The sequence below is a fragment of the Mucilaginibacter arboris genome (assembly GCF_009754915.1).
In the GTDB taxonomy this organism is placed as follows: domain Bacteria; phylum Bacteroidota; class Bacteroidia; order Sphingobacteriales; family Sphingobacteriaceae; genus Mucilaginibacter_A; species Mucilaginibacter_A arboris.
Window position 1 is genome coordinate 115,344 of the sequence record NZ_WPIK01000003.1, and the last position, 57,671, is coordinate 173,014.

At 38.2% G+C, this 57,671-nt stretch carries 59 protein-coding genes (1 of these 59 only partly in view); 33 read left to right on the forward strand and 26 right to left on the reverse strand.

Annotation, left to right across the window (positions count from 1 at the left end; translation table 11 throughout):
- Both GO621_RS03745 and GO621_RS03750 read left to right on the forward strand, forming a co-directional pair.
- Positions 1-917, forward strand: partial view of a SusC/RagA family TonB-linked outer membrane protein gene (locus tag GO621_RS03745; protein ID WP_157564328.1) — the 3' end only. The gene continues 2,251 nt to the left of window position 1, outside the view; 917 of the gene's 3,168 nt are visible here — the last part of the coding sequence; the start codon falls outside the window, past its left edge; the stop codon is at positions 915-917.
- Positions 918-986: 69 nt separating this feature from the next.
- The gene (locus GO621_RS03750) at positions 987-2,576 is read left to right on the forward strand and encodes a RagB/SusD family nutrient uptake outer membrane protein (protein WP_157564330.1); all 1,590 of its coding nucleotides are present in this window, start codon (positions 987-989) and stop codon (positions 2,574-2,576) included.
- Between the two features lie 937 nt (positions 2,577-3,513).
- On the opposite strand, the gene GO621_RS03755 is transcribed toward GO621_RS03750, so the two are convergent.
- From GO621_RS03755 to GO621_RS03765, 3 genes are all read right to left on the reverse strand, one after another.
- Positions 3,514-6,651: an efflux RND transporter permease subunit gene (locus tag GO621_RS03755; protein ID WP_157564332.1), complete on the reverse strand. Its 3,138-nt coding sequence runs from the start codon at positions 6,649-6,651 to the stop codon at positions 3,514-3,516.
- A 78-nt stretch (positions 6,652-6,729) separates the two neighbouring features.
- Complete coding sequence (locus GO621_RS03760) at positions 6,730-7,824, reverse strand: efflux RND transporter periplasmic adaptor subunit (protein WP_157564334.1); 1,095 nt, start codon at positions 7,822-7,824, stop codon at positions 6,730-6,732.
- Positions 7,825-7,847: 23 nt separating this feature from the next.
- Entirely contained in the window at positions 7,848-9,116 is a 1,269-nt protein-coding gene (locus GO621_RS03765; protein WP_157564336.1) for a TolC family protein, read from the reverse strand.
- A 331-nt stretch (positions 9,117-9,447) separates the two neighbouring features.
- Here GO621_RS03765 and glgB point away from each other — a divergent pair, with 331 nt between their 5' ends.
- Positions 9,448-11,574, forward strand: a complete 2,127-nt coding sequence (glgB, locus tag GO621_RS03770) for a 1,4-alpha-glucan branching protein GlgB (protein WP_157564338.1) — start codon at positions 9,448-9,450, stop codon at positions 11,572-11,574.
- A gap of 110 nt (positions 11,575-11,684) precedes the next feature.
- On the opposite strand, the gene GO621_RS03775 is transcribed toward glgB, so the two are convergent.
- The 6 genes from GO621_RS03775 to pfkA form a co-directional block, all read right to left on the reverse strand.
- Entirely contained in the window at positions 11,685-12,338 is a 654-nt protein-coding gene (locus GO621_RS03775) for a response regulator transcription factor (protein WP_157564340.1), read from the reverse strand.
- 40 nt (positions 12,339-12,378) lie between these two features.
- A complete protein-coding gene (locus GO621_RS03780; RefSeq protein ID WP_157564342.1) occupies positions 12,379-13,167 on the reverse strand; it encodes a sensor histidine kinase in 789 nt (262 codons plus the stop codon).
- 643 nt (positions 13,168-13,810) lie between these two features.
- Positions 13,811-14,296: a hypothetical protein gene (locus tag GO621_RS03785; RefSeq protein WP_157564344.1), complete on the reverse strand. Its 486-nt coding sequence runs from the start codon at positions 14,294-14,296 to the stop codon at positions 13,811-13,813.
- 335 nt (positions 14,297-14,631) lie between these two features.
- Complete coding sequence (gap, locus tag GO621_RS03790; RefSeq protein WP_157564346.1) at positions 14,632-15,627, reverse strand: type I glyceraldehyde-3-phosphate dehydrogenase; 996 nt, start codon at positions 15,625-15,627, stop codon at positions 14,632-14,634.
- A gap of 4 nt (positions 15,628-15,631) precedes the next feature.
- On the reverse strand, positions 15,632-16,480 hold the full coding sequence (locus GO621_RS03795; RefSeq protein ID WP_157564348.1) for a hypothetical protein: 849 nt from the start codon (positions 16,478-16,480) through the stop codon (positions 15,632-15,634).
- 3 nt (positions 16,481-16,483) lie between these two features.
- The gene (pfkA, locus tag GO621_RS03800; protein ID WP_157564350.1) at positions 16,484-17,464 is read right to left on the reverse strand and encodes a 6-phosphofructokinase; all 981 of its coding nucleotides are present in this window, start codon (positions 17,462-17,464) and stop codon (positions 16,484-16,486) included.
- A 110-nt stretch (positions 17,465-17,574) separates the two neighbouring features.
- Here pfkA and GO621_RS03805 point away from each other — a divergent pair, with 110 nt between their 5' ends.
- Entirely contained in the window at positions 17,575-18,270 is a 696-nt protein-coding gene (locus tag GO621_RS03805) for an NUDIX hydrolase (RefSeq protein ID WP_157564352.1), read from the forward strand.
- 104 nt (positions 18,271-18,374) lie between these two features.
- On the opposite strand, the gene GO621_RS03810 is transcribed toward GO621_RS03805, so the two are convergent.
- Positions 18,375-19,235 (reverse strand): N-acetylglucosamine kinase, encoded by an 861-nt coding sequence (locus tag GO621_RS03810; protein WP_157564353.1) that lies wholly within the window; start codon positions 19,233-19,235, stop codon positions 18,375-18,377.
- A 127-nt stretch (positions 19,236-19,362) separates the two neighbouring features.
- Between GO621_RS03810 and GO621_RS03815 the strand changes: the two genes are divergently transcribed.
- Together GO621_RS03815 and GO621_RS03820 are read left to right on the forward strand one after the other, a co-directional pair.
- Positions 19,363-19,536: a hypothetical protein gene (locus GO621_RS03815; protein ID WP_157564356.1), complete on the forward strand. Its 174-nt coding sequence runs from the start codon at positions 19,363-19,365 to the stop codon at positions 19,534-19,536.
- A 16-nt stretch (positions 19,537-19,552) separates the two neighbouring features.
- A complete protein-coding gene (locus GO621_RS03820) occupies positions 19,553-20,347 on the forward strand; it encodes an alpha/beta hydrolase (protein WP_198170119.1) in 795 nt (264 codons plus the stop codon).
- 23 nt (positions 20,348-20,370) lie between these two features.
- On the opposite strand, the gene GO621_RS03825 is transcribed toward GO621_RS03820, so the two are convergent.
- Positions 20,371-21,066, reverse strand: coding sequence for a hypothetical protein (locus GO621_RS03825; RefSeq protein WP_157564358.1), 696 nt, complete (start codon positions 21,064-21,066; stop codon positions 20,371-20,373).
- A 186-nt stretch (positions 21,067-21,252) separates the two neighbouring features.
- On the opposite strand from GO621_RS03825, the gene GO621_RS03830 reads away from it, so the two are divergent.
- On the forward strand, positions 21,253-22,272 hold the full coding sequence (locus GO621_RS03830; protein ID WP_157564360.1) for a threonine aldolase family protein: 1,020 nt from the start codon (positions 21,253-21,255) through the stop codon (positions 22,270-22,272).
- An 8-nt stretch (positions 22,273-22,280) separates the two neighbouring features.
- Entirely contained in the window at positions 22,281-23,174 is an 894-nt protein-coding gene (locus tag GO621_RS03835; protein WP_157564362.1) for an aldo/keto reductase, read from the forward strand.
- Between the two features lie 87 nt (positions 23,175-23,261).
- On the opposite strand, the gene GO621_RS03840 is transcribed toward GO621_RS03835, so the two are convergent.
- The 5 genes from GO621_RS03840 to GO621_RS03860 all read right to left on the reverse strand — a co-directional run bounded on the left by GO621_RS03840 (position 23,262) and on the right by GO621_RS03860 (position 26,592).
- Complete coding sequence (locus tag GO621_RS03840; protein WP_157564364.1) at positions 23,262-23,567, reverse strand: type II toxin-antitoxin system RelE/ParE family toxin; 306 nt, start codon at positions 23,565-23,567, stop codon at positions 23,262-23,264.
- The gene (locus tag GO621_RS03845; RefSeq protein WP_157564366.1) at positions 23,551-23,790 is read right to left on the reverse strand and encodes a hypothetical protein; all 240 of its coding nucleotides are present in this window, start codon (positions 23,788-23,790) and stop codon (positions 23,551-23,553) included. Before GO621_RS03845 ends, GO621_RS03840 begins: the two co-directional genes overlap by 17 nt.
- Positions 23,791-24,182: 392 nt before the next feature.
- Entirely contained in the window at positions 24,183-24,569 is a 387-nt protein-coding gene (locus tag GO621_RS03850; RefSeq protein ID WP_157564368.1) for an iron chaperone, read from the reverse strand.
- Positions 24,570-24,821: 252 nt separating this feature from the next.
- Complete coding sequence (locus GO621_RS03855) at positions 24,822-25,292, reverse strand: DinB family protein (protein WP_157564369.1); 471 nt, start codon at positions 25,290-25,292, stop codon at positions 24,822-24,824.
- Positions 25,293-25,569: 277 nt separating this feature from the next.
- Positions 25,570-26,592 carry an aldo/keto reductase gene (locus tag GO621_RS03860; protein WP_157564371.1) on the reverse strand — a complete coding sequence of 341 codons (1,023 nt, stop codon included), beginning with the start codon at positions 26,590-26,592 and terminating at the stop codon, positions 25,570-25,572.
- A 122-nt stretch (positions 26,593-26,714) separates the two neighbouring features.
- Here GO621_RS03860 and GO621_RS03865 point away from each other — a divergent pair, with 122 nt between their 5' ends.
- Together GO621_RS03865 and GO621_RS03870 are read left to right on the forward strand one after the other, a co-directional pair.
- Positions 26,715-27,800, forward strand: coding sequence for a DNA topoisomerase IB (locus GO621_RS03865; RefSeq protein ID WP_157564373.1), 1,086 nt, complete (start codon positions 26,715-26,717; stop codon positions 27,798-27,800).
- A gap of 128 nt (positions 27,801-27,928) precedes the next feature.
- The gene (locus tag GO621_RS03870; protein WP_157564374.1) at positions 27,929-28,420 is read left to right on the forward strand and encodes a DUF421 domain-containing protein; all 492 of its coding nucleotides are present in this window, start codon (positions 27,929-27,931) and stop codon (positions 28,418-28,420) included.
- Positions 28,421-28,522: 102 nt separating this feature from the next.
- On the opposite strand, the gene GO621_RS03875 is transcribed toward GO621_RS03870, so the two are convergent.
- Positions 28,523-29,857 carry a Gfo/Idh/MocA family protein gene (locus GO621_RS03875; protein ID WP_157564376.1) on the reverse strand — a complete coding sequence of 445 codons (1,335 nt, stop codon included), beginning with the start codon at positions 29,855-29,857 and terminating at the stop codon, positions 28,523-28,525.
- A 225-nt stretch (positions 29,858-30,082) separates the two neighbouring features.
- On the opposite strand from GO621_RS03875, the gene cdaA reads away from it, so the two are divergent.
- Entirely contained in the window at positions 30,083-30,874 is a 792-nt protein-coding gene (gene cdaA / locus GO621_RS03880) for a diadenylate cyclase CdaA (RefSeq protein ID WP_157564642.1), read from the forward strand.
- An 89-nt stretch (positions 30,875-30,963) separates the two neighbouring features.
- A complete protein-coding gene (purU, locus tag GO621_RS03885) occupies positions 30,964-31,794 on the forward strand; it encodes a formyltetrahydrofolate deformylase (protein WP_157564377.1) in 831 nt (276 codons plus the stop codon).
- A 174-nt stretch (positions 31,795-31,968) separates the two neighbouring features.
- Here the strand turns inward: purU and GO621_RS03890 are convergent, their stop codons facing one another.
- Entirely contained in the window at positions 31,969-33,258 is a 1,290-nt protein-coding gene (locus GO621_RS03890; protein ID WP_198170120.1) for an ATP-binding response regulator, read from the reverse strand.
- Between the two features lie 710 nt (positions 33,259-33,968).
- On the opposite strand from GO621_RS03890, the gene GO621_RS03895 reads away from it, so the two are divergent.
- Together GO621_RS03895 and GO621_RS03900 are read left to right on the forward strand one after the other, a co-directional pair.
- On the forward strand, positions 33,969-34,187 hold the full coding sequence (locus GO621_RS03895; RefSeq protein ID WP_157564381.1) for a hypothetical protein: 219 nt from the start codon (positions 33,969-33,971) through the stop codon (positions 34,185-34,187).
- A gap of 244 nt (positions 34,188-34,431) precedes the next feature.
- Complete coding sequence (locus GO621_RS03900) at positions 34,432-35,160, forward strand: sterol desaturase family protein (protein ID WP_198170121.1); 729 nt, start codon at positions 34,432-34,434, stop codon at positions 35,158-35,160.
- On the opposite strand, the gene GO621_RS03905 is transcribed toward GO621_RS03900, so the two are convergent.
- Complete coding sequence (locus tag GO621_RS03905; RefSeq protein WP_157564383.1) at positions 35,150-35,521, reverse strand: hypothetical protein; 372 nt, start codon at positions 35,519-35,521, stop codon at positions 35,150-35,152. The two genes, GO621_RS03900 and GO621_RS03905, sit on opposite strands and share 11 nt — an antisense overlap.
- A 117-nt stretch (positions 35,522-35,638) precedes the next feature.
- The gene (locus GO621_RS03910; protein ID WP_157564384.1) at positions 35,639-38,155 is read right to left on the reverse strand and encodes a M1 family metallopeptidase; all 2,517 of its coding nucleotides are present in this window, start codon (positions 38,153-38,155) and stop codon (positions 35,639-35,641) included.
- A 91-nt stretch (positions 38,156-38,246) separates the two neighbouring features.
- Here GO621_RS03910 and GO621_RS03915 point away from each other — a divergent pair, with 91 nt between their 5' ends.
- The 6 genes from GO621_RS03915 (at position 38,247) to GO621_RS03940 (ending at position 40,103) form a co-directional block, all read left to right on the forward strand.
- Positions 38,247-38,507, forward strand: coding sequence for a hypothetical protein (locus tag GO621_RS03915; RefSeq protein WP_157564386.1), 261 nt, complete (start codon positions 38,247-38,249; stop codon positions 38,505-38,507).
- Positions 38,497-38,796, forward strand: a complete 300-nt coding sequence (locus tag GO621_RS03920; protein ID WP_157564387.1) for a type II toxin-antitoxin system RelE/ParE family toxin — start codon at positions 38,497-38,499, stop codon at positions 38,794-38,796. Before GO621_RS03915 ends, GO621_RS03920 begins: the two co-directional genes overlap by 11 nt.
- 104 nt (positions 38,797-38,900) lie before the next feature.
- Positions 38,901-39,161 carry an addiction module protein gene (locus GO621_RS03925; RefSeq protein WP_157564389.1) on the forward strand — a complete coding sequence of 87 codons (261 nt, stop codon included), beginning with the start codon at positions 38,901-38,903 and terminating at the stop codon, positions 39,159-39,161.
- Positions 39,151-39,450, forward strand: a complete 300-nt coding sequence (locus GO621_RS03930) for a type II toxin-antitoxin system RelE/ParE family toxin (protein WP_157564391.1) — start codon at positions 39,151-39,153, stop codon at positions 39,448-39,450. The genes GO621_RS03925 and GO621_RS03930 overlap by 11 nt, the downstream gene beginning before the upstream one ends.
- Positions 39,451-39,553: 103 nt before the next feature.
- Complete coding sequence (locus tag GO621_RS03935) at positions 39,554-39,814, forward strand: addiction module protein (protein ID WP_157564392.1); 261 nt, start codon at positions 39,554-39,556, stop codon at positions 39,812-39,814.
- Positions 39,804-40,103, forward strand: coding sequence for a type II toxin-antitoxin system RelE/ParE family toxin (locus GO621_RS03940; protein ID WP_157564394.1), 300 nt, complete (start codon positions 39,804-39,806; stop codon positions 40,101-40,103). Before GO621_RS03935 ends, GO621_RS03940 begins: the two co-directional genes overlap by 11 nt.
- 55 nt (positions 40,104-40,158) lie before the next feature.
- Here GO621_RS03940 and GO621_RS03945 read toward each other — a convergent pair whose 3' ends face one another.
- Complete coding sequence (locus tag GO621_RS03945; RefSeq protein WP_157564395.1) at positions 40,159-40,569, reverse strand: BrxA/BrxB family bacilliredoxin; 411 nt, start codon at positions 40,567-40,569, stop codon at positions 40,159-40,161.
- Between the two features lie 155 nt (positions 40,570-40,724).
- Here GO621_RS03945 and ahcY point away from each other — a divergent pair, with 155 nt between their 5' ends.
- The 4 genes from ahcY to GO621_RS03965 all read left to right on the forward strand — a co-directional run bounded on the left by ahcY (position 40,725) and on the right by GO621_RS03965 (position 43,827).
- Positions 40,725-42,038 (forward strand): adenosylhomocysteinase, encoded by a 1,314-nt coding sequence (gene ahcY, locus GO621_RS03950; RefSeq protein ID WP_157564397.1) that lies wholly within the window; start codon positions 40,725-40,727, stop codon positions 42,036-42,038.
- A 122-nt stretch (positions 42,039-42,160) separates the two neighbouring features.
- A complete protein-coding gene (locus tag GO621_RS03955) occupies positions 42,161-42,382 on the forward strand; it encodes a type II toxin-antitoxin system HicB family antitoxin (RefSeq protein ID WP_157564399.1) in 222 nt (73 codons plus the stop codon).
- Between the two features lie 38 nt (positions 42,383-42,420).
- A complete protein-coding gene (locus GO621_RS19360; protein ID WP_198170135.1) occupies positions 42,421-42,528 on the forward strand; it encodes a type II toxin-antitoxin system HicA family toxin in 108 nt (35 codons plus the stop codon).
- 441 nt (positions 42,529-42,969) lie between these two features.
- Positions 42,970-43,827, forward strand: coding sequence for a transporter (locus GO621_RS03965; protein WP_157564400.1), 858 nt, complete (start codon positions 42,970-42,972; stop codon positions 43,825-43,827).
- Here the strand turns inward: GO621_RS03965 and GO621_RS03970 are convergent, their stop codons facing one another.
- Positions 43,828-44,814 (reverse strand): polysaccharide deacetylase family protein, encoded by a 987-nt coding sequence (locus tag GO621_RS03970; RefSeq protein WP_157564402.1) that lies wholly within the window; start codon positions 44,812-44,814, stop codon positions 43,828-43,830.
- Positions 44,815-44,929: 115 nt separating this feature from the next.
- On the opposite strand from GO621_RS03970, the gene GO621_RS03975 reads away from it, so the two are divergent.
- The 6 genes from GO621_RS03975 (at position 44,930) to GO621_RS04000 (ending at position 50,718) form a co-directional block, all read left to right on the forward strand.
- A complete protein-coding gene (locus tag GO621_RS03975) occupies positions 44,930-45,160 on the forward strand; it encodes a hypothetical protein (protein ID WP_157564404.1) in 231 nt (76 codons plus the stop codon).
- A complete protein-coding gene (locus GO621_RS03980) occupies positions 45,141-45,560 on the forward strand; it encodes a putative toxin-antitoxin system toxin component, PIN family (RefSeq protein ID WP_157564407.1) in 420 nt (139 codons plus the stop codon). The genes GO621_RS03975 and GO621_RS03980 overlap by 20 nt, the downstream gene beginning before the upstream one ends.
- A gap of 75 nt (positions 45,561-45,635) precedes the next feature.
- Complete coding sequence (locus GO621_RS03985; RefSeq protein WP_157564409.1) at positions 45,636-46,352, forward strand: pyridoxine 5'-phosphate synthase; 717 nt, start codon at positions 45,636-45,638, stop codon at positions 46,350-46,352.
- A gap of 19 nt (positions 46,353-46,371) precedes the next feature.
- Positions 46,372-47,037: an MIP/aquaporin family protein gene (locus GO621_RS03990; RefSeq protein WP_157564411.1), complete on the forward strand. Its 666-nt coding sequence runs from the start codon at positions 46,372-46,374 to the stop codon at positions 47,035-47,037.
- Positions 47,038-47,176: 139 nt separating this feature from the next.
- Positions 47,177-50,068 (forward strand): aminomethyl-transferring glycine dehydrogenase, encoded by a 2,892-nt coding sequence (gene gcvP, locus GO621_RS03995; RefSeq protein WP_157564413.1) that lies wholly within the window; start codon positions 47,177-47,179, stop codon positions 50,066-50,068.
- 224 nt (positions 50,069-50,292) lie between these two features.
- Entirely contained in the window at positions 50,293-50,718 is a 426-nt protein-coding gene (locus tag GO621_RS04000; protein WP_157564415.1) for a response regulator, read from the forward strand.
- On the opposite strand, the gene GO621_RS04005 is transcribed toward GO621_RS04000, so the two are convergent.
- Positions 50,715-51,494: an MBL fold metallo-hydrolase gene (locus GO621_RS04005; protein ID WP_157564417.1), complete on the reverse strand. Its 780-nt coding sequence runs from the start codon at positions 51,492-51,494 to the stop codon at positions 50,715-50,717. The genes GO621_RS04000 and GO621_RS04005 overlap by 4 nt on opposite strands.
- 77 nt (positions 51,495-51,571) lie before the next feature.
- Between GO621_RS04005 and recJ the strand changes: the two genes are divergently transcribed.
- Genes recJ through GO621_RS04020 form a run of 3 tightly spaced genes read left to right on the forward strand, consistent with a single transcriptional unit; the run spans position 51,572 to position 55,577 of the window.
- On the forward strand, positions 51,572-53,290 hold the full coding sequence (gene recJ / locus GO621_RS04010) for a single-stranded-DNA-specific exonuclease RecJ (protein WP_157564419.1): 1,719 nt from the start codon (positions 51,572-51,574) through the stop codon (positions 53,288-53,290).
- A gap of 7 nt (positions 53,291-53,297) precedes the next feature.
- On the forward strand, positions 53,298-54,035 hold the full coding sequence (lptB, locus tag GO621_RS04015) for an LPS export ABC transporter ATP-binding protein (RefSeq protein ID WP_157564421.1): 738 nt from the start codon (positions 53,298-53,300) through the stop codon (positions 54,033-54,035).
- Between the two features lie 6 nt (positions 54,036-54,041).
- On the forward strand, positions 54,042-55,577 hold the full coding sequence (locus tag GO621_RS04020) for a GH3 auxin-responsive promoter family protein (RefSeq protein WP_157564423.1): 1,536 nt from the start codon (positions 54,042-54,044) through the stop codon (positions 55,575-55,577).
- Positions 55,578-55,700: 123 nt separating this feature from the next.
- Here the strand turns inward: GO621_RS04020 and GO621_RS04025 are convergent, their stop codons facing one another.
- The 3 genes from GO621_RS04025 to GO621_RS04035 all read right to left on the reverse strand — a co-directional run bounded on the left by GO621_RS04025 (position 55,701) and on the right by GO621_RS04035 (position 57,471).
- On the reverse strand, positions 55,701-56,009 hold the full coding sequence (locus GO621_RS04025; protein WP_157564425.1) for a hypothetical protein: 309 nt from the start codon (positions 56,007-56,009) through the stop codon (positions 55,701-55,703).
- Between the two features lie 20 nt (positions 56,010-56,029).
- The gene (locus tag GO621_RS04030; RefSeq protein ID WP_157564426.1) at positions 56,030-56,437 is read right to left on the reverse strand and encodes a hypothetical protein; all 408 of its coding nucleotides are present in this window, start codon (positions 56,435-56,437) and stop codon (positions 56,030-56,032) included.
- A gap of 62 nt (positions 56,438-56,499) precedes the next feature.
- Positions 56,500-57,471 (reverse strand): polyprenyl synthetase family protein, encoded by a 972-nt coding sequence (locus GO621_RS04035; RefSeq protein WP_157564428.1) that lies wholly within the window; start codon positions 57,469-57,471, stop codon positions 56,500-56,502.
- Positions 57,472-57,671: the final 200 nt, after the last annotated feature.

Here is a 57,671-nt window from a genome sequence, read left to right on the forward strand (position 1 = left end):
ATCAGAATATTGGCACGATGACCAATAAAGGGTTTGAATTGGGTATAAATTCTGTAAATATTAAAACAAGTAATTTTACCTGGTCAACAGATTTTAATTTAACGTTAGTTAAAAATAAAGTTACCGCGTTAGCCAATAATAATACTGATGTAACTTATACTTATAATATTAACCGGGTTGGTTCTTCTGTAGGATCTATTTACGGATATCAATATGCAGGTGTAAACCCGGCAAATGGTAACCCATTGTATATAAAAGGTAACGGACAATTGATACAAGGTAACATACCTAATCAGCTTTACTATACTTATGACCCTGCAAATCCTACCGTAATGACCACCGCGAACCAAACTACGCTAAGTGCGGCTGATAAAAGGATATTAGGCAATTCTAATCCAACTTATATTGGTGGCTTAAACAATACTGTAACGTATAAAGGCGTGGATTTAAGTTTGTTCCTTATTTTTTCTGGTGGCAACAAAATAATGAATGTTACTCGGCAGGAAGTATTATTGAACCAGAAGTTCCAGAATGGCGGTACGGAACTTTTAAACCGCTGGACACCAACTAATACGAACACAGATGTTCCAAAATTGTATTACGGACGTGATGCATTTATTAATAATACGGCAAATGCAACCTCAAGATTTGTAGAAGATGGTAAATTTATCCGCGGCCAAAATATTATATTAGGATATAGCTTACCAAAGTTATTGTTAGATAAAATAAAGCTAAGCCGTGTACGTGTATATGCAGAGGTTCAAAATGCTTTTGTTATCACGAAATATACAGGTTTGGATCCTGAACTTACTCAAAATGTTACCACAAATGCTCAAGCAAATACCCAGGCTGGTGTAGATTACAATACTAATCCAAAAGCCCGTACATATACTATTGGTCTAAATGTTGGATTTTAATAAAAATATAAGATGATTTTAATAAAAAATATATTTAAACAGTCGGCTCTGCTAATAGGCACTGTTGCTATGATTTCAGTATCATCATGCAAAAAATATACGGAGTTAAGCCCTATAAGCTCCCCGTCTGAGACTACGGCTTTTACTACGCCAGCTAACATTGCATTAGTTGCTGCTGGTGTTTACAGTACAGCATCATATGGGTTTTATTATGCAACTACTGCAAGTGCCAATGCTCCGCGAGGCTATCCTTTTGGTTCAGCCTCTACTATACAAAGTGAGATGCGTGGTGAGGATATGGTTAACTTGGCCACATTTTACCAATTAACTTATGAAAGTTTGATCGATCCTACTACGGCCAACAATGTAAATATGTGGAATAATTTGTATGCATTAATCAATCAATGTAATATTTTAATTGCAGGGGTTCAGGGAGCAGCCTCTAATGGTACTATAACAACAACCGTAGCTACGCAATATGAGGGGGAAGCCCGTTTTTTGCGTGCATTGGCACACCACGAGTTGGTCATAAACTTTTCACGCCCGTATGTGGACGGTAATGGCAGTAAACCAGGTGTACCTTACCGTAATGTTGCGATAAATGACCCTGCTGTTGTTGCTCCTGCAACAGCTATTGGCCGCGGTACTGTTGCTGATGATTATACCAAGATTTTAGCCGATCTGGATTTTGCTGAAGCGAACTTGCCTGCTACAAATGCTGTAAATTCCATTACCCGTGCTACAAAGGGAGCGGCAATTGCTTTAAAAACCAGGATAAAACTACACATGCAGGATTGGGCAGGTGTAATTGCAGAGGGAACTAAGTTAGGTACAGCATCAGGAACTGTATTTACAAGTCCAATTGGCAATTATAAACTTACGGCTTCGCCGGATGGTCCTTTCGTGTCGTTTATGAATAATACTGAATCTATATTTTCGATAGAAAACAGTGCAGCTTCAAACGGAGGGGTAAATGGTGCATTGCCTAATATGTTTGGTGCAGCGTCTAATACTATAAACCCAGCTTTTGGCGGCCGTACTTTAGTTGTGACAAGCCCGAACTTATACAATGCATCTTTTTGGGTAACCGGCGATACCAGAAGGACGTTATTACAGGTACAAGGTACAGGAACAGGTAATAAATACTTCTTTAATTACAAATATCGCGACCCTTTAAATAAAACCGATTATAACCCTATCATCAGGTATGCAGAAGTTTTATTAAACGTAGCAGAAGCTTACTCCCGTACAACAGCATTAGATGTTAGGGCACTTAATTTATTAAATGCCGTACGAAACAGGGCAGTTCCTGTTGCTTCACAATTTACTGCTGCAAGTTTCACTACACAAAATAGCTTAACCCAAGCCATATTAAACGAACGTCGTATTGAGTTTGCCGGCGAAGGACGAAGATGGGCTGATATTACCCGTTTGTCTCAGGACCCTAATTTCCAGGTAGCTGGTGGCGGTATTCCGGCAAAAGTGTTGGTGATAGATCTGGTGGGAGATGGAAGTCAATATAATGTAATTACACGACCGGTAGTTAATACTTCTAAGGCAGCCTTACCTTATTCAGATATTCATTATGTATGGCCAATACCTACACAAGAAATAACAGCTAATCCAACATTAGCAACACAGCAAAACCCAGGATATTAATCAACACCAAATTAATATTTCAAATCCCCGGCAGATTTTTCTGGCGGGGATTTTCTTTTTAATTTTTATCGGCATAACCACCTATTTAAATTTATCTCAGAGCCTTCAATATTCTCATAGATTGGTTCTGATGCTTCTTTTAGCACTGTAAAATTGGTGTTTGTAACTTGCTGACGGTAAAAAAAGTAAATGGCCTTACTGATTTTTAGGTGATAAAAGAAGCATATTAAATAATTTGAATATCATTTAAACAGCTAAGTAAGCCTTTAAGTTAAACCTGCATGCTTCTTTTAGCACCTTAAAAATTTACTTTTTAAACCTTTGTGGTCAGGTTAAGAAACTGTTTGAAATTTATTGTGTAATTTTTTGTATGCTTCTTTTTTTGGCTAAAGCCGCTACTGTGTTTATACCACCCACGGCCTGAAGGCCGTGGCAATTTTAAAGCTTGGTTTTACTGCAAATCTTTGTTTGTTAATGCTGAATTTACCCTGTGCGGACAGAACGTCCATTCTCATGTTAACCTTCGGTTGCCACGGCCTTCAGGCCGTGGATAAAGGATAACCGGCAACAGGCTTTAGCCAAAAAAACAAAACATTTAAAAAATTATAGCATAAAAGGGGCATTAAACAAAAGGGCAAAATTTAAACAGGCTCTATGCTGGACTTTGGCCATTTTTAACATAATTAATAAGTTACAATAACCGACGTTTTTTTAGTAATTATTGAAAGTCGAGTAATTATAACAAAAATGGCTAAAGTCCAGCTAAGATCTGGTATAATTTTTACAGGGTAAAAGAAGTATTTCAATCTTCTCAGTTTAAATTATATTTTACATGAAATCAATACATGTGTAGGTTTTTGCCAATCAGGCGTAAAAAAAGCTGTCTCAAATAAATTTTAAGACAGCTTTCTATGCAAACAAGCTCTATTTTAAAGGTTTACCCCCTCACCGCGCCAATCTTCTTCAGCAATTTCCTGTTTTCCCTTTTGTGGATCAAACTATAAACCATCTTATAAATAATAGGTAAAAGAAGCAAGGTTAAAATAGTAGAAGTAACCAAACCGCCAATAACCACAATGGCTAAAGGTTTTTGCGTTTCTGAGCCAATTCCCGTTGATACAGCGGCGGGCATTAAACCAATGGCAGCCATCAGGGCAGTCATTACCACCGGTCGGACCCTCGATAAAACACCTGTTAAGATCGCTTTATCTATAGGGATGCCTTCTAATAGGTTTTTACGAAACACGGAGATCAGGATTACACCATTCTGGATACAAACACCAAATAAAGCGATAAAGCCGATACCTGCCGAAATGCTGAAGTTGGTTTGGGTAATATGTAAAGCCAAAATCCCGCCTATTAAAGCGAATGGTACGTTCAGGATTACCAGTACCGCATCTTTTACATTGCCAAAAGTGGTGAAGAGGATCAGGAATATGACCAATAAACACACAGGGACAACATGGGCCAAAGTGTTTGAAGCCCTGATCTGATTTTCGAATTCACCGTTCCAGGAAAAAGCATATCCCTGGTCCAGTTTTACGGCCTGGTTAACTTTTTGCTGGGCTTCTGCAATGGTACTGCCTAAATCACGCCCCCTGACAGAAAATTTAACGGCAATATAACGCATGTTGTTATCGCGGTAAATAAATGCCGGCCCGGTTAATTGAGTAATCTGGGCGATTTCTTTAATAGCGATTTTAGAACCGTTTAAAGTGGGGACCATCAAATTCTCAATTTTCTCCTCGGTATCCCTGAAATCTTTTTGATAACGGATACGGATATCAAACTTCCTTTCTCCCTGATAAAGTGTTGTGGCTGCCTTACCTCCGATAGCCATTTCGATAACCGAGTTGGCATCAGCAGTAGAAACGCCGTACAAGGCCATTTTGCTCTGGTCAAGTTCTATCCGAAACTCTGGCTGACCAAGGTTACGCAATATTCCCAGGTCTTCAACACCTTGAATTTTACTTAAAACCCGCATCACTTCATTCGCCTTGCCGTCTAATACTTTAAAGTCCGAGCCAAATATTTTTACGGCCATCGAAGCCGGAACGCCAGCAACAGCTTCAGCCACGTTATCAATAATAGGTTGTGAATAATTAAAAATAATACCGGGAAACTGGCTTAGCTTTTTATCCATTTGTGCGATCAGTTCTTCCTGGGTAATGTGGCGTTTCCAGTCGTCTTTTGGAAGAAGATCTACCTGGATTTGCACATTAAAAAAACCTTTCGGGTCCGTGCCGTCATTGGTTCTGCCAACTTGAGATAAAGTTTGTTTCACTTCAGGGAAAGAACCTAAGATGCTGCGCATTTTATTGGTTGTACTTACAGAACTTTCTAAAGATGTACTCATGGGTAACTGAGCTGTAACCCATAAGGCGCCTTCATTTAATTGCGGAAGAAATTCGGTTCCTAATAATTTGGCCGATAAAAAGGTAAGCACCATGAAAATCAAAGCTACAATGATGCTCAGCTTCTGATTTTTGTAAGTGAAATTGAACATCTTATGGATCCCACTTTCAAAGAAAATAACAACCGGGTTATGTTTTTCGCGAACATTTTTACGCAGCAGGATACTGGATAAAGCCGGAACAAATGTTAAGGTGAAAATTAAGGCGCCTAACAAAGCAAAACTTAAAGTATAAGCCAGGGGCGAGAACATTTTGCCTTCCACCTTTTGAAAAGCAAAAATGGGCATCAAACAAGTAAGGATGATCAGTTTGGAGAAGAAAATTGCCTTTCCCATTTCTGACCCCACATTTTTAAATAAGCCTAACTTGGCAAGCTTATTAAATTTCTCCATGCCTACTTCCTTGGCCTTATGGTCGAGGGCAACGTAAATCCCTTCTACCATCACCACGGCACCATCGATGATTATACCAAAATCTACCGCGCCCATAGAAAGCAAATTGGCGCTCATGCCTTTCAGCCTCAAACAAATAAAGGCAAAAAGCAGTGATAAAGGAATAATGATGGCTACGGTTAAGGTTGTACGCCAGTCGGCCATAAATAAAAATACGATCACGGTCACCAGTACAATACCTTCGATCAGGTTATGGATAACCGTATGTGTAGCAAAATTCATGAGCGTAGTACGGTCATAAAAGACATCGATTTTAGTGTCTTTGGGCAAAATATGCGCATTAAGATCTTTTACTTTATCTTTTATCCTGACTAATACTTCTGACGGGTTTTCTCCCTTTCGCATTACCACAATGCCTTCTATCGCATCGTTTTCTTTATCACGGCCTACCTGCCCCAGGCGTGGCAAGCCCCCTTCATGAATATCTGCAACGTTTTTTGCCAGGATAGGAACATTGTTCACATTTTTGATAATGATATTCTGGATCTCATCAATGTTATTGATCACACCAATACCTCTTACCACATAAGCCTGGTTGTTTTTTTCGATCACATCGCCGCCTACATTGATATTACTTCGGTTAATGGCATTATAAACATCTAACGAAGTAAGGCCATATTTTTGTAATAGTGCAGGGTTAACACTTACTTCATAATCTTTTTCTTCTCCGCCAAAGCTGTTCACATCGGCAACGCCTGGTATAGATTTAAACTGGCGGTCAAGCACCCAATCCTGTAACTCGGTGAGTTCATGGATGCTTCTGATTTTACTGCGTAATGTATAACGAAAAATTTCGCCGGTAGGGCCATACGGCGGTTCTACTTCCGGTTTTACGCCGTCTGGTAAATCGGCATTTAATAAACGGCTTAATACTTGCTGACGTGCAAAAGCATCGTCCACATCGTCATCAAAAATAATGCGGACATAAGACAACCCGAAGGAAGAAGTAGTACGAAGATTAGACTTTTTCTGGACCGAATTTAATACCGTTTCCATCGGAATGGTAATCATCTTTTCCACTTCTTCTGCACTACGGCCCGGCCATTGTGCAATAATGATGATCTGGGTATTGGTTACATCCGGAAAAGTTTCAATAGGTGTATTTAAATAACTCCACACGCCTAATGCCGCAAGTGCCGCCGTTAAAAAAAACACAAAAAAGCGGTGTCTTAACGAAAAGTATATAATGTTTTTAATGAAGCTATTCATTATTTTTTGTCAGTTAAATCGTTTTATTGTTGAAAAATATGTCAACAAACATTGTTAATTGCTTTAAAGAAGATTGACTTACTCTTCCGTCAGTGCATCGTATAATAATAGCTGATTTTTAGAGATCAGCATTTCGCCTGCTTTCAATCCCGAGGAAATGTAGCTTACGTTATCAACTGTTTTGATAACGTTTACCTCGCGTACCTCCATACTGCATTTGCTTTGATAAATAACCACAAAGTTTTTACTGTCGTTAAAAATGATAGATGATGCAGGCACAGTAACAGATTGGGTAGGTTCGTTATTAGAAATAATTACAGAAGTAAACATTTCCGGTTTTAGCAACATACCAGGGTTAGGTAAAGTAATTTTTACCTTCATTACTTTGTTATCAGGATCTAATACAGAACTAACTTCGTTTACTTTTCCCTTAAAAACTTTTCCCGGATAAGCAAGTGTAGTTACTTTAGCGGCATAGCCATTTTTTACTTTAGCAATATCGCTTTCAAAAACATTTGCCCAAATCCAAACATCCTTCATATCAGAAATGGTAAACATGCTTGCGGCGTTATCATTACGGATAAAACTACCTGCAGTAACTGCTTTTTCAACAATGTAACCACTTTCCGGTGCTTTAATAATATACTGGCCGCTTGCACTTGTACTACCGTGGCCATTAATGCTTAACTGTTCCTGAATTTTGCGGTTAGCAGCCTGCGCTTTATTATAATTTTCTTTGGCCTCGGTATAATCGCGTTCACTGGAAATACCGTTTTTGTACAAGTATTCTGTTTGTGCCAACTGGCGTTTAGCAATGGAAAGATCAGCGTTTGTAGCAGATAAATCTGTATAACTTCCGGCAACATCAGCACTTCTCATAATAGCCAGTACCTGGCCTTTGCTTACTCTGTCGCCCAAAGAAACACGTACATCTGTTACCTGGCCGCTTGAAAAAGGGAAAACTTTTACTACCCGGTTGTCATCAAAAGAAACTTCACCCGATAAAGTCAGCTCGTCCTGCATACCTGTAGTTTTGGCTGTATCAATGCGGATTTCTTTAGCTAAAGAATCAGTAATGCAAACACTTTTCTTTTGCGCAACTTCTTCCTTTTTATGTTCACATGACGTTAAAAGCACTAATGCGGAGAGACAAGTTATTAATTCTCTTTTCATTTTTTATGGGAGGGGATTATATTTTAAGGATTAATTACGGTAGAACCAACATTAAAGTTAAGGTCGGCAATAGCTTTTTGCAGGTTATACTGCTGTTGTATTACTTTCAGTTTGGTGTCTTTGTACGATTCAAAAAAATCAACAAACTCAATTAAACTCAATTGCTTTGCCCGATAAGCCTTTACCATATTGCCAAACAGCTTATCGTAACTGTTGTAAAAATCTATGTTGTTTTTAGAAAACAACTGAAGGCTCAGGTTATATTGTTCTACCGCGGTTAACACATCATTTCTTACTTGTAAATCGCTGTTTTTTAACACGTATTCCTGGTTTTGGATGTTAAACTTCGCCGACTTAATATTTCCCTGGTTACGATTAATAAAAGGCAGCGGCAAACTAATGGCCAAACCATAATAATTAGGGACATAGTTACTGGCACGGTCATAATCTACACCAATTGTTAAATCAGGAATGGCCAAAGCTTTTTGATAAGCTAAATTGTGTCCGGCCTGCTCGTATAAAAACTTGCTTGCCTGATAATCTCCTCGTTTAGCTTTAGCTGTATCAGTAAGTGCAGCAATATTAAGCGGAACATTACTTATCTGTGTAGTGATATCGGGTTTAATAAAAGTAGTTTCTTTAACAACCAGCAGCGTTTTAAGGTCGTTTTCAAGCTCGTTAATTTGCCTGTTATTTTCTACCAGGTCATTTTCTAATCCAAATGCTACAGCTTGTAACCGTACCACATCCCGTAAGGATGAATTACCAACGCCATATTCTGTTGTTATAGCTTTAACCAGATTGTTGGAAGAAGAAATCTCAGCATAAAATACTTTGTTCTGTTCAATCAGATTATTTAATTGCGCAAAATCAAGCTGCATATTATAATGTAAATTACGAAGCAGGTCGTTAAATTGTGCCTGTTGTATGTTTACATCATCTTGCGCAAGCCGTATTTGTTTACCTCTTTTGCCTGCTGTTCTAAATAACTGACTGATTTGTGCAAAAACCTGTCCGTTACCATTAGCATGATTGAAGAAACCTGTTTCTTTGGTGTACAAATTCTGGTCGGTGCTTAACTCAGGATTGTCCCAAAGCTTTGCTTGTTGTATCAGCGCTTTGGTTGCGTCAACATTATATTTTTGAGCAATGAGGCTGAAGTTGTTTATCAGGAACCTTTTTTCTGCTTCCTGAAATTTAAGTGTTAAAGTATCTGTTTGGTTTTGTGCATGAAGTGCTGCAGTTATTGCCATTAAGGCAATTAAACTTGCAGCAAATTTTAGTTTAAACATATTTGATCTCTTCGGAAATTTTTAAATAAATGTTTCGGTAACGCTCTTTATACGTAAAGGAATAAAAAATGGAAATAACTTTTGTCTGATTATAGCTTTTAACTTAGCAGTTAATAAGCTGTAACAAAGGCGTAATGCTTCTTTTAGCAACTTAAAATATAGGATTGCATTTAATATCTATTATTAAAGGGCGAAAGTTAGATATTATTACAAATATCGTTTGCAACTTTGTTGTTATTAACTTGTATATATTATCATAGAATTGTAAGCAAATACAGAAGGAAGTTTACTTTTGTTCTGCACTGTATTACAACCAGTAAACCTAAATATCATGGCCAAAAAATCAATTTCCGGAAAGGACGAAACAGTAAATAAAACTGCTTCTGCCAAAGAAAAAAAAGTACCGGCACCCAAAAAAGTACCTGTAAAAACAGTATCATCTAATAAAAAAAATAAAAAGGCGGAAGATACAGCCTTACAACCAAGTGTTGAAACAGCCGGAATAATTTTAGCTGAGCCAGATATTGTTAAACCAGAAAGTGTCCACCTTAACGCTGTTGAAGTTTACAGCCGTTTTTCTGATTTTGATATTAACCTGTTTAAAGCTGGCAAACATTATAAGTTATACGAACTGCTGGGTTCGCATACGATGGAACATAAAGGTACGGTTGGAACTTATTTTGCCGTTTGGGCACCAAATGCACAGGAAGTTGCCGTTATTGGTAATTTTAACGGCTGGAATAAAAATAGCCATAAACTGTTTATCCGTTGGGACGGTTCCGGCATTTGGGAAGGTTTTATTCCGCATGTTGGCCATAACGAAACGTACAAGTATTTAATCCGCTCTTTTTATGGCGAGGAACTGGAAAAAGGCGATCCATTTGCGTTGCGTTGGGAAGAACCACCACGTACAGCGTCTATCGTAACACATACTTATTTTGAGTGGGACGACCAGGACTGGATGAAAAAACGGGTACAGCATAACGCTTTAACCAAGCCGTACTCCGTTTACGAGGTGCATTTTGGTTCCTGGGCACGAAGCCCTGAAAGTCCGGAACAGTTTCTGGATTACCGGCAAATGGCTGCGGTAATGGTAAAATATGTAAAAGACATGGGTTTTACGCATGTTGAATTTATGCCGTTGGCAGAACATCCGTATTATCCAAGCTGGGGTTACCAAATTACCGGCTATTTTGCAGCAAGTACGCGTTATGGTTCTCCGCAGGATCTAATGTACCTGATTTCAGAGTTTCATAAAGCTGATATTGGCGTAATTATGGATTGGGTGCCTTCACATTTTCCGGGAGATGCACACGGGCTTTTTAAATTCGACGGAACCAGTTTATACGAACATGAAGATGCAAGAAAAGGCTTTCATCCCGACTGGAAATCGTACATCTTTAATTACGGGAGAAATGAGGTAAAATCGTTCCTCATCAGCAACGCTTTGTTCTGGCTGGACCGTTATCATATTGATGGTTTACGGGTAGATGCCGTGGCTTCTATGTTGTATTTAGATTATTCGCGTAATGCAGGCGAGTGGGAACCCAACGTTTACGGAGGAAACGAAAACCTGGAAGCCATACACTTTTTAAGGGAATTTAACGAAGCCGTTTACAGCCATTATCCTGATGTACAAACGATTGCCGAGGAATCTACTTCTTTTCCGGGCGTAAGTAAACCTACTTTTATGGGTGGCTTAGGTTTTGGAATGAAGTGGATGATGGGCTGGATGCATGATACAATCAAGTATTTTCATGAAGACCCGATCAACCGGAAATATCATCACCAGCAAATTACCTTCAGCTTGTTGTATGCTTTTACCGAAAACTTTATGCTGCCTTTATCGCATGATGAAATTGTTTATGGTAAACATGCCATGATCAATAAAATGCCGGGCGATGAATGGCAGCGTTTTGCCAATTTACGTGTTTTGTACAGCTACATGTTTACACATCCCGGAACGAAATTATTATTTATGGGGGATGAATTTGCACAAACAGAAGAGTGGAAATTTGACCAATCGTTAGACTGGCATTTGCTGGAATACCGGCCGCATAAAGGAATGCAGGATTTAGTTAAAGCGTTAAACCATTTGTATAAATCGGAACCTGCCTTGTATGAAAAAGCTTTTTCAGGAGAAGGATTTGAGTGGATTGATGATGGAAACGCAGCAGATTCAGTGCTGATTTATGTCCGAAAAGGAAACCTTCCGGAAAATAATTTAGTGGTGGTGCTAAACTTTACACCGGTAGTACGGGAAGGTCACCGTGTTGGTGTACCGGAAGCCGGAACCTGGAAAGAAATTTTTAATTCTGATGAGCTGCATTTTTGGGGAAGCGGCACTGTTAATCCAAAGAAATTAAAAACTGAAGCAGTGGGCTGGAATTACAGAGAGCAATCCATTAAATTAAATTTGCCGCCTTTAGGCGTTAGCGTGCTAAAAAAAGTACGGTAAAAACAGCATCAGGTGAGAAAGCTGGTTTATAAAAAATGGCTTCTTGCCTGATGCTTCTTTTATCAGGAAAAAATAATGAGCCAATAGTTTTCCCTTTTCCGAAGGAAACATTAAACATCAATAATACCTTTTTTAATAGCATAAATTACCAGGCCGACAATATTTTTAGAACCGGTTTTTTCAAACAGTTTGGTACGGTAACCTTCAACGGTGCGTACACTTAAAAAAAGCTGGTCAGCAATTTCGGTATTCTGTTTTTCCTGGCAAATCAGTTTTAATATTTCTGTTTCGCGTTCGTTCAGCTCTGTTTCGTCCTTCCCTTTTAAGTGGATCGAGTTTTTCCCCATCAATTGCTTTATCAGCGTAACAGAAAGATGCTCGTTAAAATAATAGCCCTTTTTATATACGGTAAAAACAGCATCTATAATTTCCTGCGGTTCGGCATTTTTAAGCAAGTAACCGCAAGCGCCTGCCTTCATAATATCGAGAATGTATTTATCCTCATTAAACATAGATAAGGCAAGCACTTTAACATGGTTAAAATGTTCATGAATGTACGTTGTTGCTTCCATGCCATCCATTTCGGGCATTTTAATATCCATTAAAACAATGTCCGGGTTTTTTAAAGCCAACTGTTTAACTAATTCTATCCCGTTTGCAGCTTCAAAAAGTATGTTGAGGCCTACACAATCTTCCAGTGTTGCTTTTAGTCCCTCCCTAAAAATTTTATGGTCATCAGCAATAGCTAAGTTTATCACAGCCATAATGCTTTTTTTGATTAAAATTAAAACTAATAGTTAATTATTAAGCTACTAAATTTACTTTTATTTCTGCCTGCATACCTTGCCCAGGGTTGGTAATGAGTTCAATTTTCCCTTTAATAAAATCTGTGCGGCTTTGCATATTTTTTAAGCCCGAACCATTTTTAATTTCCTGCAGATTAAAACCAGCGCCGTCATCCCGGTAAGTTAAAAGCAGTTGATTATTTTTTACCGTTAAATTTAACCCGATAAAAGAAGCATGTGCATGTTTAATTGAGTTGCCAAAAAGCTCCTGTACGATGCGGTAAAGTGTAACTTCAATTTCGGCACTAAATCTTTTTTGTTCTGTTTCGTGTTTAAAATTTACTTCTATCCCCGTGTTTCGCTGTATTTTAATACAGAGATCATTTAAAGCTTCTACCAAACCAAAATCTGTTAATAATGGTGGCCTTACGTTTTGAATAATGCTGCGGATTTCTACAATACACTCATCAATCAGTTTTCTGGTATTGCTTAATAAAGGAACGGCTTGCTCATCTGCAGCACATGTTTTATCCAACCGGTGCAAATTCAGTTTAATTGCAGATAAAACCTGGCCAACGCTGTCGTGCAAGTCTTCGGCAAGCCTTTTCCGCTCGCTTTCCTGCGTTTCCAGAATGGCACGCAGCAGGTCGTTTTGTTTGTCGATCTGTAAATTCCTTCGCTCTTCCTGGTTTTTAATCATCCTTCTCTGGTAGATAATTACAAACAGGAACAGAAAAGTAATCAGCAAAACAACTACCAGCGTGCCAATGATCAGTACAGTAGTTAAGTTATCTTCTGAGGTTTGCACAATAATCCGATAGCAAAAAGTAAGTTAGCGATGATATTGGTTACAGAAGGTATCATGTAAAAATTAGATTGATGATTACTACTTAACCTGTTAAAGAGCATAAATAAAAATATGTTAATTGAAAAATAAATTAGCACAGCAGAGTTGATCCAAAACATGGGCAGTCTTTCTATATGTATAAATTCCTTCAGATTAAGTAATTGATAAAAATACAGTAAAGAAAGTGGCACTAAAAAAATACACAAAACAGTATTTGACGATGATGGATAAACTAAAATGCTGTTTTTAACAGTGTAAAATAGTATTGCTGTCAAGGCAAATACTGTCATGATAAGTGTAATTATTTTGAATTGCTTTTGCTGAAAAGAAAGGTAATATATGAAGCCATAGAATATAACGCTGATAATAATATAAATATGTAATAATGGGATACTGGTTGTTATATTCAAATACCTCTTTAAAAATAACCATCCTGCAAAATCAAACATTGCAGAAATACAAAAAAAAACAGCTACTAATTTTAGTGTAAAATCTATATTTTTTAAATTAATTATTGCAGTAATAATTGGCCACAACCCAGAAATAAGCGAGATATAGGTTAAAATTAGTTTTGTGCTCATCATTTTTGGTTCATGGGTCAGCGCTAACTTGTAAGTTCATTATTAGGGCAGCCTTCTGTGCCTGGGCATGGCACGGCTTGTTCCGCCAAAATATAGTCATCATAGCCCCCAGTATTTAAATTTCTTAATTGCGGTTCAGGTTGCGTAACTGCTTTATTTGGAAGCTGGTTATTGGTTCCCGGGATCAGGTCCTTGTTAACACTGCTTGTGCCTGCTATAATCAAATGTTTTTCGCCGGTTATTTGGGCCGCATCCCTTAAAAAATTAATTAAAATCAGTACCAAGCGTTGGGTAACGCTTAAGGGTTTGCTGTTGGCGTAATAGATACGAAGGCCGGAGCAATCCTTCTGGTTTAATATTTTTTCGATAATGTCTCTGCCAAAAAGATGAGAAATGGTTTCGCCCGGCACTTGTCTTTGCCTGGAATACTTAGTCCATTTAGCCGCAGTTTTTAAATCGATTTCGTTGCCAATCCGGTTAACCGGCGTTTCTTCATTTTGTCTTTCCATGATAATTGTTGGTCTAAATTCAGTATAAATTTAAGGTATTAGCTTTGATAATTTTTTAGGCCGGGCTTAATTATTAAGAAAATAATAAAATTGGTGATTTTATAATCAGCTAAAAATCAGTTGATAGAAGAAGTATGGGGTTTATTATGTTTGTGGTAAATTCCGTAGCAGCAACATTGCGATTACGTAATTTTACGTATAATAAGAAGAGGTTAACCGAATGGTTTTACCAGATAGGGGGTGGTTTTAAAATCTCATAAAACAAAAGGAGCCGGTTAAAAAACCAGCTCCTTTTAATGCAGATGCTTCTTTTAGCACCTAAAAATTAATACGGCTTATAGTTTACCAACTTCTTCAGCCAGGTCAACTAATTTATTAGAGTAGCCCCACTCGTTATCGTACCAGGCCACTACTTTTACAAATTTATCATTCAAAGCGATACCAGCGCCGGCATCAAAAATAGAAGTACGCGGATCGCCAAGGAAATCCTGAGAAACCACATCATCTTCCGTATAACCTAAAATTCCTTTTAGTTCGCCTTCAGAAGCTTCTTTCATGGCAGCTTTAATTTGTTCATAGGTTGCTGATTTTGCCAATCTTACGGTTAAATCAACCACAGAAACATCAGGGACCGGAACACGGAAAGACATACCGGTTAATTTCCCTTTCAGTTCCGGAATTACCAAAGTAACTGCTTTGGCAGCACCGGTTGATGAAGGAATGATGTTTTGAGAAGCGCCACGTCCGCCTCTCCAGTCTTTATGAGACGGGCCGTCAACTGTTTTTTGTGTAGCAGTTGTAGCATGAACCGTGCTCATTAAACCTTCTTCGATACCAAATTTATCATTTAAAACTTTAGCAAGAGGGGCAAGGCAATTAGTTGTACAGCTTGCGTTAGAAACAATGGTTTGCTCTGCTTTCAGTTCTTTATTGTTTACACCCATCACAAAAGTTGGCGTATCATCTTTTGCCGGTGCAGACATGATTACTTTTTTAGCGCCTGCATCAATGTGTTTTTGTGCCAGTTCTTTAGTTAAGAACAAACCGGTAGATTCGATAATTACTTCGGCGCCAACTTCGTTCCATTTCAGGTTAGCCGGGTCTTTTTCTGCTGTTACACGGATCGTTTTTCCGTCAACAACCAAGTGTCCGCCTTCTACTGCAATGGTACCTTTAAATTCGCCATGGGTAGAATCATATTTTAACATGTAAGCCATGTATTCAGGGTCTACCAGGTCATTAATACCAACAATTTCAATGTTGGGCCTGTTAATGGCAGCCCTGAAAGCCAGACGGCCAATCCGGCCGAAGCCATTTATTCCTATTTTCATAATTTTAGTTTTTATTAATATAATATGTTAACAAGTTATTGATAGGCTCTTTAATAATATTTGCAATAGTAATGTTTTGTTCGTGCGCAGTTTGCTGTAATAATTCCTGATATAAGGAAGCAACGGTGCCAACAAAATAAACAGGTGCAGCAGGGTTTTCTTTAATTAGCGGAATTGTATAGGACGAGATGAAGTTTTGAAAACCTGTTTTTACCAAACCTGTCATGTAAGGTTCCTGAATGTTGTCTTTAGCAAAATTTCTAAAAGAACTCAAAAATACGGCTGGTTGCGGTTGCTTATACACTTTGTCCAGAATTTGTTTTCTGTCGAGATCGAACTTTTCTACAAACTTTTTATGCAGCCCGTCCGGCAGGGTTTTATTTAGAAAAGACTTAACAATTTTCATTCCGATCCAGTTGGCAGAACCCTCATCTGCCAGGATATAACCCAAACCATAGTTATTCGGTTTGATTTTTTTTCCGTCAAAGTAAGCAGCGTTAGAGCCACTGCCCAGGATGCAAACAATACCGGGCTGGTCCTGACAAGTTGCCAGTGCAGCGGCATATATATCATCTTCTACCACTACCTTTCCGAAGCGGAAAAATTTAGAAAAAGCATTGTAAACAATTTGTTTGTGTTTGTAAGAAGTGATGCCTGGGCCAAAAAAATAAATCCTTTTAATTTCTTCTGCATGATGAATGAGATGGATATTTTTATTCAGTAAGGCAAGTATGCTTTTTTCATCACTTGCAAAAGGGTTAATGCCGTTTGTTTTAAAAGATTGTACAACAGTTTGCTTTTGTGCCAGCTTCCAGTTTGCAAAATTAGAACCACTATACACAACTGCAATCATCGGTTAGATAGCTAAAATATCAACCATGTCCAGTAAATCCGGTTCCAGCTTAAATTCGTGTGTAGATATAGCTTCTTCCAGTTCTGCCAGCTGGATAGTGTTACCTTTTAAACCAACCATTTTCCGTGTTTCGCCGTTTAGCAGCGCATTTACCGCAGCATAACCTAAACGGCTTCCCAGCACACGGTCGAAACTGCTTGGGCTTCCGCCTCTTTGCAAATGCCCCAAAATAGTTACTTTAACATCATAAGACGGAACGTGCTCCTTTACCTTTTTTGCAATATCGTAAGCGCCGCCATTTTTATCGCCTTCTGCTACAATTACAATGCTGGAAGTTTTTTTATTGCTGCCAGATTTAAGGTTTTCAATCAGTTCATCAATAGCTGTTTCTTTTTCGGGCAGTAAAATGGCTTCTGCACCACCGGCAACACCGGCGCGCAGGGCAATACAACCAGAATCGCGGCCCATCACTTCAATAAAAAACAAACGGTCGTGTGCATCTGCCGTATCGCGTATTTTATCTAACGCTTCAACTACCGTATTGGTAGCGGTATCAAAACCCAGCGTAAAATCAGATCCGTAAAGGTCATTATCAATAGTTCCGGGGATACCAATAACGGGAATATCGTAAATTCTCGAAAAACGCTCGGCACCGGTAAAAGTACCATCGCCTCCAATCACAATCAATCCTTCAATACCCCGGTTTTTTAAATTCTGATATGCTTTTTCTAAGCCACTTTCTTCTTTAAACTCCATACAGCGGGCCGTTTTCAGGATGGTGCCGCCCAAATGCAGGATATTACTCACCGAACGCTCGTTCATATCATACATATTATTGTTGATCAGGCCCTGATAACCTTGCTTTACACCAACAACCTGTAACCCATGAAATATGCCTGTTCGTACAACGGCGCGTATGCAAGGGTTCATTCCCGGTGCGTCACCGCCAGAAGTTAGTACGGCAATTTTGTTTATTTTAGACATTCTTTTAAACGGCTCCTTGTTTTGCGAAGATAAGGTGTAATTTTTACACTAAGTAATATTTATTTATTAAATTTGAACAAACAAGCAATCTTACGCCTAACACCTTAAATTTGGAAACAATATTACCAAAATTTGATTCAGTATTTTCTATTGATTGTGTAATCTTCGGGTTTCAGGCCAATGAACTGAAAATTTTATTGATAGAAAGAAATGAAGAACCATTTAAAGGGTGGCGCGCATTACCGGGATATATTGTAAAAAAAGATGAAAGTATAGATGATGCAGCCGAACGCATTTTATACGAGTTAACCGGACTGCGAGACCTGCACATGGAGCAGTTTCATACTTTTGGTGATGTGGACAGGCACCCGCAAGGCAGGGTAATTACGATTGCTTATTATGCCTTGATCCGTATTGATGTACAAAAAGAACTGAAGCCTGTAACCAATATTGCAAAAAGTGCTTTCTGGTACCCGGTTAATGAATTAGGGAAACTGCCTTTTGATCATGCTAAAGTTTTTGAAACAGGTTTTCAGAAATTACGCCGACGGTTGGGTTACCAGCCTATTGCATTTGAGCTACTGCCCGAAAAATTTACGCTGACCCAATTGCAAACGCTTTACGAAGCGATATTGAACAAAAAGCTCGACAAGCGCAACTTCCGGAAAAAAATGCTGAGCTACGGTTTTTTAAAAGAGCTGGACGAAAAACAGAAAGGCGTTTCCTATCGGGCAGCAAAGTTGTATCGTTTTGACCGCAGGAAATACAACAAGATTTTCCAGAACGAACTGAGCATAAATGGCTGATGCTTCTTTTATCACCTAAAAATTAGTGTGGTAAAAGAAGCACCGTTATGTAAAACCTGCTTTAAACTAATAAGGCAGGTTTTTTTATGTGGTAAAAGAAGTATTTATTTTGATATTGGAGCCAGTTCCAGGTGGTATTTTACCAGATCATCAATTGGCGAACGGATAATACGGCCGAAAGTCATACCATATTCTGTAGCTGTTTCTTCTAAAACATTCCTGAAATTGTATCCAACAGAGCCAATACAGTTAAAAGAGTAATTTTTATAATCGGGATAATGGCTTACCAGGTTTCGGAAAAAGTCTTCAAAAGAAGTTTTAACCAGGTTGCGCGAGTAAGCAATATTTGCAGTATTATCGTAAACAAACTTGCTGAAACTTGCACAAAAACGGTTTGGCAAAGGTTTAGTGTAAACGTTATCGATAATTTCGTCGGGTGTTAAATGGAAAGTTTCCCAAAAATTATCGCGTACTTCCTGCGGCATATAGCCGCGCACATAATCAGAAAGCAGCTTTTTGCCAATGTAACAGCCACTTCCTTCATCACCTAAAATATAAGCTAAAGAGTTTATTTTAAAGGCAATATCTTTACCGTCATAAATACAGGTATTGGTCCCGGTCCCTAAAATAGCTGCAAAACCGGCATTAATGCCCAGTAAAGCACGTGCAGCAGCCATTAAATCGTGCCCAACAAATACTTTTGCAGTTTTGAAAACGGTTTTCATGGCATCTTCCACAATTTTAACCTTATCGGCCACATCACAACCTGCACCATAATAATACAGTTCTGTAATGTCTTCCTTTTTCAGGTCAGAAGGCAAATGTTCATTAAGAGAATTAATAATGTAAGCCGTGTCAGAAAAAAAAGGATTATAACCTTCGGTATTGTAATATACCTTTTTACCGTATTCGTTAATCAGGCACCAATTGGTTTTGGTAGAGCCGCCATCCGCTATTATGATCATTTCTTATTATATATCTTTAAACAGTTTTTAAAAGTATGGATTTTATACTAACTATTAAAACTACTTTAAATTATTGCTGTTTCCGCCCAAGGGAAGGCTGTTTAAATTTTTGTTCCAATTACCGGCGATGCTTCTTTTATCAACCAAAAAACCGCAAGGCCCTGTGCTTTTTATACGGGCAGCAAGGGCAAGTGCAGATTTTATAGTGCTAAAAGAAGCATCAGGGCTAATCCTTTTTTTACTTAAAATGAGACAGCAGGAAAATATTGGCACAGGTGTTGTTAAACTTTCTGTATCATAAAATATAAAGAATTGGTTTGAACGGGATTGAATTAAACAGAAGTGAGCTGCAGCAGGACGGGCATACGGCAAGTGAAAATGTATATATAATTTCTGATGAGTATCCGATACCTCGTTTAGCAACTACCAGAAGAATTTGGATTTATCTTCCCCCTGATTATCACGCAGAAACTAAAAGCTATCCGGTACTTTACATGCACGACGGGCAGAATTTGTTTGATAACCATTCTGCAAGTTTTGGTGAGTGGGGCGTAGATGAATACCTGGATTCTGTAGGAAAGCCGGAAATAATTGTAGTTGGGATAGACCACGGCAACAATGAACGGTTACTCGAATATAATCCCTATGATTCGGAACACGGAGTTGGTAAAGGCAATGCTTATGTCGATTTTTTAGTTTATAACTTAAAGCCTTATATCGATTCTAATTTCCGTACTCAAAAAGGTGCATCCTGTACTTCTATTGCCGGAAGTTCTATGGGAGGTTTAATTTCAATGTATGCAGCAGTAAAATATCCTGACGTATTTGGAAATGCAGGTGTTTTTTCCCCTGCTTTTTGGATGGCGCCAGCTATTTTTTCTTTTGCAGAAGAAAAAGAGCTGCCCGGTTCATCAGGTTTTTATTTTATCTGCGGAGATTTAGAAAGCGGGCAAATGGTTCCGGATATGGAAAAAATGGCTTCGATAATTGCCCAAAAAAACTTAAAGCAAGGTTCTTTAAAAGTTGAAGTAATAGTAGGGGGCAGGCACGAAGAAAAATTGTGGCAAGAAAGTTTTCCGAAATTTTATCAATGGCTTATGGCAACTTGTTAAGCTGCCACAAGCCATATTTTATATTATTTCCCTGTTTCTTTTAGCTTATAAAAATCGAGGACCAACTGGTCCATATTGCCGTACTTGTATTTCTTATTCTTGATCTTTTCTACAATTTCTGGTTCGCTGGCCATAATTTCTGTCATTATCGGTATAAAATTGTCGCGTTTCAGTTCAGTTAAGCTGTTCGGGTTATCACCGTAAAAATAAGCACTTTTTCCTCTGCCGCCGCCTCCGCGCCCTCCGCCTAAATTAATGCCTAAACCACCGCCCATTCCTCCGCCAAAACTGCCGCCGCCAATACCAAAGCTTGGCCTGATACCCGGCCTCATACCGCCGCCATTTCCATTGCCGTCTCCTGTTGTAGCATATAATTTTAGTGGTTCATCAACCAAAACCTTTACAAAATCAATTCTTTTGCCTGTCCAATCTTCTGATCTTGGCGCATGTGCCACGGTAAAGCTGTCTTTACCAGCCACAAAAGACCGGATCATCGAAGCAGATAACCTGTCTTTTTCTTCGCCCTTATCTTTTCTAAATAAAATAAAACCTTCACTGTTTTCCGGACTTCTGCCAGAAGGGTTAACTACAATTTGTCCGATTACTTTTTTTCCATTAGAATCATAATAATAACCATCGTCCCATTGGTTTAAACCAAGTTGGGCCGAAGCTGAAAAGGCAATCGTTAAAAACAAAAAAGATAAAATAACTGCGCGCATTTTTATATGTTTTAAAATTATAGCATAAACCACGATACGTTGTTTTTAGTATACTTCTTTTACGTATCAATTTTGTTAAGACTATGCTTTTTGTAAAACGTTTATATCAATCCTGAAATAATTTACAATTACGCAAATAAATAATTGGATTGCGTTTATTTTGCAACCAAACCTAATAACGATACAATGACAGTTGATTTAAGAAGCGATACCGTAACAAAACCCACACCGGGAATGCTCGATGCCATGTGGAGCGCCAAAGTAGGTGATGATGTTTACGGAGAAGACGAAACCATAAACGCACTGGAAGCGAAAGCAGCAGCACTTTTCGGAATGGAAGCTGCTATTTTTTGCCCTTCGGGAACCATGACCAATCAAATTGCTATTAAATGTTTTACCCAACCGTTAGATGAACTGATTGCCGACCAAACCGCGCATGTTTACCGTTACGAAGGTGGCGGAATTGCTTTTAACTCGGCTGTTTCTACAAGATTGTTAAATGGCGAACGAGGGGTTTTAACTGCAGAAATGATTTCACCGGAAATCAACGATCCGAACAATGTCCATTATCCGCGTACCACTTTAGTTGTGCTGGAAAATACGGTAAATAAAGGCGGCGGAAATTGTTATACTTTGGATCAGATTAAACCAATTGCAGAATTATGTGCTAAAAGGAGCATTAAACTGCACCTGGATGGCGCACGTATTTTTAATGCTTTAACTTTTACCAAAGACAAAGCTGCGGATTACGGACAGTATTTTAACGGTATTTCTGTTTGCCTTTCCAAAGGTTTAGGCGCGCCCGTTGGATCTGTTTTTTTAGCTGATAAAAACAGTATTGCTTATGCACGTCGAGTTCGTAAGGTTTTAGGCGGAGGAATGCGCCAGGCTGGTTTTTTGGCTGCAGCCGGAATGTATGCTTTGGACCATCAGGTAAAGCGTTTGCAGCAAGACCACGATCATGCCAAATCACTGGAAGAAACTTTAAACAATTGCAACTGGGTTACCGGCGTTTTATCTGTAGAAACCAATATTGTTATTTTTGATACGGTAAAAGAAGCATCGTACTATTTGCAAAAATTAGCCGAAAAAGGAATCAAAGCTTCTGCTAATGATGTTCGCCGGATTCGTTTTGTTACGCATTTGGATGTGCATCCTGATCAAATTCAATATACAATTGAAGCATTAAAAAACCTGAACGAATAATTGCAAAGATGAAATATGCAACTTTAGGAAAATCAGATTTATCAGTCAGTAAAATAGGTTTTGGCTGCATGTCGCTTCGCGGAAGCAGCGAAGAGAATAAAACCTTGCTAAACAAAGCATTGGAACTTGGGATCAATTATTTTGATACTGCGGATTTGTATGATGGCGGGCAGAACGAAATTATCATTGGGAATTTATTGAAATTTTATCGCGATAAAATTGTTTTGGCAACTAAAGTTGGAAACCAGCGGCAAGCCGATGGCAGCACCAAATGGAATGCAAGCAAAGCATATATTTTACAAGCTGTTGAAGGAAGTTTGAAGCGTTTACAAACAGATTATATCGATTTATACCAATTACATGGTGGTATGATTGATGATAATATTGATGAAACCATTGAAGCTTTTGAATTGCTGAAACAGCAGGGAAAGATTCGTTATTATGGTATTTCTTCCATCCGCCCAAATGTTATCCGGGAATATGTAGCAAAATCAAATATAGTAAGTGTGATGATGCAATATAGTTTGTTGGATCGGCGACCAAAAGAAACTTGCTTTAATCTGCTTGAAAAAAATCAAATCAGTTGTTTAACGCGTGGAAGCGTTGCCCAAGGTTTGCTTGTAAATAAACCGGCAAAAGCTTATTTGAATTATTCTGAAAAAGAGGTGCTAAAAGCAGCACAAGCAATCAAAGAAGTTTCTGATGAAAGTAAAAGTAACGCACAAACTGCTTTACAATTTGCTTTGGCGCCGAAAATTGTTGCCAGCGCTGTTGTTGGTATTCGAACTTTAGAACAATTGGAAGATGCGGTTGGAACTTTGGATGTTCCTGAACTTTCTGATGAAGATTTGAATTTACTTAAAAATTCAATCATTCCTAATCAATATGAGCAGCATCGTTAAAAGCGATGCTGTTTTTATGAGGTAAAAGTTAATATTAAGAGTTACGAAGATTGTTCTTGAAAAGCTAAAATTTATACTTTGTAATTACTATTTTAATTTTCTTTTCTTTGGATTTTGACGGTTTGAAAAAAAAGAAATAACTTCAACAGTATCACCATTAATACGATAATACAAAGTATTATGTGTTAATACAACAGCCCGTCGGACATCTTTTTTAATTTCTGACCTTTGAAATAAATTTGGATTTTGAGATAAAAGTTCTAATGTTTCCTCTATTTTTGATGCAAGATTTCGTAATTCTTTTTCTGTCCAGTTTTCTTCAAGATAAGTTATGGTTTGTTCTAATTCATTTAAAGCATAATCAGTCCAGAATATTTTATAGCCATTTTTCATACAGTTTTCTTGCTGTTGAATGTGGGTTTAATTTTCCAGATTCTGCATCTTGCAAACCTTTCTCAATAGATTCTTTCTCATTTTCGGAAATAGAATTGTACCAGTCTTTGTTTTGTTGCTTTCTAAGTTCTATGATTTTATTCAGGATTGAAATATCCTCAATAGTTGAAAGCCATTGAATTAATTCTATCTTTTTATTTTGGATGTTTAAATTGGTATTCATGTTTAATTTTTTTTATTTCTGAATTAAAAATCATTAGTTGCGGAGTGCATCATAAGTTTTCAAATATTCTTCCACATTCTTTTTTACAAGCTCATTTCCACTAATAAACTCAGAAAGAATATGCTTTTTTATTTGTTCATTATCCAAATCATCGTCAGAAATAACTTCTCCACGTTCAGATTGCTAAATTCTGTTTTCAATTTTTTCTATTAAAATTAATCTTTCAACTAATTCATCAATAGAAAATTCTTCGGGGAATTTTTCGATCTGCTCTTTCAATTTGGCTTTAGTCAGCATGTTTATTTGTTTATTAGTATTATTCTAATATAAAAATAAATTCCTTATGAATAATTAATATAAGAACATTTATTTTTGCTTATTCTTTCAGTAAGCTACATCTTTGTCTTTTTTGGGGCTTTTGTTTCTGCTTTTTCCAGGTTTTCATTAACCCTGAATTTTACAATTTTTGTTATCAGATCTAATGGAAGCGGTTGGTCTATTGGAAACTGAATTGCACCTTTTGAATTTTTATAAACAGAGATTTCCTGCTGAAATGCTTTAATTCCTGATGCGGTTGGATAAAAGCCAATATGGTTTTTATAAGCTGCAAAATAAACCAGGCTACCGTTTAATTTAAAGGCAGGCATTCCATAACTGATTGTTTCTTTTGCATCAGGTGCAGCTTTTCTAATGGTTAGCCGTAATTGTTCCAAAATTTCCTGAACATCTTTTGGAAAACTTTCAATGTAAGAACCTATGTCAATAAAATCTTTTTTCATTTTACAAGAAGTTGAATTTCTCGTTAAATAGTTGCTTCTTTTATCAGTATAAAAGTATTTAATTTTGTTTGTAATTGGATTGAAAATCCATAGTTCAAAAGATGGGATTAGAAATGCTTTTGTATATAGCAGTTTTATTCGTCATCAAGTTCTTTCAAGAAGTTATCTACAGATTTATTGTCAATAGTATTTGTTTTCATTTAGCAATGTCCGCTTTAAATATTGTTGATGGTGTTACTTTAAACACTTATGTTAAGTTAGCATTATCATTTTTCGGATTAAAGAAATTTGTCCTAAATGATAATAGCTGTGTTCAATAACGCCTTCAATATTTCGCAAATAACTTCCATATGTGTTGTCTATAAATGGTTGGTCAAAATTGTTGTCATCCATTTGTTCAACTTGGCTTGCAAATTTTTCAGAATTGTTCAAAAAGTCTGTTACTATTTTGTTCCAATCTGCTTCCGAATGTATTTGTGGAAGGTCAAAACTGTATTTGTCGCTAATTTCAAGTTTTCCATTTTCAAAAGCGTCCAATAGTCCTGCCAAATAATAGTTTATATGATAGGTTAAAGCCGCAATAGTATTTAAACCGTCAACTTTTTGTATTGCCTGTTGCCAATTCACGTTCAATATTTGTTCCTTATAATTTGTGTTAGCAATCCAATGTCCATCAAGTAATACTTCTCGAATTCGGTTTGCAATAGTCAAATTTCTTGTCATAGTATTTATAGCTTAGATGCTCTTAATAGGGCGAGGTTCCATCAGCTTGCCGCTAACTCGTGTATTGACACAAGTTATATAAGTTTTAGTAAACATAAAAAAGTCTTCTCGATATTCAATTTTATACAGTTTAAATTTTAGGCTATTGATAAGGAGCGTTAACGCCTTTTATTTTTAATATAAATGCCAACCTAAAAAACAAAAGCCGAAACTGATAAAGTTCCGGCTTTCCTGATAAAAATAACATACTATTTTTATGTCATTAAAAGAAGCATCCTTAATCCTTCTTCCTATCGCTTCCCTGCCGTTCCACCATCCAGCCCGGATATTCTTTTGGCAAAGCACTTACTTCATCGATCCGTTTCAGTTCATCGGCATTTAAAGTAAGCTCGGTTGAATGTAAGTTAGATTTTAACTGTTCCGGATTTTTAGCACCAATAATGGTACTGGTTACGCCAGGTTGCTGCCTAACCCAGGCCAAAGCAATTTCAGCAGCTTTAACCTGATATTGTTGTCCGATCTCGTTCAAAACATCAACAATATCATAAGCTTTTTCTTTGTTGATAGGAGGGAAATCAAAACTATCGCGACGGGAATTTCCTGCTTTTTCATTTTCGCGTGTGTATTTTCCGGAAAGAAAACCACCAGCAAGCGGACTCCAGGGCATTATACCTATATTTTCGGCTTTGGCCAATGGTAAAATTTCCCGTTCAATATCTCTCCCAGAAAGCGAATAGAAATATTGCATGCCCACAAATTTGTTCCATCCATGTTTTTCGGCTATGCCTAAAGCTTTCATTACCATCCAGGCCGGCCAGTTACAAACTGCAACGTAACGTACTTTTCCAGTGAGTACAATATCATTCAGTGAACGTACAATTTCTTCAACAGGAGTGTAAGGATCAACGCCGTGAACATATAAAATATCGATATGGTCTAATTGCAAACGCTGCAAACTTTCATCTACCGACTGGAAAATATGATAGCGCGACAAGCCAACGTTGTTTTTACCTTCGCCCATTTTGCCACGTACTTTGGTTGCTATAACTAAGTCGTTCCGGTTCAAACCCAAATCTTTAATCGATTGTCCGAGCAGTTTTTCCGATTGTCCGAAGGAGTACACATTGGCCGTATCAATAAAGTTGATTCCTGCATCAACAACTTGTTTTATTAAATCATTTGCGCCTGCCTGGTCAACGCCGCCAATTGCCTGCCATTGCCCGCTTGAACCAAAAGTCATCGTTCCGAAACAAATCTCGGATACCAGCAGCCCGGTATTGCTTAAAAAATTATATTTCATAATGCTGTTTTTATTAATGTAGATGTTTAACCATCTAATGCTTCTTTTTGTTCTTAATGTAATGTTAAACTAAGATTACCGCTACATAAAACCTCTGTTACAAAATTGCGTTTACTGTTAACATGCAGCAGCTACGTAAACAATTAGAGAAGATTGGCCGTGACCCTAAAGTTACCGCCAAATCCGTTGGATTAAGATATGTAAACGATTCTTCGCCTGGTTATACCCGCGAAAAACAAGGCGATGAGTTTGTTTTTAAGGATGCAAAAGGAGCATTGGTTGAGGATGAGGAACTGCTGGAGCGTTTCCGCAAAATGGTTATCCCGCCGGCTTATACTAATGTTTGGATTTGTCCGTACGAAAATGGCCATTTGCAGTTTACCGGCGTTGATGCAGCCGGACGGAAGCAATACCGTTATCACGCTCAGTGGAACAAAATCCGGAATCAATCCAAATATCATCGCATGGAAGAATTTGCCAGTCATATTCCAAAAATCCGGGAGCAGCTGGATAAAGATTTGGCGCGAAAAAAACTGGATAAACAGAAAGTGTTGGCGCTGGTGGTAAGGGTGATGGAACTAACGCACATTCGCATCGGTAATGAAAACTACCGCGAGTTATATGGTTCTTATGGTTTAACTACGTTAAACGATGAGCATGTTGAAATAGAAGGCGGCGTGGTAAAATTTGGTTTTAAAGGAAAAAAAGGAGTTTACCATGATTTAAAACTGGAAAGTAAGGAGCTGGCCAAATTGGTAAAACAATGTCAGGACATCCCCGGAGAAGAACTGTTTCAATATTATGATGAAGAAGGCAACCCACAGGATATAAAAAGTGATGATGTAAACGCTTATTTAAAAGAAATTACCGGCGAAGATTTTACGGCGAAAGATTTTCGGACCTGGTCTGGCAGCGTACACGCTTTATATGCTTTTAAGGAAGCCGGAGGTTTTACAACTGCAAAAGAATGTAAAAAGAAAGTGGTCCAGGTTCTGGATGATGTAGCTTTTCATTTAGGCAATACACGCACAGTTTGCAAAAAATATTATGTGCACCCAACATTAATTAAAAGTTATGAAGAAGGGCGGATTGACCGTTATCTGGAACAAATCACAGAAGATAAACCTTTGTCTGTTCCGGGATTGAACCAGGCGGAAAAAGTTTTGCTGGAGATGATTGGGAAAGAGAAGATTGCTGAAGCCCTATAATTATAATTAAGTATTTAAGCAAATAGATAGATTTGCTGATACTTCTTTTATCGCCCCAAATATTGTATTTACAATTTCTTAACATTTAGGTAACATTGTAGCTAAAACTCCTATAAGTTTTAGCTATAATGGAAATACTGATCAAAATATTCGGAGAGGGGAAAGACCTCAACTCTCTCCAAATGAGTTGCCGGGCACTGGTAATTTACCTGATTGCGTTGCTGCTCATCCGAATTGCCGGAAGGCGCACGTTTGGTAAAAAAACAGCTTTTGATAATACCATTGCCATTATGCTTGGCGCTGTTTTAAGCCGTGCTATTGTGGGTGCTTCTCCGTTTTTGCCAACGGTTATCGGTTCATTAGTATTGGTTTTGTTGCATCGTGCTATTGCCTGGTACAGCATGTACAACAAAAAGTTTGAGCATTTGGTAAAAGGAAAATCACAGCCTTTGTACCAAAACGGAAAAATGAACAAAGAAAATATGAAACGTGGTTTGATGAGTGAAGATGACTTACGCGGCGACATCAGGTTAAAAGGACAAACCAATTCTTTAGAAGATTTAGACGAAATTTATATCGAAACAACCGGTGAAGTGAGTTTGATCAAAAAGAAAAAATAAATGCTTTTATCATCGTAGAGTTGTTAATTTTTTACCGATAAAAGAAGCATGGCCAGGAAAAATTTTCCTGGCCATGCTTCTTTTATGCCTATATTTTTTTGATCAGCTTTCTTTGGGAGGTGTTCCGCGGAAAGTATCCAGCTTATCCATCCGTTCCAGGTTTACAGGTTTTCCGGTCCTTGCCGATTCATAAATCGCTTCCATTATTTTCTGGTCCTGCAAACCTTCTTCGCCCGGCGTGTATGGTACTTTATTTTCAATCACACATTCAGAAAAATGGTCAATCTCTAAAGCAAACTGATTTTCTTCCTGCAACTTGGGCTGCATTTTATTTTGTACCTTGCCCATTACCTGCGATGCTTCCGGCATCAGGCCTTTGTAATCAAAAGCCGGGTCCATCCCAAACCAGCCGCCGTTATCGGCATAGCAGCGGTAATGTTTAGAGTTGTGCGCGCCGTAACTGCAAGTATTATTGGCTATTACGCCACTTGGAAAGAACATCTGGAACATTACCGCTTCTTCTACTTCTTTAAACCTTGGGTCATTGGGTGTACTGTAAGTGGTTGCGTTTACCATATAAGGTTCTTCACCTAATAAAAAACGATTGGTGTTGATATCATACAAACCAATATCCGGCAAAGAACCGCCGCCAGATAAAGCTTTATGCAAACGCCACTGTTTCGGATCGCCAATATTTTGTACGTTAACGGAAGTAATCACTTTTACCTTACCAAACTTATGGCTACGTGCAAATTGCATCATCTGGCGGTTATTCGGTTCGTATTGGATACGATATGCAATCATCAATTTTTTACCTGCTTTTTTGCAAGCATCAATCATCCGCTCTGCTGATTTTGAAGAAACTGTCATCGGTTTTTCGCACAAAACATGTTTTCCTGCTTTTGCTGCACGGATTACAAATTCCTCGTGCATGGCATTTGGCAGTACAATGTAAACTGCGTCTATCTCCGGATTATTTTTAATCTCATCAAAATTCTGGTAGTTGTAAAGTTTTTTTTGCTCAACGCCATATTGCATCGCAACCTTTTTTGCTTTGTCTGCGCTTCCGCTTACCAAAGCTACAACTTTAGAATTTTTACAGTTGCCAAAAGCCGGCATAATCTGGCCCAAAGTTAATTCTCCCAAACCCACAACCGCGTAACCTACACGTTTATCTTTGGGCAAAATGGTTGGAAACGATGACTGGTTTCCTTCGCTTGCTGCATGCTGGCTTGGCACTTCCACTTTTATCGCATCGGCCATAGAACGCGGGCCTGGTTTGTTGCTATTTGTACTTTGGGCACTTGCTGTTCCCGTAGCCAGTTCGCCAATTACGGTAGCTGCAATTAACCCTTTTCCTGCACTTTCTATAAATTGCCTGCGGTCAAAAACTTTTTGGGTTGATGCTAATGGCATCGTTTCTTTAATATCCGGCATTTTGGTGTTAAATTGAAATGTTAATAATTGAGAATGAACCTGTTTCCTGAAAAAAACCCTTATCCGGCAGATTAGTTTACAATTAATTATTTTTACCGGTAAAAGAAGTATTACAAATCCGGTGCTTCTTTTACCGGTAAATTTTATGCCGGTAAAAGAAGTACTGGTAATTTAATCCTTACAGAATAATGCTGATGAATTGCCGGAATGTTTAACTTCGTGCAAATGCAATCTTTCGACCTGAGCTTTCTACGGTTTACTTTTTTTGATGTGCTGGACGTTGTGCTGGTAGCCATCATCATGTATCAGATTTATAATTTAATCCGCGGAACTATCGCAGCCAATATTTTTATTGGCCTGGCTATACTTTGCGCCTTGTATTTTGTGGTGAAGGCTTTAAACATGCGGTTACTTACAGGCATCCTCGGCAACTTTATGAATGTAGGCATCATTGCGCTGATTGTGGTTTTTCAGCAGGAAATCCGTCGCTTTCTGTTGTTAGTAGGGCGAAATGCTTCCTTGCAGCGTAACAAAGCCTGGTGGAAATATTTTTTTGGCAGAACAGAGGAAGAAAAAAATAACCTCGCCAGAATAAAACCCATTGTTGATGCCTGTAAAACCATGAAAGAAAGCCGCACAGGTGCATTAATTGTTTTTGCCAAATACTACGACGAGGAGTTTTTTCATAACAGTTGCGAATATTTGGATGCTAAAATTACCAAACGCTTGCTGGAAAGTATTTTTCAGAAACATAGCCCTTTGCACGACGGCGCCGTTATTATTGCCGAAAATAAAATTAAATCTGCCAGTTGCATTTTACCTTTAACAGATAACACCAACCTGCCTCCACAATTTGGTTTAAGGCATCGGGCAGGCATCGGAATTTCTGAAGCAAGTGATGCTACGGCTTTAATCGTTTCCGAAGAAACCGGCGAAATTGCTTATGCCAAACAAGGCAAAGTAAAAATGAACATTAGTTTTATGGAATTGGAAAAACTGCTGAACAAAGATTTTTAACAGATAAAAGAAGCATCAGCATTAAAAACTAATTGCTGTTTTTAATTATAACAGCTAAATAAACCATTACAAACCCCCTTTTTATTACCATGATTATTTTAATACAATGTAAAGACCAGGTTGGCCTTGTTACTTCTATTTCGGGCATATTGGTGCAACAGCAGCTAAATATTGTTTCCATGAACGAGCATGTGGACAAAGCCCAGGACCGGTTTTATATGCGCCTGGAAGTAGAGCCTTTGGTTGATGTAGCTGCGCTGGAAGCTAAAATAAAAAGTGTACTGCCAGAAGATGCGGTAATCGCCATCAACCAACAACTGCAAAAAAAAATTGTGGTGCTGGTTACTAAAGAATACCATTGCCTTGCTGATATTCTGATCCGTAATTTCTTTGGGACTTTAGGTGCTTCGGTATTAGGTGTAATTGGTAATTATACTAACCTGCAAAATATTTGCGAACGTTTTGATGTTCCTTTTTATCCGGTTTTGTATAGCCCTTCAATTTTAAATGAAGAACCAGAAGAACAAATAGCTGCAATAATCCGGCAATTAGGGCCAGATTATATTGTGCTTGCCAAGTTTATGCGTATTTTATCTCCTGGTTTTGTAGCTAAATTTCCAAAGCAGCTCATTAACATCCATCACTCTTTTTTGCCCGCATTTGTTGGTGCCAGCCCTTATCGGCAAGCATTTGAACGTGGTGTAAAGCTGATTGGTGCAACAGCACATTTTGTTACTAACGAACTGGATGAAGGCCCGATTATTACGCAGCAAATTATCCCCGTAAACCATTCGCATACTGCTGCGGATATGATGAAAGCCGGACAGGAAATAGAAACTTCGGTACTGGCAAAAGCCTTGCAACTGGTTTTTGATGACCGCGTTTTTGTTTATAAAAATAAAACGGTTGTTTTTGAGTAATGCAGGGATTAAGGGCTTGTTTAAATTTTTATCAGAAGAGAAATACAATGCTTCTTTTATCAATAAAAAGTTGGTGTAGGAGTGATCTGTAAATTAGAAATTACAGAGAACGCCACAGATTTTTTTGTGGGATAAAAGAAGCATAGGCAATACGTTGAATAAAATTTAAACGCCCTAAAAAATAACAGGTGCATTGGCAACTGATAAAACAGCATATTTTTTTATCAGGTTAAACATTTGATGAGGTTCAAATGGTTTGGGGATGAAATCTGTAAAACCGCTGGTCAGCAGGTCGGCAAGCATTTCCTGGTCAATAAGCGAAGCCGTAAAAGCTAATACAGGAATTGTTGGATAGAGTGTTTTTACATGAGTAATTGCTGTAAAGCCGTTCATTACCGGCATTTCCAGGTCCATCAGTATTAACGAATAATTTGCATCGAGTTCTAAGGCATCTAAAGCTTCTTGTCCATCAAAAACGCAAGTGATCGAAGCTTTATAACCCGTCAGGATCTTCTTTGCAATCATCATGTTAATTTTGTTGTCTTCTGCAACCAAAATCCTCAATCCTTCTAAATCTTCCGGGCCTTGTTTAATGCCTGTTAACGATGATGTTTGTTTGGTTAAAAGTTCAAACTCAATTTCAAAGCTAAAAATACTTCCTTTCCCTTTTTCGCTTTTTAGTTTTAAAGAGCTGTTCATCAGTTCTAATAAACGGAGGCAAATGGAAAGCCCTAAACCTGTGCCATTATATTTTCGGGTACTTGAATCATAAACCTGCCAAAAGCTTTCAAAAATTTTAGACTGGTCTTCTTTATCAATCCCTAAACCTGTATCTTCTACTATAAATTTAGTCCTAAGCTTGTTGTTGCTTTTTTGCATACACAGCAGGCTTAGCTTTACATATCCTTTTGCGGTAAATTTTAAGGCGTTTGATAATAAATTGTTTAAGATTTGGATAATCCTGATATCGTCTCCAAGTACAAAAGCATCCAGTTCCGGTGCTATATCAACCATTAATTGGAGGTTTTTTTCTTCAAAACTGTTGTAAAAAGGCAGTGTTGAATCAGTAATCAGTTGTTTTAAATTTAATTCGATGGGATGGATCTCTAACTTGCCTGCTTCAATTTTATTAAAGTCTAAAATATCGTTTACCAGGTTTAACATGTGGCCGGAACAATATTTTAATATGCGGAAATATTCGTTATCGTCTGCTAAATATTTCTCTTCTTTCAATAAATTAACAGCGCCTAAAACACCATTAAGCGGAGTTCTTAACTCGTGGCCCATGGTAGATAGAAACCGTGTGCGCGAAGAAATAGTATTGTTTTTTTCTTCGATTAATTCTTCAAAGTTTAATTTTTGAGAAAAGATGAAAGCACCGGCAAAACTTGCAGTCATGATAATGGAAGTGAGTGCATTACACAAATAAATTTTTGCCTGAGCTGCATGTGGAACAGGCTCCATAGGAAAAGTATATAAGCCGAGAAAAAGACAAACTAAAAAGGATATAACTGTAATTGAAAAATTGAAAAAAAGTGTTTTGTAATTTGATTTTTCAAAATCTATAATTACCGGAATGCCAATAAGTAAAGGGAAATAATAGAAACATTGCCCTGACTGTGCTCCTTCTACTATTACACTTATTATTAAATGGGCGCTTACAATAAGTAAAAAGTAATATTCTATTTTATTTAGAATACCTAACTTTTTTAAAACCATTACAGCTCCTAAGCAAAAACAGAATAAAGCAGTAGATATACAGGATTTGTTAAGATTTAAGGAGTAATAAACTGCTGATAAAATAAACCCGGCAGCAAATGCTATTGAGTAAATAATGTACGCCCTTTTAGAAACGTTCCTTAAATCAAATATGGATAGTAGAGAAGTTTTTGTTATTAAAGGCATGCGTTTTTTACGAATGGATAGTGCATTAGTTACAAAGTTTGGTTGTGTATAAAGTTCAGTATTTGTTACTTACGGATAAATTTTACATCTTTTTTAATTAAGGACTTGTTTAAACTTTTTTTTCTGGCCCTCTTTTTTTTGGGTTGATGTTTCTTTTATCACCTCAAAAATGTTAGGGCCTGTTTAAATTTTGTCCTTTTGTTTGATGCCCCTTTTATGCCATGATTTTTTTAAATGTTTTGTGGTTTTGTGGTTTTGGCTAAAGCCTGTTGCCGCTTATCCTTTGTCCACGGCCTGAAGGCCGTGGAAACGGCCAATTAGAACATGGCCCGGGCGTCCTGTCTGCACAAGGCAATCCAGCATTGGTAAACAAAGGTTGTCGTAAAAGCTACGCTTTAAAATTGCCACGGCCTTCAGGCCGTGGGTTGGTAGAAACACAGGGAGCGGCTTTAGCCAAAAAAAGAAGCATACAAAAAATTGCGGAATAAATTTTAAACAGGCCTTAATGCTCAGGTTTTGATTTTTAGGCTGATGCTTCTTTTATCACCTAAAAATGTTGACCATTGTTTTTTTGATTATTTAAATGCAGGAAAACACCAGTTTTTATCCGGTAAAAGAAGCATGGGCACCAGCCTGAACATATCGAAGGGCCTTGTAACTATTTAAACGGAGCCTAAAAGTTTAAACAACTTCTAAATTTTAATTAAAAAGTCTGTGTTTATTTTGTAAAAATTGTTTGGATACATAGTCCAACTCCTGTTAACACTACAACCTATTTTTAGCGGTGCACCTGTGCTTATTTCTATCTGTATGCGTTATTTGTTGTTTGCCGGTTTATTTTACAGCTTCTTTTATCTGTGGAAAAATAAGCCTTTCTGGTTTGCAAAAATCCAGCAGCGTTACCCGGAAAATAAGCATGTGGCCAGGGAAATCTGTTATTCTTTTCTTACTATTTTAATTTTTGGTGCAGTTATTCTTGCCGTTACTTATGCCAGTAAAAAAGGCTATACCAAGGTTTATCATCACATCAGCGATTACGGCTACGGTTACTATTTTGCCAGTATTTTATTGATGATCTTTTTGCACGATACTTATTTTTACTGGGCACACCGTATTATGCACTGGAAACTGCTGTTTAAAATTGTTCACAAAGTGCATCATCTTTCTACCAATCCAACACCTTTTGCAGCTTATGCCTTCCATCCAATTGAGGCTTTTGTTGAAGTTGGCATCATTCCGCTCATTGCGTTTACCATTCTGTATCATCCTACGACCAACATGCACCATCGTTTAATAAAATGCAATTATGGTTTGTATTTTAATATTGGGGATAGGTTGATGAAAACCAATCATATCAAGTATGAACAGCATTTTGATGAAGTAGCTTCGCAGAAAAAACCGGGAAAGGAACGCTGCCGCGATTTCTCAGGCATAAAAACAGTATATCCGTTTAAGGATTAATGTTTTTTGCTGATGAATCTGGTTTGATAACCGGGGATAAGCGTTTAACAGGCATCTTATATCTTGTACTTTCATCTGGTTTCGCAACCGGCATATTCCATTTGCCAACTGGTTTTACAATTGGCATTTTATCCAAAGAAGCAATTAAAATATTGGAAGAAGAATTTTTCCCGGGTAAAAACTGTAAATCAGCATTGCTGTTCGGTTTGATAGAAAGCCGGGGCCTGAGTGCAAGCGAATCAAATATAGAACGAAAATTAGAAGCCGTAACTTTTTCTAATGGTTTGATGGCTGGTTTTTGCTGTGCTTTCAGTTCAAACGCAATTCCTGCAAGAATGATGAAGAAAAGTATCTTTTTCATAACCTTTAATTTTATCACTAATCTATATAAAAATATTTACGGATAGCTTTCATCAGAATAAAAAAGAGCATCCGCAATAAAAGCGATGCTCTTTTTATGCCGGTAAAAACAGTATGGTTATTTAGCCGCTTTTATTTCGTCTATCGCTTTGGCAATATAATCTGCCTGGGCATCTAACTGAGTTTTTAAAGCTGCATCCGCGTTTTTCGCCTGGTTTTGCTTTTGTGCTTTCAATTCACCCAGCATGCCCATTACATATTGGTCAACCCCGTATTGCTTGTATTGAATGGCCAGTTTCTTAAAAGCATCTACACGCGTGTTTACTTGTTGTGTATCGTTTATTTTGCCTAACATCGAAATGTAACCTTGCATTACATTAAACTTTGCCTGCGGGCCAGCTTCATTAAAAGCTTTGGTAACAAAAGGCAGTTCTGCTTCAGATCCTTTAGTAGTATAAAGCATTACGATTGATTGTGTTAGCGTGCCTTTGTTGTCTTTCTCCAAACCCTTTGCGAGTTTTAAGGCATCGTCTGGATTTTGGACAGCTAATGCATTTAAAGCTGCACCTTGTACAGCGTAAGACTGGCTGTTTAAAGCATTTCTAAACAAGGTTAAATCAGCAGGATTTTTTAGTTTACCTAAAGCTATTATCGCTGCAGCTTTTACTGTATTGTTCGGGTCATTGCGGGTAATGTTGGTTAATTCTGGCAGCGCGGCTTGTTTAACCTCATCGCTGTTGAGGTTTACATTCCGGATAGCCAAAGTGCGTAAACCGTAATATTTATCTTTTAACGCAGCTAATATTACTTTGCGTGCCCCGGCATCGCCTTGTTTGCCCATTAAAGCATTCATCGCTTCCCAGCGGTCTAAATACAAAGGCGCATTAAAGTATTGAAATACAAATTCTTCGTTGGTTTTATTATCTGTTTTTTGGGCGAGGAGAACTTTATCGCCATCAACATTAACCAGGTTGGGTTTAGATGCAAGTTTAAAAGAAAGTGTATCTGCTTTATCCTTCATCCAAACCTGCCGCCGTTCTTTCTTTCCGGTAACGTAAAAATCAATTGCCATGGGCAAGGTAAAAGTTTGTCCGCTTTGCGTTTGGTTCAGGTAAACAAATTGTGTTTTGCTGGCCTCGTCCCATTTGTAATCGATCTTTAGTTCCGGATGGCCAGCGCCGTAATACCATTGGTTAAAAAACCAGTTTAAATCTTTACCGCTCACTTTTTCAAGCGCTAAACGAAGCTGTTGTGCTTCGCCGTTACCTAAAGCATTTTGGCGGAGGTATAAATTTAAGCCGGCAAAAAAAGCATCTTCACCCAGGTAATTGCGCAACATATTTAAAATGCAGCCGCCTTTTTGATAGGTTACCACATCAAACATATCTTCCTTGTCCGCATAATGAAAACGGACCAGGTTTTTTGTACGGGCGTCTCTGGAATTAAGATAAGCAAGCCGGTTTTCGTTGATATGTGCGCCGCCTTCATCTTTTCCATAGCGATGTTCCGCCCAAAGCGTTTCGCTGAAATCAGCAAAAGATTCGTTCACCGTTAAATTGCTCCAGCTTTCGGTCGTTACATAATCACCAAACCACTGATGGAAAAGTTCGTGTGCGATGGTACTTTCGCCCTGGCTGTAATTACCGTCTAACATTTCGCGGGCTGTTTTCTGCACATATTCGCCGTGTAAAGTAGCTGTGGTATTTTCCATCGCGCCGCTTACGTAATCGCGTACCACAATCTGACTGTACTTATTCCAGGGGAAATCCAGCCCTAACTTTTGCGAATAAAAACCGATCAGCTCCGGTGTAAAACCAAAGATTTGTTTGGCAAAAGGGGCATAAGCAGGCTCTAAATAATAGTTTACTTCTTTATCCTTCCATTTGTCTTTATAGATCTTAAAATCGCCAACGGCCATCATAAATAAATAAGGCGCGTTCGGTTTGTCCATTTTCCAGGTATCGGTGCGTAAACCATCTCCGGCAGGTTTTTGGGAGATGAGTTTTCCGTTAGAAAGCGTAACATATTTGGAAGGGACCGTCATGCTGATCTCTTGCAGCGTTTTCTGGTCCGGCTTATCAATCGTTGGAAACCATGCTGATGAACTTTCGGTTTCGCCCTGCGTCCAGATCTGGATGGGTTTGTTTTTATCCGCACCATTTGAATTGATAAAATACAAGCCTTTGGCATCATTAATGGCTGCGCTGCCTTTTACTTTTAACTCGTCAGGCTTGGCCGTATAACTTAAATATAAAGTATAGTTTTCTGCGGAAGTGTATTTTTTATCGAGGCTGATTTTTAGTTGCAAACTATCGTAAACGTATTTTAATGGAATGTTTTTACCATTTTTTACAACAGAAATATTGCTGATATCCATTCCTTTAGCATCTAAAGTCAAAGAATCTGTTGGATAAAAATGTGGTTTTAGTGTAACCCATTCTTTTCCATAGAGATAATGTTTGGCATAATCAAAACGGACATCGAGTTTTGTATTGACCAGGTCATTAATTTTTGTGGGCGTGGCGCGGTAGATTTTTAAGGCAGGATTATCAGCGGGCGTTTGTGCATTCGTTACTGATGCAATAAAGCAGGCCAATCCAAAAACGAAAGATATTTTATGAGGATTACAGATCATTTTGCAATTAAAGTTGAGTTATTTATAGTTTGTAAATTTACATTCCTTCGGGCAATAAAGTATAATCGTTAAATTTGAATAAACGTAAGGTATGGAAACTTCAGAAATAAAGAAAAAACTGCACGATTATATAGAATCCGCAGAAGAAGAAAAAATAAAAGCGATCTATACGGTTTTGGAGCGTGATATGGAAAGCCTTTACAGCCATTGGGACGATCCGAAATTTGTGGCAGAAATGGACAGCAGGATGAAAGAATTAGAGGATGGAACGGTAAAAGGAATACCAATGGAAGAATTTTTTGCGAAATCAAGAAAATATCTTGAGGATTTAAAGCAAAAAGATGCTGTATAAGCTCGTTGTCCTTCCAAAAGCCGACAACGAATATTACAATGCTCTAAATTGGTATGGTTTACAGCAAAATGATTTGCCTGCAAAATTTGCAGCAGATGTAGAAATTTCTATCGGTAGCGTTTTACGAAATCCGGAGAGTTACCAGCAATTTAAAAGAGGTTATCGCCAGGCTTTGATGGAAAAGTTTCCTTACTTTATCATTTATTCCATCAACAAAAAAGAAGAAGTAATAACGATTGTTTCCATTTTCCATACCAGCCGCCATCCAAAACAAAAATTCAGGGAATAAAAAATCCGGTAAGCCTGAATTGGTCAAAATAGATTTTATGCCGGTAAAAGAAGCATCGGCACAACAGATCAAAATAATGTTTAATTTTGAGTAAAACACAGTTTATGGAAACCTCAGAAATCAGGAAAAAGCTGCAAGATTACATTGCCTCCGCAGAAGAAGAAAAAATAAAAGCTATTTATACCGTTTTGGAGAGTGATATCGAAAGCGTTTACGATCATTGGGACGACCCGGAATTTGTGGCAGAAATGGACAGCAGGATGAAAGAAATTGAAGATGGGACGGTAAAGACGGTTTCTATGGAAGAAATGTTTTTGCACCTGGATAACCGGATATCAGGTTTAAAACCCAAGCATGTCGTTTAAAATTGAAACATCTCCTAAAGCAATAAAAGAACTTGATAAAGCGGCAGATTGGTATGCAGAACAGCAGGATGGATTAGCGGAATTGTTTAGTAATTATTTCAAGAAAGAAGTACTGAATATTCTGAATTTGCCAGAAAGTTACCCAAAGGCCAAAAGAGGTTATCGCCAGGCTTTAATGGAAAAGTTTCCATATTTTATCATTTATTCCATCAACAAAAAAGAAGAAGTAATAACGATTGTTTCCATTTTTCATACCAGCCGCCATCCAAAACAAAAATTCAGGAAATAAAAAATCCGGCAAAACCAATTGGTCGAAATAGATTTTATGCCGATAAAAGAAGCATCGGCAAAACAGATCAAAATAATGTTTAAGTTTGAGTAAAACACAGTTTATGGAAACCTCAGAAATCAGGAAAAAGCTGCAAGATTACATTGCCTCCGCAGAAGAAGAAAAAATAAAAGCTATTTATACCGTTTTGGAGAGTGATATCGAAAGCGTTTACGATCATTCGGACGACCCGGAATTTGTGGCAGAAATGGACAGCAGGGTGAAGGAAATTGAAGACGGGACTGCTGTGCTGCTGACATGGGAAGAAGTGATGTCAAATGCAAAAATGATCATAGAAAACGCTAAGCAAAAAAGTGCCGTATAAAATTAGAACGCTTAATAAGGCTAATAGAGAACTTGTTGAAGCTTTAAAATGGTATATCGACCAGCAAGATGACTTAGCTTCTAAATTTTTAGAGCAATTTGAAAAAGATGCAAAAGCTATTTCAATCAATCCAGAAAGTTATCCTTTAGTAAAAAAGAATTTTAGGCAAGCTCCTATGGCAAAGTTTCCCTATGTTATTCTCTATTCGATCCAAAAAAAGGAAGAAGCTGTAAATATTGTTTCCATTTTCCACACAAGCCAACATCCAAAACGAAAGTTCAGGAAATAAAAAATCCGGTAAATTTACTTCACCGGACCTCAATTTTATATCGATAAAAATAGCATCAGCAATACTGATCGAAAGCGTGGGCCAAATTATCAGCGATCATTTGTGCCGGGCGTCCTTCAATCTGATGGCGTTCTATGATATGCACTAATTTTCCGTCTTTAAACAAAGCCATAGAAGGCGAAGATGGCGGGTAAGGCAGCATATAATCACGCGCTGCATCAACCGCATCTTTTTCCATTCCGGCAAAAACGGTTACAAATTTATTAGGCACTTTGCCGTTTTGTGTTGCCATTTTAGCCGCAGGGCGCGCATTGGCAGCCGCACAACCACAAACAGAATTAACCATTACAAAAGTAGTCCCTTCGGTTTCAATGGCGTTTTTTACTTCCTCGGCAGTTCTTAATTCCTGAAAGCCAACTCTGGTCAGATCTTCCCGCATTGGGGCAACTAAATATTCTGGGTACATTTTTATTGTCTTTTTAAATCTGTACAAAACTAATCAATTCAAATTGTAAGCACCAAATCGTGTAAAATCTTAACACAGAACTGACAACGTTGCCAAAGCTATTTTTTAGAATATCGTTTTTTTATAACTATTTTTGCACGATAAAAGAAGCATTTATGTCAGTAGTAGAAACCTACGTACCCTACAAAGTAAAAGATATGAGCCTGGCCGAATGGGGCCGCAAAGAAATTGGTTTGGCCGAAGCAGAAATGCCCGGTTTAATGGCTTTACGCCAGGAATATGGCGCATCAAAACCGTTAAAAGGTGCAAGGATTGCAGGTTGTTTGCACATGACTATACAAACGGCTGTTTTAATTGAAACGTTGATTGAATTAGGCGCAGAAGTTACCTGGTCGTCCTGCAATATTTTCTCTACCCAGGACCATGCTGCTGCAGCAATTGCTGCAGCCGGTATTTCCGTTTATGCCTGGAAAGGGATGAACGAGCAGGAATTTGAATGGTGTATTGAGCAAACTTTGCATTTTGGCGAAAACCAGGAACCGTTAAACATGATTTTGGATGATGGCGGCGATTTAACCAATATGGTTTTTGATAAATATCCTGAATTAGTTGCTGCGATAAAAGGTTTATCCGAAGAAACTACAACTGGTGTACACCGTTTATATGAGCGCATGAAAAATGGTACGTTGCCAATTCCTGCTATCAACGTAAATGATTCGGTTACCAAATCTAAATTTGATAATAAATACGGTTGCCGCGAATCTTTGGTTGATGCGATCCGCCGTGCAACTGATGTAATGATGGCTGGTAAAGTAGCTGTAGTTTGCGGTTATGGTGATGTTGGTAAAGGTTCTGCAGATTCTTTGCGCAATGCCGGTGTCCGTGTAATCGTTACCGAAATCGATCCGATCTGTGCTTTACAAGCTGCTATGGAAGGTTTTGAAGTGAAGAAATTGTCAACAGCTATTGCTGAAGCGGATATTGTGGTAACTGCAACAGGTAACTGTAATATTGTACGCGAGCAGCATTTCCGTGCTTTAAAAGATAAAGCCATTGTTTGTAATATCGGCCACTTTGATAACGAAATTGATATGGCCTGGATCAATAAAAACTATGGCAATACCAAAATTGAAATCAAGCCACAAGTTGATAAATATACCATTGATGGTAAAGATATAATTGTATTGGCTGAAGGCCGTTTGGTAAATTTAGGTTGTGCAACCGGGCATCCAAGTTTCGTGATGAGTAACTCTTTCACCAACCAAACTTTGGCACAATTGGAACTTTGGATGCACCCGGAAAAATATGAAAACAAGGTTTATACTTTGCCTAAACATTTAGATGAAAAAGTTGCCCGTTTACACTTAGCCAAAATTGGTGTAGAACTGGAAGAACTGGACCAATACCAGGCTGATTATATTGGCGTACAGGTTGATGGTCCGTTTAAGCCGGATTATTACCGGTATTAGGATTTTAGGTTTGGTATCTGGTATTTAGTTTCAAGTACCAAGTATTAACTATTAAGTATCAGGAAATGGCTTCTAATTTTGGAGCCATTTTTGTTTTAAATCAAAAGCACTAACTTTATAAAATGCAACGAACTTATCGTGTATTGTTAACTCCAGAAGCGGAAGGTGGATTTTCTGTTTCAGTTCCGGCTTTGCCTGGTTGTTTTACACAAGGTGAAACCATTGAAGAAGCTATGGAAATGGCAAAAGAAGCTATTAGTTTATATATTGAAAGTTTAGAATTGGACGCTGAAATTGTACCCGATGATAGCAAGACACTGGAGTATTCTTTAACACTCGTCTAATGAAATCTTATACTCCCAAGTAAATTGTTGATATATTTCTGAAAAACGGATTTGAATTAATAAGATCAAAAGGAAGCCACCAGATTTTTATGAATAAAGAAACCGGCTTGCGTACAGTTGTGCCTATGCACAGTAAAGATTTTTAAAAAAGAACCTTGCATGGCATATTAAAACAAGCAGGAATTGATCCAGAAAAACTTGATTAAACATTGATTTATAAATGAAGTTGTTTAAACTTTTTTTCTGGCCCTTTTTTTTGGGGCCGATGCTTCTTTTATCAGCTAAAAATACTGGTCATTAAATTTTGATTTTTTAGGTCGATGCTTCTTTTATCACCTAAAAATGTTAACCATTGCTTTTTGATTTACTAAAGACCTATAAGGTTTTCAAAACCTTATAGGTCTTTAGTGATTAAATGTAAACACCAATTTTACCCGGTAAAAGAAGCATGGGCACCAAATGTGAGCATGCCAAAGGATCAAATTTAAATTGGTACCAAAAAGTTTAAACAACCTGAATATATCTTTGAATAGCCACTTCTAAAAAGTGGGTTTTTATTTTGAATTACTATTGTCAATGCTTCTTTTATGACCATAAAATTTACTTTATTAGTTGTTTTTTATTTTGGATTGACCTTCCAGACTTTCAGTCAGGACCTTCCAAAAACACAAAAACCAATTAAACAACGCTACAATCTGTTTCATCCAACACCCAAAGATTCTTTGCGTTCTTTTGATCCCGACCGGCCTAATATTACCGAATCGCCTTACACCGTTGATGCCGGGCACATCCAGTACGAAGCAGATTTTTTGCGTTATGAATTTAAAACAACCGAAGAAAGTAAGGAACATGCGTTACTTTACAATTATTTTAATGTTAAACTTGGATTGACGAACAGTATTGCGCTGCAGCTATTGGTCCAAACTTATGCCCATCAAAATACCGAACAACTCAACACCCATGAAAAAACAAGCGATGCTGGTTTCGGTGATTTAACGCTTCGTTTAAAGAAGAATTTTCTGGGCAATGATGGTAATGTTTCACTTGCCGTCATCCCATATTTAACTTTTCCAACCAATCATTATACGGATAATTCCAGATACGAAGGCGGCATCATCGTTCCGATTATGTTTAAACTGAAAAACGACTGGCAGTTGAGTGTACAAGTGGAAGGCGACCGGCTGAAAGACGATGCCGGAAACGGTATGCACAACCAGTTGCTGCAATCTGTAAATATCACGCACCCGATTTTTAGTAAAAGCCTAAGCGCTTCTTTAGAAACCTATTACGAGTATAATTTAAAAGATCACAGCATTAACAGCTATGTCGATCCTGCTTTGCAATACCAGGTTTCCAAAGCTCTGATGTTTGATGTTGGCTTTAACCTGGGTATCCAAAAAGCTGCCGATCATGCATTGTTTGCAGGCATCGCTTTTCGCTTGTAGTTATTGGTATTCTTCGTCTAAACTTTCGCGCAGGTCATACAATAACCACTGCTTTTGAACCACATTTTTTTGTTCAGATTTTAACAGACTGATAAAATCGTTCACGCCAATTGGTTCATTGCCGTTGCCATGGATCAGCACAATACTTCCCGGCAAGGCTTGCTGCCCTTTTGCCAGCCATGCATCGCTTCCAATGGGAATCAAACCAAAACCCGTAATTTCATATAGTAGTTTCGCATCCGAAACCAGTCCAGGAAACCGGAAAAATACCGAAGGTAATAAACCGTTACGCAGCATGGCCTGCTCGGTTTCCAGCACTTCGTAATTGATATTGGTCCCCGGTTCCAGCAAAAAGTTTTCTTTCAGCGGTTTTTTTGGATCAACGCGGTGATTGTAAGTGTGATTGACCCAGGTAATAAAAATATGTCCGTCCAGTTCCTGCTGTTTCAGCCAGTTTAAATCTGCCTCGTGGTCTTTCATCCACAAACCCGAAACCGAAATAGCAACCGGCGGATGCGGCTCCACTTTGCCGAATTCCTGGAAAACATCCGTAAAAATACGCCGGTCGAGCACTTTATGCGACGGACAAAGATCAATAGTTAAACTAATACCAGCTTCTTTCGGCATTCCTTGTACAATTCCTGCATCTTGAATGGTTGACGATTGCTTTTCGGCAGCTCTTAAAGCGTTGGTATAAGCGGTATTGCTGAAAATTTTTCGGGCTTCCCCAAGCGTTGTTGGTTTAAGCTGATAGAAGCTTGCTTCATCAACTTTAGTAGAGAGCGTTCTTGGTTCAACCAAAAGGAGCCAGGTTTTGCCCAAATCTTCAAAACGGCGGATAGCCAGCCAATTTTCTGTATTTCTTCTGGCCGAAGCATAATAGGTTTCGTAATTATGGATGGCTTTAAAAGTTGGAATTTGGACCGATGCTTCTTTTACCGGTAAAAAAAGAGTGAGCAGGATGAGGAGTGCGGGTTTGAGTGGCATTTGAATTTATCATGCGAAAAGGTTTTAAACGCAGGATTGCGGGAAGTGGTTTGATAAGGAAGGATTAAGAAAGCCGTTTAATAATAAAATAAATTAAATCAGTAAATTTGATAATATGAAAACGTTAAGTGTTTCTATTTCTAACATAGAATATCAAAAATTTGGGTTGAAGAATGATACGCTGTCATTTTCGGAACTGATTGATCTGATCGATAAAGAACTTTCCAAACAGAACTTAAATAAATGTTTAGAACTTTCCGAGAAATATGGTTTATCAAAATTAACAATGGATGAAATAACCAACGAAGTAAAAGCGGTAAGAAAGCGTGCAAAAAGTAATTATTGATACCAATGTCTTAATTTCTGCATTAATCCAGCGAAGTTACCCTTATCAGATTATCAGCGAACTTTTTATTGATCAAAAGATAGTATTATGTATTTTTGAACATGTGATGCAAGAATATTACGATGTTCTGAACCGTAAAAAGTTTTCTAAATACCCTGATTTTATAGCCAGGGCAGAAAGTATGCTTGCAATTATTGAATCAAAAGCAACTGTATTTTCTCCAAAGATCAAACTTAACCTGATCACTGATTTGGATGATAACAAATTTTTAGAATTGGCAGATGAGTGTAAAGCAAACTTTTTGATAACAGGAAACACAGCACATTTTACAATGCATACTTATCAGGAAACCAGGATCGTTTCGCCAAAAGAATTTTGGGAGAACCATCGTTTGGAATAGTTGGTATTAAATTTTTCTCCCCCTAAAAACAGTATCCCTCAAAAACATCTTCCCCAAATTTTTATTTTTATCCGCATGACGCATTTATCCGTTAACATCAATAAAATAGCCACACTGCGCAATTCGCGCGGCGGCAATAACCCCGACCTGGTAAAAGTAGCACTGGATTGCGAACGTTTCGGCGCGGAAGGAATTACAGTGCATCCGCGGCCAGACGAGCGGCATATCCGTTATCAGGATGTTTTCGACCTGAAAAAAGTTATCAAAACAGAATTTAACATCGAAGGCAATTGTCAGGAACAAAAATTTGTTGATCTGGTATTGGCTAACAAACCGGCGCAGGTTACTTTAGTTCCTGATGCTTTAGGACAGATCACTTCCAATCATGGTTGGGATACGGTTAAAAACCAGGAATATCTCAAAGAAATCATTGCTGTTTTTAAGGCACAAAATATCCGGGTTTCTATTTTTGTTGATCCCGTTGTAGAAATGGTGGAAGCTGCCGCCACAACCGGAACAGACCGGATTGAACTTTATACTGAAGCTTATGCTTCCGGCTATCACCAAAACAAAGAACAAGCAATTGCGCCTTATATAAAAGCTGCCGAAAAAGCGGTTAAGCTTGGCCTGGGATTAAACGCCGGCCATGACCTGGATTTACATAATTTAAAATACTTTGCACAAAATATTCCTGGCTTGCTGGAAGTAAGCATTGGCCATGCTTTAATTGCTGATGCTTTGTATTTGGGTTTAGAAAATACGATCCAAATGTATTTACGCTGTTTAGCTTAAATTAAACAGCTAAATACCAATGAAAAAATACATAGCCGAATATTTCGCCACATTCGGCTTGATGTTTTTTGGAACAGGAACCGTTGTAGTTAGTCAGGAAATACCAGGCTTGATATTTAAAGGTGGTGGTGCGCTTGCTTTTGGTTTGATTGTTACCTTGATGATCTATGCTTTTGGCAAAATATCCGGCGCTAACATGAACCCGGTTGTCTCTTTTACGTTTGCGTGGTTAAAAATGCATTCTTATCGCGAAGCTTTCTTTTATACTATTTTTCAGGCAGGTGGCGCTTTTAGTGCTTCTTTTATCTTGCATTTTTTGTTTCCATTAAATAAAAATTTGGGTGGAACGTTACCTTCAGGCGCTGTACTTCAATCTTTTTTCCTCGAAATCTTCCTGACATTTTTACTGATCCTGATTGTGCTGTTGCTTTCAGAAGCTTCACCTAAAGTAAAAGTATTTGCGGCAATTATTATTGGTTTAGTAGTTGGGTTGGAAGCTTTTTTTGCAGGGCCTATTTCCGGTGCTTCCATGAACCCTATCCGTTCGCTTGCACCAGCCGTAGTTTCGCATCAGCTACAACATTGGTGGATTTATCTGTTTGCTCCTTTTATCGGTGCTTTTTTAGCAGCGGCAGTTTGGAAGTATGTTTTTAAAAGTCAGCATTCATTACCGCTGGTAGATTAAACCTTATCGTTTTTAACAAAAAAATGCCGGTAAAAGAAGCATTACTGTTTTTGTGTAAATCTGATGTAACGATTGCTGGAAGCATTGACCGTCAAAAGGCAAAACCTTACTTTTGCGGCTTCTATTTTATTCAGACTTCATGAAGTTAAATATCGATTACCAGGAAAAATTTCAGCACCGCCATATCGCTCCCGATCAAACTGAAACCGTTGCCATGCTGGCGCAGCTTGGTGTAGGATCGGTAGATGAACTGATTGATCAAACTATTCCGGCAGCTATCCGCTTAAAAAATACCTTAAACCTGCCTGCTGCAAAAAGTGAGTTTGATTACCTGAACAATCTTAAAATTACAGCTTCAAAAAATAAAGTCTTTAAAAGTTATATCGGAAAAGGTTATTACGACGTAATCGTGCCAGGCGTTATCCAGCGAAATATTCTGGAAAACCCGGGTTGGTACACGCAATATACGCCTTATCAGGCCGAAATTGCACAAGGACGTTTACAGGCTTTGCTGAATTTCCAGACCATGGTGATTGATTTAACCGGAATGGAAATTGCCAATGCTTCTTTATTAGATGAAGGAACTGCAGCGGCAGAAGCTATGTTTATGCAATACAGTCTTCGTAAAAATGTTAAAGCCAAGAGGTTTTTTGTTTCTGAAGAAGTTTTTCCTCAGACGATTGATATTTTGAAAACCCGTTCTAATCCATTGGATTTAGAATTGGTTATCGGGAATCACCGAACTATTGATTTGGATGATAGTTTCTTCGGTGCAATCGTTCAGTATCCGGCAGGAAACGGAGAAGTTTACGATTATCGCAGTTTTGCCGATTCCCTCCACGAAAAAAATATAAAATTAACCGTTGTTGCTGATCTGATGAGCCTGGTTTTGTTAGCGCCGCCAGGCGAGTGGGGCGCTGATGTGGTGGTCGGTTCTACACAACGTTTTGGCATTCCGATGGGTTTTGGCGGACCGCACGCCGCTTTTTTTGCCACAAAAGATGCTTATAAAAGAAGCATTCCGGGTCGAATTATCGGTGTAACAATTGACAACGCTGGCAATTATGCTTTGCGTATGGCTTTGCAAACCCGCGAGCAGCACATCCGCAGGGATAAAGCAACTTCTAATATTTGTACCGCGCAGGCTTTACTGGCCATTATGGCTGGTATGTATGCTGCTTATCATGGTCCTGAAGGTTTAAAACTGATTGCAGAACGGATCCATGGATTAGCCGTTTTATTGTCTGAATCAGTAAAAGCTCTGGGTTACGGGCAGCAAAATGAAGTTTATTTTGATACGCTTACGTTTGATGCCGGTCTGGTGGTCAATACCATTCATGCCGAAGCTTTGAACCAGGAGATGAACTTTTACTATCAAGGTAATGAGGTTTCCATTGCTTTGGATGAAACCACTTCTCCGGAAGATATCCAAACCATCGTTCGAATATTTGCGAAAGCCAAAGGAAAAACTTTGGCCGATGCTAATTTTGAAGCGATAAAAGAAGCATTGCAAACACCCATACCGGCTGAACTGCAACGTACTTCTGCGTTTTTAAACCATCAGGTTTTTAGTACGCACCATTCTGAGCACGAAATGCTCCGTTACATCAAATCGCTGGAAGCAAAAGATCTTTCTCTTTGTCATTCCATGATTGCTTTAGGTTCATGTACCATGAAGCTAAATGCCACAACAGAAATGGTTCCGGTTACCTGGGCAGAATTCAGCAAAATGCATCCGTTTGCACCAACAGATCAGGTTGGCGGTTACATGCAAATTTTTGATGAACTAAATAAATGGCTGAGTGAAATTACCGGTTTTGCTGCTATGAGTTTGCAGCCCAATGCAGGTGCGCAAGGCGAATATGCAGGTTTGCTGGTTATCCGTGCTTATCATCAGGCTAATGGCGACCATCAGCGTAATATTGCCTTAATCCCTTCTTCTGCTCACGGGACCAATCCTGCTTCTGCGGCAATGGCCGGAATGAAGATCGTTGTGGTAAAATGTGATGACAACGGCAATATCGATGTTGCTGATCTTAAAGCAAAAGCAGAACAATACAGCAAAGAATTATCATGTTTGATGGTTACTTATCCATCAACTCACGGCGTTTTTGAAGAATCTATCATCAAAATCTGTGATATCATCCACCAGCACGGCGGGCAGGTTTATATGGACGGCGCCAACATGAACGCGCAGGTTGGTTTAACCAGTCCGGCTAATATTGGTGCCGATGTTTGCCATTTAAACCTGCATAAAACCTTTTGCATTCCGCATGGCGGCGGCGGTCCGGGAATGGGCCCGATCGGTGTGGCAAAACACTTGATTCAGTTTTTACCAGGGCATGCTATGGTTGATATAGAGCAGGGAAAATCTATCCCGGCAATTTCTGCAGCGCCTTGGGGCTCGGCTTCTATCCTCCTGATCTCTCATGCTTATATTGCTATGATGGGTTCCGAAGGTTTAACCAATGCAACCCGTTACGCTATTTTAAATGCTAATTACATTAAAGCACGTTTAGAAAAACATTTCCCGGTTTTATATGCAGGGGCAAACGGACGTTGTGCCCATGAAATGATCCTGGATTGCCGCGCCTTTAAAAACTCCGGTATTGAAGTTACCGATATTGCCAAACGTTTAATGGATTACGGTTTCCACGCGCCAACGGTTTCTTTTCCGGTAGCCGGAACAGTGATGGTAGAACCAACCGAATCAGAACCTAAACACGAACTGGACCGTTTTTGTGATGCCATGATCGCTATCCGGAATGAAATTGAAGATGTGGAAAAAGGAATATCAGACAAAATAAATAATCCGCTTAAAAATGCACCTCATACCGCTGCCGTGGTTACCGGAAACGAGTGGGGGCATCCTTATACCCGTCAAAAGGCTGCTTTTCCGCTGCCTTATGTTTCGGCTTTTAAATTCTGGCCTTCTGTTGGCCGTGTTAACGATACACATGGAGACCGTACCTTAATTTGTGTTTGTCCGCCCCTTGAAAGTTACGTTTTTGAAGAAAATTTAACAGAATAAGCTTTTATGTAAACAAAATGTCAGGAAATACTAACATTAACATCCAAGTAATTAAATTAAACGTTAATATTGTTTTTATCGGTGAATCATAAAAAAAAATAGTCTTGCATGATTCCATAAACACAAGAAAATAATTATCGTAAACCTATGATTAACAATTAAGCCTATGAAATTTTATTATGGATGTGCAGAACTTTCTTTCATCAATTATCGTACAAAGTTCCATGAGTGTAATTCAGAGGCCCGTTAATATCATGCTGGTTGACGATGATGAGATCAATAATTTCATCACGGTTAAATTGATCAGAAAGGCCTTTCCAGATTCAGTACTTTCTACTTATCTGAATGGCCGTTTAGCAATTGATAGATTAAAAGATATTCTTCAGCATCAGCCGGAAAATATCCCTGATTATATCCTGTTGGATATAAATATGCCGGTAATGAACGGCTGGGAATTTTTGGAGGAGTATAAACAGTTAAATTTTGATTCTGATAAAAAGATCACGATTTATATTTTATCATCGTCTGTATTCAGCAATGATATTGATAAATCGAAATCTTACGAATCTGTTGCCAGTTTTATATCCAAGCCGCTAAATTTAGAGTCGATAAAAGAAGTATTCAGTGTTTTAAATTTTCATAATCACTAAATATTTTCCAGGCTTTTTACTGAAAATCCATGATCTTCTTCTGTAACCTTGCCAATGGCAAGGTTTTTTGCATGGTAAAACAAGCAGATCCAATCTTCTGCTGCGGCTTCTTTTCCAAACCTTTCGCGTAGTTCCATCGATTTTCGTCCGTCAAAATCATATTTGGCAGCAAACTTACGGATCAATTGTTCGGGTTCAGGCAAAACATCTCCCCCAAAAAAGTAAGTTTCCCCTCCGGATTCAATTTTTAAAACCTGATGAAACTGACAATGGCCGCCTGTTAATTCGTAAGTAACCCCATCCTTTAATGTACCGCTTCCTTCTACAAAATTAATATTGGCAGAACGTTGCAGAACTTCAAAAATAGGTTCTCTATACGAAGTAGATTTCCCCGAAAAAGCATATTCCCATTCGCCGCGCTGAATTACATGTTCTGCATCCGGAAAAGCTGGTTCCATTCTTCCGTTTCGTTCCATAACCAAACCGCCTGTATGATCGTTATGCAAATGCGACATTAAAACCAATGTTACTTCTTCCGGTTCAAAACCAGCTTTACGAATGTTGTCATGCAGCATTAATTCGCCATTTGGATTTTTAAAGCCTAAGCCTGCATCCATTAAAATTAAATCCTGTTCCGTTTTAAGCAAAAAAGGTTGTACATGGATAAATAAAGAACCTTTACGGTCTTGCGGATTATCGGTAAGCGGGTTAAAAGGAACGAATTTTTTGGACGAATCAACAGAAAAAGAACCCTCGCCAAGTGCGTAAATATTCATAAATTGTTAAAATCAGTTTAAACTTATTTTAATGATAAGTCAATAACTATCTTTACTGTTTAAACTTTTTTAAAGATATGCAAAAGCGTTGGATTATGGAGGAGGAAGGCAACCCGCAGCAGGTTGCAGCTTTGGCAGAAGCTTTACACGTAGATGAGGCTTTGAGCAACCTGCTGGTCCAGCGCGGTGTAACATCTTTTGAAGAAGCTAAATATTTTTTCCGTCCTGCCCTTAATCACCTGCACGATCCTTTTTTGATGCAGGACATGGAAAAGGCTGTTCTGCGGATCGAAAAAGCCATCCAAAACCAGGAGAAAATATTGATTTATGGTGATTACGATGTGGACGGAACAACTGCCGTTTCTGTAGTTTACCAATTCTTTAAAAAGCTTTACGAGAACATCAGCTTCTACATTCCAAACCGTTATACAGAAGGATATGGCATTTCTACTGCCGGAATTGATTTTGCTGCGGAGAACAATTTCAGTTTAATTATTGCTTTGGATTGCGGCATCAAATCAGTAGATAAAGTATTTTATGCCGGTAAAAGAAGCATTGACTTTATTATCTGCGATCACCATTTGCCAGGAACAGAGTTGCCGGAAGCAGTTGCGGTTTTAGACCCGAAAAGAAGCGATTGCAGCTATCCTTACAAAGAATTATCTGGCTGTGGAATTGGTTTTAAGCTGATCCAGGCTTATGCTGAAAAAAACAATATCCCGTTTGAAGAAGTAACTTGTTACCTTGACCTGGTTGCCGTTAGTATTGCCTGCGACCTCGTCCACATCAACGGAGAAAACCGCACGCTTGCTGCTTTTGGCCTGCAAAAATTAAATTCAAATCCTTCTATCGGCTTAGAAGCTTTAATGAATGTTGCTGGAAAATCAGAAAGTTATACCATTTCTGATCTGGTTTTTACTATCGGTCCGCGTATCAATGCCGCCGGCCGTATCGATGATGCCAAACATGCTGTTAATTTATTAATTGCAGATTGTGCGGACGCTGCTTTTGATAATGGCGAACTTATTAACCTAAAAAATACAGAGCGTAAAGAACATGATCTGAGCATAACAGGACAAGCATTAAACATGATCGGACAGGACCAGGAAATGATTAACCGCCGTTCAACCGTAGTGTATCAGGAAAACTGGCACAAAGGTGTGATCGGGATTGTAGCATCAAGGTTAACTGAAAAATACTATCGCCCAACCATTGTTTTAACGAAAAGTAACGGCCATGTTGCCGGTTCTGCACGTTCTGTTCATGGTTTTGACTTATACGAGGCTTTATGCGGGTGCAGCGATTTGTTATTGCAGTTTGGCGGACATAAATACGCCGCTGGTTTAACTTTATTGCCAGAAAATGTACCTGCTTTTAGCCAACGTTTTGAACAGGTTGTAGCTTCGGCAATCACAGACGAACAATTGATACAAAGAATTAGTATTGATGCAGAACTGAATTTAAATCAGATAACACCAAAGTTTTGCAGGATATTAAAACAGTTTGCCCCTTTTGGGCCCGAAAATATGGCACCGGTTTTCGTTAGTAAAAATGTGTATGTTAGCGGTCCTGTAACTTTAGTTGGAAGCAATCACCTTAAATTATGTGTCGTGCAGGATGGTTCTCCGGTTTTTAACTGTATCGGTTTTGGTTTAGGCGAAAATATTTTAGCTGTTAAAAACAGTATGCCTTTTGATATTTGTTACACTATTGAAGAAAATAGCTGGAAGGAACAAAAAACGCTTCAGCTAAACCTTAAAGGAATAAGAGTTAACCAGGAAAACGCCGCTATCTGAACAAAGAATGATTTTAAGAGCAGAACATTTAATCAAAAAATACAAGCAGCGAACGGTAGTTAACGATGTTACTTTCGATGTAAAGCAAGGCGAAATTGTAGGTTTATTAGGCCCAAACGGCGCCGGAAAAACCACTTCTTTTTACATGATTGTGGGTTTGATCAAACCAAACGAAGGCAATATTTACCTCGAAGATGAAAATATTACGGATGCACCCATGTATCGCCGTGCCCAAAAAGGAATTGGTTACCTGGCGCAGGAAGCTTCTGTTTTTCGTAAGCTTTCGGTAGAAGACAATATCAAAGCAGTGCTGGAAATGGGCAAAATGACTCCCGTAGAACAAAAAAATAAACTGGAAGAACTGATTGAAGAATTTAGCTTGCAAAAAGTGCGTAAAAACCGCGGCGACCTGCTTTCTGGCGGCGAGCGCCGCCGGACAGAAATTGCCCGGGCTTTGGCTGCGGAACCTAAATTTATTTTGTTGGATGAACCTTTTGCCGGTGTTGACCCTATTGCGGTAGAAGAGATCCAATATATGGTTGCTAAACTGAGGACGCGCAATATTGGCATCCTGATTACAGACCATAATGTACAGGAAACATTATCTATTACAGATCGTGCTTATCTGCTTTTTGAAGGAAAAATTTTACGTTACGGCGTTCCGGAAGTGCTGGCAGAAGATCCGATTGTGCGCAAATTATATCTTGGTTCTAACTTTGTTCTCAAAAGGAAAACTTTCGCCTAAAACTTTATGACGTTTATCAATTCACTGGTTACCTGGATCATGAAGAAGCGGATGCACCAGATCGAGCTTTTTATCAAATATCCGAATGAAGTGCAGGATGAGTGGTTTGAAAACCTGATTACCAGTGCCGAAAATACCGAATGGGGGAAAAAATACGATTATAAAAGTATTGAAAATGTAAACGATTTCAGGCAGCGTTTCCCGATACAAACTTATGATACCTTAAAACCTTACATTGAGCGGATGATGAAAGGCGAGCAGAATGTGCTTTGGCCTTCAGAAATAAAATGGTTCGCCAAATCATCCGGTACAACCAGCGACCGTAGCAAGTTTATTCCGGTTAGCGAAGAGGCAATGGAAGAATGCCATTTTAAAGGCGGTAAGGATATGATTACGCTGTATTGCAATAATCGCCCGGAAGCTAAATTATTTACAGGAAAAACATTGGTTTTAGGTGGAAGCCATCAAATTAATCAGCTCAATACAGATTCATATTACGGCGATCTTTCTGCTGTACTTATTAAAAATCTTCCACTTTGGGCAGACTTTTACCGCACACCGGAATTAGCCATTACACTTCTGGAAAACTATGAAGAAAAGATAGAAAAAATTGCCCAAATTACACAGCATGTGAACGTAACCGGAATTAGCGGCGTTCCAACCTGGAATATTGTTTTGGCCAAACGTTTATTAGAACTTACAGGAAAAGATAATTTGCTTGAAATTTGGCCAAACCTGGAATTATATGTTCATGGCGCTGTTTCTTTTACACCTTATCGTGATCATTTTAAGAAACTAATTCCAAGTAAAGAAATGTATTATATGGAAACCTATAATGCTTCGGAAGGATTTTTTGGAATACAAGACCAATCAGATTCTGAGGAAATGCTGCTCATGCTTGATTATGGTGTTTTTTACGAGTTTCTGCCTCTTGAAAATTTATTTGACGAAAACCCAAAAACGTTACTGCTTAATGAAGTCGAAATCGGTAAAAATTATGCTTTAATTATTTCTACCAATTCCGGTTTATGGCGTTATATGATTGGTGATACTGTTCAATTTACTTCTCTATCACCTTTCCGGATCAGAATTACAGGCCGTACCAAACACTTTATCAATGCTTTTGGGGAAGAAGTGATTGTTGATAACAGCGAAAGGGCGTTAAAAGAAGCATGTGCACAAACCGGAGCAATCATCCGTGAATATACCGCTGCGCCTATTTATTTTGAAGGCAACCAATCCGGCGGGCACGAATGGATCATCGAGTTTGAAAAGAAGCCTGATGAGTTTGAACGTTTTGTGGATTTGCTGGACGAAACACTGCGTAAAGTAAACTCCGATTATGATGCCAAGCGCTTTAAAGATTTGGCTTTAAAAAGGCCAACGGTACATATTGCTGCTGAAGGTACTTTTTATAAGTGGATGAAACAAAAAGGCAAATTAGGCGGGCAGCATAAAGTTCCGCGCCTGGCTAATAACAGAGAATATGTGGATTCGGTTTTATTGCTGATGAATGGGTTGAGGTTTATTAAACGATTATGATGCTTCTTTTACAGCTATAAATCTGTTATTAACCTTATTTAAATTGTTATTTAAATCTCAAAGCATAAGGTAAAACAATTGCAGCCAGGGTTATAGTCAACGCCACTAATGCAATACCGCTAACTAATTCAACTCGCAAAATGGTACGTTTCTGTTTGGTTTTTTTAAAGCTGCACTTCTGTAAGCTTGTACATAATCGGAATCCGAAAGTAATGCTGGGTTACTTACATTGCCTTCGTTGGGTTTAAAATAATCAGAAGTTGGTTTAAAATTTTGTTTTCGGCATGCTTTCCAATCCTGTTTATTCAAATAAAAGTGTCGGATGTCGTTTTTAACAAGTTTTGCTTTTGTATAATCAGTTGAAGTATCTTGTGCTAACAAAACAGATATTGAGGTAAATGATAATGAAAAAAGTAAAAATATAATTTTCATCTTACAGTTTAACTTGCGGATTAAATTATCCCATTTAATTCAAATTTAGATAGTGCCGAATTTATGATTGCAATAAAAGCTGCAATAACACCAATAAATACGACAACAGCAATCGACACATAAAAAATAGTAGTATGCCGGTGTTTAGTTTTATTAAAAGCAGCTTCCCGATAAGCTTTTGCATAAACAGAATCGCTGATTAAATCAGGATTTTTAATATTTTCCAACTTTGGCTTAAAATAATCTGAAGTAGGTTCAAAACGTTTTTTCCTAAATGCTTTCCAGGTTTGCTTATCTAATTTAAAAAAACGCACATCCCAAACTGCTTTTCTTTGTTTAAACCTTACAGAATCAATTGGTTTAGCTTTTGCAAATAGCTGAAATGTTGGCATTAACGCCAACAGCAGCAGCAACAAAATATTTTTCATAGGTTTAAATTGGAAAGGAAATATCAGAAAAATAATTCTGATTGCAATGCTTCTTTTACCGCCTATTTTTTGCGTTCGGTAGTAAAACGAACTAATTGTTCTAAACCTGTACGAAACTGGCCTTCGGGGAAAGTATTCAAAATGGCAAAAGCTTCTTCCTGATATTTTGACATTTGGTTTTCAGCATAAACCAAACCATCTAAATCTTTTACAAAAGCAATAATTTCTGCTACTTTTTCAGGTTCCTCGTTGTGGTTTTTAACCAGGTTGATGATGTTTTTTCTTTCTGATTTTGATGCTTTATTTAAGGCATAAATTAAAGGAAGCGTTATTTTTTTCTCTTTAATATCGATGCCCAAAGGTTTGCCTACGTCGTCCAGGCCAAAATCAAACATATCATCCTTAATCTGGAAAGCAATGCCTGTCTTTTCTCCAAAAAGGCGCATTTTTTCAATCGTTTCTGTATCAGCGCCGGCAGAAGCAGCGCCGCAAGCACAGCACGAAGCAATTAAAGAAGCGGTTTTCTGCCGGATAACTTCATAATAAATAGGTTCGCCAACATCCATTTTACGCACTTTTTCTATCTGCAGCAATTCGCCTTCGCTCATTTGTTTAACGGCTTCGGATACTATTTTTAGCAGGGAAAAATCATTGTTATCCAACGAAAGCAACAAACCTTTTGATAATAAATAATCGCCAACCAAAACCGCAATTTTATTTTTCCATAAAGCATTGATAGAGAAAAAACCTCGGCGCTGATATGAATTATCAACCACATCATCGTGTACTAAAGTTGCTGTATGCAAAAGCTCGACCAAAGCTGCACCGCGATAGGTAGCTTCGTTAATCCCTCCGCATAAACCCGCGCTGAAAAATACGAACATAGGCCGTATCTGCTTGCCTTTCCGTTTTACAATGTAATGGGTGATCCGATCAAGCAACGGAACTGAACTATGCATTGACGACTTGAACTTATCTTCAAAAACATCAATTTCTGTAGCTATTGGTTTTTTAATCTCGTCAATGCTAAGCATCTACGGGTTTTATAGGATTTTAGTAATAAAATAAGCAAAAAACCAAATATACAGGGTAAAACATGTTTTAACACGTTTTGCTCGGGTTGGCTGCCAAATATACAAATCCGTAAATAAAAAAACACAATAAGTAAACCCTTAGGCAGGGCGCTTATTGTGCTTTAAAGGCAAAGGCCTGTTTAAACAGGCTGTTCAGGTTG

Excerpts from the sequence above, each read along its gene's own strand:
- GO621_RS04005 (WP_157564417.1), bottom strand. The coding sequence starts at position 51,494 with ATGAATATTTACGCACTTGGCGAGGGTTCTTTTTCTGTTGATTCGTCC.
- pfkA (WP_157564350.1), bottom strand. The coding sequence starts at position 17,464 with ATGTCTAAAATAAACAAAATTGCCGTACTAACTTCTGGCGGTGACGCA.
- GO621_RS03795 (WP_157564348.1), bottom strand. The coding sequence starts at position 16,480 with ATGATTGCAGTTGTGTATAGTGGTTCTAATTTTGCAAACTGGAAGCTG.
- GO621_RS03775 (WP_157564340.1), bottom strand. The coding sequence starts at position 12,338 with ATGGCTGTGATAAACTTAGCTATTGCTGATGACCATAAAATTTTTAGG.
- GO621_RS03875 (WP_157564376.1), bottom strand. The coding sequence starts at position 29,857 with ATGCCGGATATTAAAGAAACGATGCCATTAGCATCAACCCAAAAAGTT.
- GO621_RS03925 (WP_157564389.1), top strand. The coding sequence starts at position 38,901 with ATGGAAACCTCAGAAATCAGGAAAAAGCTGCAAGATTACATTGCCTCC.
- GO621_RS03750 (WP_157564330.1), top strand. The coding sequence starts at position 987 with ATGATTTCAGTATCATCATGCAAAAAATATACGGAGTTAAGCCCTATA.
- gcvP (WP_157564413.1), top strand. The coding sequence starts at position 47,177 with ATGAAGTTAAATATCGATTACCAGGAAAAATTTCAGCACCGCCATATC.
- GO621_RS03760 (WP_157564334.1), bottom strand. The coding sequence starts at position 7,824 with ATGAAAAGAGAATTAATAACTTGTCTCTCCGCATTAGTGCTTTTAACG.
- GO621_RS03870 (WP_157564374.1), top strand. The coding sequence starts at position 27,929 with ATGGAAATACTGATCAAAATATTCGGAGAGGGGAAAGACCTCAACTCT.
- GO621_RS03905 (WP_157564383.1), bottom strand. The coding sequence starts at position 35,521 with ATGAAAAAGATACTTTTCTTCATCATTCTTGCAGGAATTGCGTTTGAA.
- GO621_RS03835 (WP_157564362.1), top strand. The coding sequence starts at position 22,281 with ATGAAATATGCAACTTTAGGAAAATCAGATTTATCAGTCAGTAAAATA.
- GO621_RS03765 (WP_157564336.1), bottom strand. The coding sequence starts at position 9,116 with ATGTTTAAACTAAAATTTGCTGCAAGTTTAATTGCCTTAATGGCAATA.
- GO621_RS03840 (WP_157564364.1), bottom strand. The coding sequence starts at position 23,567 with ATGAAAAATGGCTATAAAATATTCTGGACTGATTATGCTTTAAATGAA.
- cdaA (WP_157564642.1), top strand. The coding sequence starts at position 30,083 with ATGCAATCTTTCGACCTGAGCTTTCTACGGTTTACTTTTTTTGATGTG.
- ahcY (WP_157564397.1), top strand. The coding sequence starts at position 40,725 with ATGTCAGTAGTAGAAACCTACGTACCCTACAAAGTAAAAGATATGAGC.
- gap (WP_157564346.1), bottom strand. The coding sequence starts at position 15,627 with ATGAAAATAGGAATAAATGGCTTCGGCCGGATTGGCCGTCTGGCTTTC.
- GO621_RS03920 (WP_157564387.1), top strand. The coding sequence starts at position 38,497 with ATGCTGTATAAGCTCGTTGTCCTTCCAAAAGCCGACAACGAATATTAC.
- GO621_RS03755 (WP_157564332.1), bottom strand. The coding sequence starts at position 6,651 with ATGAATAGCTTCATTAAAAACATTATATACTTTTCGTTAAGACACCGC.
- GO621_RS04025 (WP_157564425.1), bottom strand. The coding sequence starts at position 56,009 with ATGAAAATTATATTTTTACTTTTTTCATTATCATTTACCTCAATATCT.
- purU (WP_157564377.1), top strand. The coding sequence starts at position 30,964 with ATGATTATTTTAATACAATGTAAAGACCAGGTTGGCCTTGTTACTTCT.
- GO621_RS03850 (WP_157564368.1), bottom strand. The coding sequence starts at position 24,569 with ATGAAAAAAGATTTTATTGACATAGGTTCTTACATTGAAAGTTTTCCA.
- GO621_RS03865 (WP_157564373.1), top strand. The coding sequence starts at position 26,715 with ATGCAGCAGCTACGTAAACAATTAGAGAAGATTGGCCGTGACCCTAAA.
- GO621_RS03855 (WP_157564369.1), bottom strand. The coding sequence starts at position 25,292 with ATGACAAGAAATTTGACTATTGCAAACCGAATTCGAGAAGTATTACTT.
- GO621_RS03845 (WP_157564366.1), bottom strand. The coding sequence starts at position 23,790 with ATGAATACCAATTTAAACATCCAAAATAAAAAGATAGAATTAATTCAA.
- GO621_RS03825 (WP_157564358.1), bottom strand. The coding sequence starts at position 21,066 with ATGCGCGCAGTTATTTTATCTTTTTTGTTTTTAACGATTGCCTTTTCA.
- GO621_RS03810 (WP_157564353.1), bottom strand. The coding sequence starts at position 19,235 with ATGATCATAATAGCGGATGGCGGCTCTACCAAAACCAATTGGTGCCTG.
- GO621_RS03915 (WP_157564386.1), top strand. The coding sequence starts at position 38,247 with ATGGAAACTTCAGAAATAAAGAAAAAACTGCACGATTATATAGAATCC.
- GO621_RS03815 (WP_157564356.1), top strand. The coding sequence starts at position 19,363 with ATGCTTCTTTTATCAACCAAAAAACCGCAAGGCCCTGTGCTTTTTATA.
- GO621_RS03860 (WP_157564371.1), bottom strand. The coding sequence starts at position 26,592 with ATGAAATATAATTTTTTAAGCAATACCGGGCTGCTGGTATCCGAGATT.
- GO621_RS03970 (WP_157564402.1), bottom strand. The coding sequence starts at position 44,814 with ATGCCACTCAAACCCGCACTCCTCATCCTGCTCACTCTTTTTTTACCG.
- GO621_RS03990 (WP_157564411.1), top strand. The coding sequence starts at position 46,372 with ATGAAAAAATACATAGCCGAATATTTCGCCACATTCGGCTTGATGTTT.
- GO621_RS03910 (WP_157564384.1), bottom strand. The coding sequence starts at position 38,155 with ATGATCTGTAATCCTCATAAAATATCTTTCGTTTTTGGATTGGCCTGC.
- GO621_RS03975 (WP_157564404.1), top strand. The coding sequence starts at position 44,930 with ATGAAAACGTTAAGTGTTTCTATTTCTAACATAGAATATCAAAAATTT.
- GO621_RS03785 (WP_157564344.1), bottom strand. The coding sequence starts at position 14,296 with ATGGAAAGACAAAATGAAGAAACGCCGGTTAACCGGATTGGCAACGAA.
- GO621_RS04030 (WP_157564426.1), bottom strand. The coding sequence starts at position 56,437 with ATGAAAAATATTTTGTTGCTGCTGCTGTTGGCGTTAATGCCAACATTT.
- GO621_RS03985 (WP_157564409.1), top strand. The coding sequence starts at position 45,636 with ATGACGCATTTATCCGTTAACATCAATAAAATAGCCACACTGCGCAAT.
- GO621_RS03890 (WP_198170120.1), bottom strand. The coding sequence starts at position 33,258 with ATGGAGCCTGTTCCACATGCAGCTCAGGCAAAAATTTATTTGTGTAAT.
- GO621_RS04000 (WP_157564415.1), top strand. The coding sequence starts at position 50,293 with ATGAGTGTAATTCAGAGGCCCGTTAATATCATGCTGGTTGACGATGAT.
- GO621_RS03830 (WP_157564360.1), top strand. The coding sequence starts at position 21,253 with ATGACAGTTGATTTAAGAAGCGATACCGTAACAAAACCCACACCGGGA.
- GO621_RS03935 (WP_157564392.1), top strand. The coding sequence starts at position 39,554 with ATGGAAACCTCAGAAATCAGGAAAAAGCTGCAAGATTACATTGCCTCC.
- GO621_RS03955 (WP_157564399.1), top strand. The coding sequence starts at position 42,161 with ATGCAACGAACTTATCGTGTATTGTTAACTCCAGAAGCGGAAGGTGGA.
- recJ (WP_157564419.1), top strand. The coding sequence starts at position 51,572 with ATGCAAAAGCGTTGGATTATGGAGGAGGAAGGCAACCCGCAGCAGGTT.
- lptB (WP_157564421.1), top strand. The coding sequence starts at position 53,298 with ATGATTTTAAGAGCAGAACATTTAATCAAAAAATACAAGCAGCGAACG.
- GO621_RS03965 (WP_157564400.1), top strand. The coding sequence starts at position 42,970 with ATGACCATAAAATTTACTTTATTAGTTGTTTTTTATTTTGGATTGACC.
- GO621_RS04035 (WP_157564428.1), bottom strand. The coding sequence starts at position 57,471 with ATGCTTAGCATTGACGAGATTAAAAAACCAATAGCTACAGAAATTGAT.
- GO621_RS03945 (WP_157564395.1), bottom strand. The coding sequence starts at position 40,569 with ATGTACCCAGAATATTTAGTTGCCCCAATGCGGGAAGATCTGACCAGA.
- glgB (WP_157564338.1), top strand. The coding sequence starts at position 9,448 with ATGGCCAAAAAATCAATTTCCGGAAAGGACGAAACAGTAAATAAAACT.
- GO621_RS04020 (WP_157564423.1), top strand. The coding sequence starts at position 54,042 with ATGACGTTTATCAATTCACTGGTTACCTGGATCATGAAGAAGCGGATG.
- GO621_RS03930 (WP_157564391.1), top strand. The coding sequence starts at position 39,151 with ATGTCGTTTAAAATTGAAACATCTCCTAAAGCAATAAAAGAACTTGAT.